Annotated in this window: 49 protein-coding genes (2 of these 49 cut by a window edge); 12 read left to right on the plus strand and 37 right to left on the minus strand. The window is 62.8% G+C overall.

Annotated elements, in window-relative coordinates; translation table 11 throughout:
• On the plus strand, positions 1-129 hold the 3' end of the coding sequence (locus tag RA20_RS12725) for a ribose-phosphate pyrophosphokinase (RefSeq protein WP_039129186.1). The gene continues 894 nt to the left of window position 1, outside the view; only the last 129 of its 1,023 coding nucleotides appear in the window; its start codon lies off the left edge, out of view; the stop codon is at positions 127-129.
• A 125-nt stretch (positions 130-254) separates the two neighbouring features.
• Here RA20_RS12725 and RA20_RS12730 read toward each other — a convergent pair whose 3' ends face one another.
• The 6 genes from RA20_RS12730 to RA20_RS12760 form a co-directional block, all read right to left on the minus strand.
• Positions 255-1,628 carry a calcium-binding protein gene (locus tag RA20_RS12730; protein WP_152618510.1) on the minus strand — a complete coding sequence of 458 codons (1,374 nt, stop codon included), beginning with the start codon at positions 1,626-1,628 and terminating at the stop codon, positions 255-257.
• A 209-nt stretch (positions 1,629-1,837) separates the two neighbouring features.
• Complete coding sequence (locus RA20_RS12735) at positions 1,838-2,641, minus strand: inositol monophosphatase family protein (RefSeq protein ID WP_039129192.1); 804 nt, start codon at positions 2,639-2,641, stop codon at positions 1,838-1,840.
• 101 nt (positions 2,642-2,742) lie between these two features.
• The gene (locus RA20_RS12740; RefSeq protein WP_039129194.1) at positions 2,743-3,093 is read right to left on the minus strand and encodes an H-type lectin domain-containing protein; all 351 of its coding nucleotides are present in this window, start codon (positions 3,091-3,093) and stop codon (positions 2,743-2,745) included.
• An 88-nt stretch (positions 3,094-3,181) separates the two neighbouring features.
• A complete protein-coding gene (locus RA20_RS12745; RefSeq protein ID WP_152618511.1) occupies positions 3,182-3,700 on the minus strand; it encodes a hypothetical protein in 519 nt (172 codons plus the stop codon).
• Positions 3,701-3,810: 110 nt separating this feature from the next.
• Positions 3,811-5,025 carry a PAS domain-containing protein gene (locus RA20_RS12755; RefSeq protein ID WP_052248990.1) on the minus strand — a complete coding sequence of 405 codons (1,215 nt, stop codon included), beginning with the start codon at positions 5,023-5,025 and terminating at the stop codon, positions 3,811-3,813.
• Positions 5,026-5,186: 161 nt separating this feature from the next.
• Positions 5,187-6,782: a class I SAM-dependent methyltransferase gene (locus tag RA20_RS12760; protein WP_039129201.1), complete on the minus strand. Its 1,596-nt coding sequence runs from the start codon at positions 6,780-6,782 to the stop codon at positions 5,187-5,189.
• 208 nt (positions 6,783-6,990) lie between these two features.
• Between RA20_RS12760 and RA20_RS12765 the strand changes: the two genes are divergently transcribed.
• On the plus strand, positions 6,991-7,947 hold the full coding sequence (locus tag RA20_RS12765; protein WP_039129203.1) for a hypothetical protein: 957 nt from the start codon (positions 6,991-6,993) through the stop codon (positions 7,945-7,947).
• Between the two features lie 88 nt (positions 7,948-8,035).
• Here the strand turns inward: RA20_RS12765 and RA20_RS12770 are convergent, their stop codons facing one another.
• Genes RA20_RS12770 through RA20_RS12790 form a run of 5 tightly spaced genes read right to left on the minus strand, consistent with a single transcriptional unit; the run spans position 8,036 to position 12,943 of the window.
• Entirely contained in the window at positions 8,036-8,449 is a 414-nt protein-coding gene (locus RA20_RS12770; RefSeq protein WP_039129206.1) for a F0F1 ATP synthase subunit epsilon, read from the minus strand.
• Between the two features lie 57 nt (positions 8,450-8,506).
• Positions 8,507-9,931, minus strand: coding sequence for a F0F1 ATP synthase subunit beta (gene atpD / locus RA20_RS12775; protein ID WP_039129209.1), 1,425 nt, complete (start codon positions 9,929-9,931; stop codon positions 8,507-8,509).
• A gap of 21 nt (positions 9,932-9,952) precedes the next feature.
• The gene (locus tag RA20_RS12780; RefSeq protein ID WP_039129212.1) at positions 9,953-10,828 is read right to left on the minus strand and encodes a F0F1 ATP synthase subunit gamma; all 876 of its coding nucleotides are present in this window, start codon (positions 10,826-10,828) and stop codon (positions 9,953-9,955) included.
• Between the two features lie 15 nt (positions 10,829-10,843).
• Positions 10,844-12,382, minus strand: a complete 1,539-nt coding sequence (gene atpA, locus RA20_RS12785) for a F0F1 ATP synthase subunit alpha (protein WP_039129216.1) — start codon at positions 12,380-12,382, stop codon at positions 10,844-10,846.
• Positions 12,383-12,943: a F0F1 ATP synthase subunit delta gene (locus tag RA20_RS12790; protein WP_039129219.1), complete on the minus strand. Its 561-nt coding sequence runs from the start codon at positions 12,941-12,943 to the stop codon at positions 12,383-12,385.
• 496 nt (positions 12,944-13,439) lie between these two features.
• Here RA20_RS12790 and RA20_RS12795 point away from each other — a divergent pair, with 496 nt between their 5' ends.
• Complete coding sequence (locus RA20_RS12795; RefSeq protein WP_039129221.1) at positions 13,440-15,272, plus strand: calcium-binding protein; 1,833 nt, start codon at positions 13,440-13,442, stop codon at positions 15,270-15,272.
• A gap of 66 nt (positions 15,273-15,338) precedes the next feature.
• On the plus strand, positions 15,339-16,139 hold the full coding sequence (locus RA20_RS12800) for a hypothetical protein (protein WP_039129223.1): 801 nt from the start codon (positions 15,339-15,341) through the stop codon (positions 16,137-16,139).
• Between the two features lie 9 nt (positions 16,140-16,148).
• On the opposite strand, the gene RA20_RS12805 is transcribed toward RA20_RS12800, so the two are convergent.
• The gene (locus RA20_RS12805; protein WP_039129226.1) at positions 16,149-16,895 is read right to left on the minus strand and encodes a class I SAM-dependent methyltransferase; all 747 of its coding nucleotides are present in this window, start codon (positions 16,893-16,895) and stop codon (positions 16,149-16,151) included.
• A gap of 55 nt (positions 16,896-16,950) precedes the next feature.
• On the opposite strand from RA20_RS12805, the gene gloB reads away from it, so the two are divergent.
• From gloB to RA20_RS12820, 3 genes are all read left to right on the plus strand, one after another.
• A complete protein-coding gene (gloB, locus tag RA20_RS12810) occupies positions 16,951-17,724 on the plus strand; it encodes a hydroxyacylglutathione hydrolase (protein ID WP_039129229.1) in 774 nt (257 codons plus the stop codon).
• 179 nt (positions 17,725-17,903) lie between these two features.
• Positions 17,904-20,228, plus strand: coding sequence for an ATP-dependent Clp protease ATP-binding subunit ClpA (gene clpA / locus RA20_RS12815; RefSeq protein ID WP_039129233.1), 2,325 nt, complete (start codon positions 17,904-17,906; stop codon positions 20,226-20,228).
• A complete protein-coding gene (locus tag RA20_RS12820) occupies positions 20,228-21,217 on the plus strand; it encodes a M23 family metallopeptidase (RefSeq protein WP_039129236.1) in 990 nt (329 codons plus the stop codon). The genes clpA and RA20_RS12820 overlap by 1 nt, the downstream gene beginning before the upstream one ends.
• A gap of 302 nt (positions 21,218-21,519) precedes the next feature.
• On the opposite strand, the gene RA20_RS12825 is transcribed toward RA20_RS12820, so the two are convergent.
• The 3 genes from RA20_RS12825 to RA20_RS12835 all read right to left on the minus strand — a co-directional run bounded on the left by RA20_RS12825 (position 21,520) and on the right by RA20_RS12835 (position 25,184).
• Positions 21,520-23,382 (minus strand): peptidoglycan -binding protein, encoded by a 1,863-nt coding sequence (locus tag RA20_RS12825; RefSeq protein WP_039129238.1) that lies wholly within the window; start codon positions 23,380-23,382, stop codon positions 21,520-21,522.
• Positions 23,383-23,385: 3 nt separating this feature from the next.
• Positions 23,386-24,576, minus strand: coding sequence for a biopolymer transporter ExbB (locus RA20_RS12830; protein ID WP_039129240.1), 1,191 nt, complete (start codon positions 24,574-24,576; stop codon positions 23,386-23,388).
• Positions 24,577-24,653: 77 nt separating this feature from the next.
• On the minus strand, positions 24,654-25,184 hold the full coding sequence (locus tag RA20_RS12835) for a gamma-glutamylcyclotransferase (protein WP_039129244.1): 531 nt from the start codon (positions 25,182-25,184) through the stop codon (positions 24,654-24,656).
• A 67-nt stretch (positions 25,185-25,251) separates the two neighbouring features.
• Here RA20_RS12835 and RA20_RS12840 point away from each other — a divergent pair, with 67 nt between their 5' ends.
• Positions 25,252-26,250, plus strand: a complete 999-nt coding sequence (locus RA20_RS12840) for a DUF2125 domain-containing protein (RefSeq protein WP_039129247.1) — start codon at positions 25,252-25,254, stop codon at positions 26,248-26,250.
• 201 nt (positions 26,251-26,451) lie between these two features.
• On the opposite strand, the gene RA20_RS12845 is transcribed toward RA20_RS12840, so the two are convergent.
• The 5 genes from RA20_RS12845 to RA20_RS12865 form a co-directional block, all read right to left on the minus strand.
• Entirely contained in the window at positions 26,452-27,183 is a 732-nt protein-coding gene (locus RA20_RS12845; protein ID WP_039129249.1) for an extensin-like domain-containing protein, read from the minus strand.
• Positions 27,180-28,112 (minus strand): prephenate/arogenate dehydrogenase family protein, encoded by a 933-nt coding sequence (locus RA20_RS12850; RefSeq protein WP_039129252.1) that lies wholly within the window; start codon positions 28,110-28,112, stop codon positions 27,180-27,182. The genes RA20_RS12845 and RA20_RS12850 overlap by 4 nt, the downstream gene beginning before the upstream one ends.
• Positions 28,109-29,194, minus strand: coding sequence for a histidinol-phosphate transaminase (gene hisC, locus RA20_RS12855; protein ID WP_039129255.1), 1,086 nt, complete (start codon positions 29,192-29,194; stop codon positions 28,109-28,111). The genes RA20_RS12850 and hisC overlap by 4 nt, the downstream gene beginning before the upstream one ends.
• Before the next feature lie 137 nt (positions 29,195-29,331).
• Positions 29,332-30,978 (minus strand): hypothetical protein, encoded by a 1,647-nt coding sequence (locus RA20_RS12860; RefSeq protein WP_039129258.1) that lies wholly within the window; start codon positions 30,976-30,978, stop codon positions 29,332-29,334.
• Between the two features lie 169 nt (positions 30,979-31,147).
• A complete protein-coding gene (locus RA20_RS12865; RefSeq protein ID WP_039129261.1) occupies positions 31,148-32,572 on the minus strand; it encodes an aminotransferase class V-fold PLP-dependent enzyme in 1,425 nt (474 codons plus the stop codon).
• A gap of 105 nt (positions 32,573-32,677) precedes the next feature.
• Between RA20_RS12865 and RA20_RS12870 the strand changes: the two genes are divergently transcribed.
• Positions 32,678-33,139, plus strand: coding sequence for an Lrp/AsnC family transcriptional regulator (locus RA20_RS12870; RefSeq protein ID WP_039129264.1), 462 nt, complete (start codon positions 32,678-32,680; stop codon positions 33,137-33,139).
• 199 nt (positions 33,140-33,338) lie between these two features.
• Here the strand turns inward: RA20_RS12870 and rpsD are convergent, their stop codons facing one another.
• The 3 genes from rpsD to RA20_RS12885 form a co-directional block, all read right to left on the minus strand.
• The gene (rpsD, locus tag RA20_RS12875) at positions 33,339-33,959 is read right to left on the minus strand and encodes a 30S ribosomal protein S4 (RefSeq protein ID WP_039129266.1); all 621 of its coding nucleotides are present in this window, start codon (positions 33,957-33,959) and stop codon (positions 33,339-33,341) included.
• Positions 33,960-34,177: 218 nt separating this feature from the next.
• Positions 34,178-35,239, minus strand: a complete 1,062-nt coding sequence (locus RA20_RS12880) for a Hint domain-containing protein (protein ID WP_039129267.1) — start codon at positions 35,237-35,239, stop codon at positions 34,178-34,180.
• A 190-nt stretch (positions 35,240-35,429) separates the two neighbouring features.
• A complete protein-coding gene (locus tag RA20_RS12885; protein WP_039129269.1) occupies positions 35,430-36,347 on the minus strand; it encodes a LysR substrate-binding domain-containing protein in 918 nt (305 codons plus the stop codon).
• 216 nt (positions 36,348-36,563) lie between these two features.
• Here RA20_RS12885 and katG point away from each other — a divergent pair, with 216 nt between their 5' ends.
• The gene (katG, locus tag RA20_RS12890) at positions 36,564-38,780 is read left to right on the plus strand and encodes a catalase/peroxidase HPI (RefSeq protein ID WP_039129271.1); all 2,217 of its coding nucleotides are present in this window, start codon (positions 36,564-36,566) and stop codon (positions 38,778-38,780) included.
• A gap of 172 nt (positions 38,781-38,952) precedes the next feature.
• On the opposite strand, the gene RA20_RS12895 is transcribed toward katG, so the two are convergent.
• The 6 genes from RA20_RS12895 to RA20_RS12920 form a co-directional block, all read right to left on the minus strand.
• Positions 38,953-39,327 (minus strand): cytochrome C oxidase subunit IV family protein, encoded by a 375-nt coding sequence (locus RA20_RS12895; RefSeq protein ID WP_039129272.1) that lies wholly within the window; start codon positions 39,325-39,327, stop codon positions 38,953-38,955.
• 9 nt (positions 39,328-39,336) lie between these two features.
• Positions 39,337-40,053: a heme-copper oxidase subunit III family protein gene (locus RA20_RS12900; protein WP_039129276.1), complete on the minus strand. Its 717-nt coding sequence runs from the start codon at positions 40,051-40,053 to the stop codon at positions 39,337-39,339.
• 15 nt (positions 40,054-40,068) lie between these two features.
• Positions 40,069-40,767, minus strand: coding sequence for a cytochrome c oxidase subunit 3 (locus RA20_RS12905; protein ID WP_039129279.1), 699 nt, complete (start codon positions 40,765-40,767; stop codon positions 40,069-40,071).
• Positions 40,764-42,536 carry a cbb3-type cytochrome c oxidase subunit I gene (locus RA20_RS12910; RefSeq protein ID WP_039129281.1) on the minus strand — a complete coding sequence of 591 codons (1,773 nt, stop codon included), beginning with the start codon at positions 42,534-42,536 and terminating at the stop codon, positions 40,764-40,766. The genes RA20_RS12905 and RA20_RS12910 overlap by 4 nt, the downstream gene beginning before the upstream one ends.
• Before the next feature lie 113 nt (positions 42,537-42,649).
• The gene (locus RA20_RS12915; RefSeq protein WP_039129283.1) at positions 42,650-43,480 is read right to left on the minus strand and encodes a cytochrome c oxidase subunit II; all 831 of its coding nucleotides are present in this window, start codon (positions 43,478-43,480) and stop codon (positions 42,650-42,652) included.
• Between the two features lie 215 nt (positions 43,481-43,695).
• Complete coding sequence (locus RA20_RS12920; protein ID WP_039129287.1) at positions 43,696-46,161, minus strand: CoA transferase; 2,466 nt, start codon at positions 46,159-46,161, stop codon at positions 43,696-43,698.
• Positions 46,162-46,279: 118 nt separating this feature from the next.
• Here RA20_RS12920 and RA20_RS12925 point away from each other — a divergent pair, with 118 nt between their 5' ends.
• The gene (locus RA20_RS12925) at positions 46,280-47,197 is read left to right on the plus strand and encodes a LysR family transcriptional regulator (protein ID WP_206540111.1); all 918 of its coding nucleotides are present in this window, start codon (positions 46,280-46,282) and stop codon (positions 47,195-47,197) included.
• Between the two features lie 67 nt (positions 47,198-47,264).
• Here RA20_RS12925 and RA20_RS12930 read toward each other — a convergent pair whose 3' ends face one another.
• The 6 genes from RA20_RS12930 to RA20_RS12955 form a co-directional block, all read right to left on the minus strand.
• On the minus strand, positions 47,265-49,088 hold the full coding sequence (locus RA20_RS12930; protein WP_039129293.1) for a BCCT family transporter: 1,824 nt from the start codon (positions 49,086-49,088) through the stop codon (positions 47,265-47,267).
• 78 nt (positions 49,089-49,166) lie between these two features.
• On the minus strand, positions 49,167-50,177 hold the full coding sequence (locus RA20_RS12935) for an Ldh family oxidoreductase (RefSeq protein ID WP_039129295.1): 1,011 nt from the start codon (positions 50,175-50,177) through the stop codon (positions 49,167-49,169).
• 12 nt (positions 50,178-50,189) lie between these two features.
• Positions 50,190-50,819, minus strand: a complete 630-nt coding sequence (locus tag RA20_RS12940; protein WP_039129297.1) for a DUF3726 domain-containing protein — start codon at positions 50,817-50,819, stop codon at positions 50,190-50,192.
• Positions 50,816-52,504, minus strand: a complete 1,689-nt coding sequence (locus tag RA20_RS12945) for a hypothetical protein (RefSeq protein ID WP_039129300.1) — start codon at positions 52,502-52,504, stop codon at positions 50,816-50,818. Before RA20_RS12945 ends, RA20_RS12940 begins: the two co-directional genes overlap by 4 nt.
• Before the next feature lie 5 nt (positions 52,505-52,509).
• Positions 52,510-53,493 carry a membrane dipeptidase gene (locus tag RA20_RS12950; protein WP_039129303.1) on the minus strand — a complete coding sequence of 328 codons (984 nt, stop codon included), beginning with the start codon at positions 53,491-53,493 and terminating at the stop codon, positions 52,510-52,512.
• Positions 53,494-53,631: 138 nt separating this feature from the next.
• Complete coding sequence (locus tag RA20_RS12955) at positions 53,632-55,077, minus strand: aldehyde dehydrogenase family protein (RefSeq protein WP_039129306.1); 1,446 nt, start codon at positions 55,075-55,077, stop codon at positions 53,632-53,634.
• 107 nt (positions 55,078-55,184) lie between these two features.
• Between RA20_RS12955 and RA20_RS12960 the strand changes: the two genes are divergently transcribed.
• Positions 55,185-56,072: a LysR family transcriptional regulator gene (locus tag RA20_RS12960; RefSeq protein ID WP_039129309.1), complete on the plus strand. Its 888-nt coding sequence runs from the start codon at positions 55,185-55,187 to the stop codon at positions 56,070-56,072.
• A gap of 6 nt (positions 56,073-56,078) precedes the next feature.
• Here RA20_RS12960 and RA20_RS12965 read toward each other — a convergent pair whose 3' ends face one another.
• The gene (locus tag RA20_RS12965; RefSeq protein WP_039129312.1) at positions 56,079-56,855 is read right to left on the minus strand and encodes a pyrroline-5-carboxylate reductase; all 777 of its coding nucleotides are present in this window, start codon (positions 56,853-56,855) and stop codon (positions 56,079-56,081) included.
• Positions 56,856-56,869: 14 nt separating this feature from the next.
• Positions 56,870-57,671: the 3' portion of a LacI family DNA-binding transcriptional regulator gene (locus RA20_RS12970; RefSeq protein WP_039129314.1), read on the minus strand. 221 nt of this gene lie beyond the right edge of the window; the window shows 802 of its 1,023 coding nt (coding positions 222-1,023); its start codon lies off the right edge, out of view; its stop codon occupies positions 56,870-56,872.

The following is a 57,671-nucleotide window of genomic DNA, read 5'->3' on the forward strand; positions in this document are numbered from 1 at the left end:
ATCGTGCCGACCGCGCCGCTGTTCACCCAGGCGATCCTGAACATCTGGCACGGCACATCGGTGTCGTCGCTGTTCGAAGACAAGACCCTGGTCCCGATCTACGAGAGCCTATACTCCAACGGCGGCTGAGGCAGCCCCGTTTCCCGGATTTGAGAAAGCCCCGCAGTTTGCGGGGTTTTCTTGTATTGAACCCTTACTCAAAGGCATCTGCTCTACCGCATGCCGGTATGCCTACCAAGGATGACGCCCCGGCATCAGAACAGGAAATTACCGGCATCCAAATCAGATGCCCCCACACCAATCAAGGTGAGCACGGAGCTGCCAAAGACAATCTGAGCATCCCCATCACCGCGGATCTCAAGTTCATCAAAGCCGCCGGCCGAAGTTGCGGAAAGATCAATCAGATCCCCGCTGCTGAAATCCTCGATGGTATCCTGTCCGCTGCTGTTCCTGAAAACAAATCGGTCAGCCCCTCGCCCCCCCCAAAGGTAATCATCGCCTTTACCGCCGTTCAGAATGTCGTCGCCGTCCTCTCCAAACAAAGTATCATCGCCTTTACCGCCGTTCAGGATGTCGTCGCCGTCCTCTCCAAACAAAGTATCGGCGCCGTCACCCCCGAACAGACTGTCGTCAAAATCAGAGCCGTGCAGTTTATCTGCGCCCATTTTGCCTTCAATCCAGGCTGCCCCTCCCCAGCGTCCCACGACAAGATCATCTCCTGAACCCGCGTTGACTACACTTGCGCCACCTTGGGTGACAATGATGTCATCGCCGCCGTTCCCGAACAATCTGCTGCCATCGCTCGCCCCGTACAGCGTGTCATTACCGTCCCCGCCCTTAAGCAGTCCGCCTGAGCCGCTCCTGTCATCTAGCAAGTCATCTCCAGCGCCCCCGCTCAGCGTGTCATCACTGCCCCAGCTTTGCAGTTGATCATTGCCTTCACCGCCGACAAGAGAATCAGCACCAGCACCGCCGCGGATGCTGTCGTCGCCGGCACGCCCGGCAACAGTCCCGCCGGTATCTGCCGCGATGATCGCATCATTGCCGAAGCTGCCCTTTATGCTACGGATATTAAATGTGCTGATCCCGGTAAAATCCGCGTCGCCCTGCACGCGGATATCAACCGGCCGGTCCGGGTCGTCATTGACGATCCATTCCACGCTGTCCATGTCAGCTATGCGGATGGCGCCGGCGTTCAGACCGGGGCTGACCTCACTGAGATAGATCATGTCGGTGCCGTCGCCGCCGTCATAGCTGACCCAGCCATCCCTGCCGTCAGTGAAGAAGATGTCGTTGCCAGCGCCTCCTGTAAGTTCGTCATCGCCGCCTCCGGCAGACAAGGCATCATCGCCCTCGCCGCCCAGCAGGATATCATCACCAGCACCGCCAAACAGGGTGTCGCTGCCCTCGCCGCCTGACAGGAAATCGTTGCCCTCATTGCCAAACAGCGCATCGGTTCCGCTGCCGCCCAGCAGAACATCCCGCCCCTCGTTCCCGAACAGAATATCCGCACCGTCATTGCCCACAAGGGCATCATGCCCCGCAGCACCATAGAGGCGGTCATCCTCTTCAGTTCCTGTCAGGTGATCACTTCTTACTGTTCCAATTAACAACATGTTTTCCCTCAAATTTAGACAACCGCAAGATGTCTGAGGATGATTGAGAAAAAGCTAATGTAGAAGTTCGGCCTTACCCGGAATCCCCCCCACGGGTACATTCAGCGACAGGAAAGCGGTTGCCCCGTCACCGCACCGGAGTACGCCAGCGAAAGACTTTCTGATCACAGAAGAAAACCCTGGACTGACCGGCTGTAAGCTGTGACCCGCAGCAGGAAAGGTTAGTCCGAGAGCCCGGGCTGCAGTGCACTGGCAATCAGATCCAGAGCTTCCTCGTGCAAGGCTTGCGACGACGTGGCGATGATGCCTCCGGCGGACGCCAGCGACAGCGGCTCGCCTGCCCAGCCAGTCATGGCACCACCCGCGCCTTCGACTATCGGAACCAGCGCACAGATATCGAACCCCTCCAGATCGGTGCCGTTGATGGCCAGATCCAGCTTGCCGTGTGCCAGGGCGCCATAGGCCGGGGAGCCTGCGTCAAAGGCACTGATCCGCACGGTCCCGCGCAGCGCCTCATAAACAGCCGCGTTGGCATCCGGGAAAGCGTCATGATTGGCAATGGCGGCTTGGGCGGCAGCGAGGCTGTCCAGGCCGGACACCTGCAGCACCTGGCCGTTCAGCAGTGAAGGCGCGCCGTGCGCACCGCTGTAGCACGCACCGCACAGTGGCAGGTCCATCACCCCGAGCACCGGCTCCCCGTCGCGGCACAGGCTGATCAAAGTGCTGAACCCCGGCAGCCCCATGCCGAAATGCCGGGTGCCGTCGATCGGATCGAGCACCCAGGTCCAGCCCTCAGCGGCCTGATCTCCGCCAAACTCCTCGCCCCAGATTCCATGGCCAGGAAAATTCTCTTGAAGAAAGCCGCGCCAGAGCTGCTCAATCTCCAGGTCTGCACGGGTCACCATCGAGCCGTCCGGTTTGAAGTCTGCCCGGCCCGGCTGCTGCCAGATTCTGCGGGCAACTGGACGGGCCAGTTCAGCCATGTGGAGCGCTGCGTTCAGGAAGGGGTCCAGATCAGCGGCCATTTAAAGTCCTTGCGCGCGTGGTTTCATTCAACGCGATGGATGCACGAGGGGCAGTTGCAGCTCAAACCAAGGTTTTGTGACAGCTGCGGGCCGCGGCGAATTCAGTCCACATCCCAATCGTCGGCATGCGGCAGATCGCCGATTGCAAGCCAGGAAGCACGCAGCCGGGCGGCACGGCTGTCGGCCCAGGTGCGGAAGACGATTTCAAACCCCTCGCAGGTAATGTTCTCGGCCACTAGCTCGGCCCGGAAGGCCGCCGACGTGTCCATGTCCCAAAGCGATACCGAAACATGCACCGCCGGCGGGCTGGCAAAGGCTTCGCCGAAGACCACCGCCCGGCGCCGCTCACGCGGGCCGGAGCCGGTCCACATCTCGCCGCCGTCCTCGAAATCCGAAAACACCTCGGCATCGCCCTGATGGATCCCCGTGCGGGGGTTGCGCAGTCGTCTCATCCGCCGTCCCTAGCGTCCTGTCCCTGGCCCAGATTAAACTTGGCAGCAGGGAATGAAAGAGGTCTGAACGCCGCTGCTGCGTCGCAGCCTAAGTTTCATTGGCCTGCCGGGTCTGCCGGTGCCAATTGCGCAGCCTGCGCCCCTGCCTGAGGCTATGAAAGCCAGCCAATGCAAGGCCCCAGGACCACATCACCCAAAGCATTCCCCAGTACGCGCAGGTCCAGTGAACATCCGAGTAAGAAAAGCTCACCCGGTCTAGCGGCGGGTTTTGCATGCCAAAAAGCAAGACGGCTGATACGGCCGGGATGATCAGCAGAAGCTTGACCGGGCTGTAACGGTTCCGGGGCGCCCCCCAAACAAAGAGCGGCGCAGTCGCCAGCGTCACCGGCAGCAGCAGCGGCAGCGGCCGCCACATCCCGCAGGCGGTTCCATCGGTGAACCAGGAGCTTTCCAGCACCAGGGCGCTTGCCACGCCTGCAGAGCAGATGATCAGCAACGGCGTGGCATACAGCCAAAGCCCGATCCTGATAATAAATCTGAAACAGGCTGCAATTAATGAAATCACTGCTGGTGCCGGTGCTCCGCTTATTGCGGCGGTTGTCGCCAATCCGCGGGGCGGCTGCAAGAGCAAGCTGGCACGGGTTTGGCAGCTGCAGCCGCCATGGCCACTGCCGCGGACACAAGCCCGCGGCGCATGGGCCTGCCGGATGCCGGTGGTCAGCCCTCTTCGCTGAGCGCGGCGCTGAGCTCGGAGATCTTTTCCAGCCGCGCCGAGATCCGGTCCTGGAACAGGCCCAGTTCGTCAATGATCGAATTCAGCGATTCCCCGACGTTGCCCAGCCGGGCGCATTCGATTTTGCACAGCACCCGTGTGGTGGTGAGTGCCATGAAATGCCGGTGCAGGGTCAGACAGGCTTTCTGGATCCGCTCGGCCTCAAAGCGGACGTCCTTCAGGCTGGCTCCGGCCTTGTTGAACTGGACCTCGGTCAGCTCTGACAGAATGGATTGCTCGCGGGTGATATCAATGGCGCCGCTGCCGTCCTCCTGCTCCAGCTGATGGCCGCATTCAGTAAGGATTCGCGCCAGCCCTTCGACAAAGATCGCCGCTGTGACGGTGCCCTTGATCGCACGGAAGTTGCTGTTCTTGCCCCAGACATGCGCCTCGAACCAGTTGGACATCTCACGTGACATGGCGCTGTAATTTTGCGACAGCACCGTGACCGGCCCGCCTGCGGGCTCGATCCGCGAGGCAATGACCCGCAGGTTATGCGGGATCGTGCGCATAGATTCAAATTCCTGCACCAGCGCCTCGGTTTCCTCAACCAGCTTGCCCGCGGTGGAGTGCATGACCCGGCGCTCTGCGATCCGGGCGTCGGCGGGCAGTTTCAACCCGGCGTCGCGGGCCAGAAGCTCCTCTGCCAGCGCGTGGCCGGCAAAATCATTGTAAGTGGCGAACCCTAGTTCCTGCAGCCGCGCCAGCAGCAGCCCGGCACTCTCCTCCGGGCTGACTTCCTCGGCATTCTCGGCCTGGCGCAGGCGGGCATACTCACCCTCAATCGTCTTGAGCAGCGGGCTGACCGGCTTGATCCGCGCTGAAAGATAGCCGCCGTCACAGGGGGTTGCGACAGCAAACACCCAGTAGTAGCTGCCATCGCTGGCCTTGTTTTTGACATAGGCGCCAATGGTTTCACCGCGTTGCAGCGTGTCCCAGAACAGCTGGAAGACGCCGCGTGGCATATCAGGGTGGCGGATCAGCTTGTGGGGCGCGCCCAAAAGCTCCGCCATCTGGTACTTGGCAACCCGGCTGAAAACCGCATTGCCGGCCTGTATCACCCCGCGGCCGTCGGTGCGGGAAAAGAACACCTCATCCAATGCAAACGGGGCTTCCCTGCCCCCGGAGTTCAAAGCCAGAGTGCGATCTTCAAATGACACGGGTCAGGTTCCTGTCAGCGGTTATCCAATTCAAGATTCTGTTTAACCAGCACAGCTTTTCAAATTGCTAATTTGCAGCAGCTGTAAGGGATTTGCCCGCGTGGCCGGCCTGACGGCCTTCCCTTGTATCCGGGCCCGGCAGACGGGCCCGGAGGGTATCGTCAGGCCGCAGCTTCCTGAGCTGCTGCTTGCGGTGCCGCTTGCGCAGGCGCCTCAAAGGTCAGCCCCAGGATCTCGCACAGCGGCAGGCGGCGGGCGGCGAAGTTGGCGGCCCTGGCCTGCAGCAGCGCCAAGTTTTCTTCGTCGGTCTCCAGCACCCGGCCTTCGTGCTGCAGCCGCTGCCCTTGCGGCGCTAGAATACGCCAGGCCAGCGCAGCCCACTCTCCGGGGGTCTCCAGCCCTTCGCTACGGGCAAGAAGGAACAACTGTTCAAACCGGTCCAGCTCAACCCCGCCGCCGGTGACCGGCGACGCCAGGAAGCGCAAGGTGTCGCTGTCCTCAGCCCGTTTGCAGACCGCCAGGTTGAAAGCGCGGCAGGCGGCGGCGCGTTCCGGCATCCCCTCCAGCGGCAGGCTGGGAGCGATGCACCCGGTTCCCGCCAGCACCTGCAGCATCAGCGAGATGCTGCCCCAGTCCATGGAGCCGAACACGCCCTGATCCAGCAGGCTGCGCACCGTTGCCGGACCATCCGACAGAGCTTGCAGAACCGGTGCATACTGCTGCTGATCCAGCGGGATCTCCCTGCCCCGGTGCTTGAGCTTCAGCGCGCCGCCCTTGTAGGGTCGTGCCAGCGCCAGTGTGGTCGCAAACCAGGCGCCAATCTCTCCCCGGGGTGTATGGGGCAGCTTGCCCTTGACAAAGATGTCGGTGCGGAAGTGCTCATTCAGAAGAAGGTCGCGCAGCGCTTCCTGCCGGACCGGGTCGGTCTCGGCGTCCAGCAGCGCCTGCTGTTCCGGGGTGAAGCAAAGAATGTCGAGATTGTCCAGCGGATGCACCGAACCCAGGAAATTCAGCTTCGCCTGGCCCAGCTCTGCCGCCAGATCCTTGAAATCGAACGGCGTCCAGTCCTTGTTGAAATACTCATGCGCCAGGTAGCTTGGCGGCATTTCCTTCATATGTTCAAGCCGCTGGCCAACAGACGGGTTCTTGGCATAGTAGCCGGCTCCGGCCTGCTCCAGCCCCCGGGCGTAAGCCACGGCTTCGCGGATCCTGCCGGGCAGCGGACCGCTGCCCTGCGAAACGCGGCTGGTCAGAAGACGGCGCAGCGGCAGGGCCGCGGCCCAGCCGGGCAAGGCGTTGTAGCTAACATAGACCAGTCCGCCCGGCTTCAGCCGCTGGGCGATGAACGCATTGATATGGGCACGGTTTTCAGAAGAGACCCAGCTGTAGACACCGTGCAGGGCGATGATGTCAAAGGCTGCGGGCAGGTCTGGAGTTTCCCCAAAATCCTCGAACGCCCGCTCGTGGAAATGCATGTTGGCCAGCCCCGCCTCTTGCGCAAGCTCGGCAGCGCCGGCCATGTGGGAAGGGCTGAAGTCCATCGCGTGAAACTCGATGTCCGGATTTGCAGCTGCCAGAAGGTTGGCCGAGAACCCCTGGCCGCAGCCCAGCTCGCAATAGGTGACGCCTTTGCCATTCAGGCCGTGCCGGTGGCCCTGGCTCATTGCGCCGAAGGCCAGAAGGGCCGGAGTCAGCTGGCTGTGGAAGTCATAAGTGTAGTCGATGCCGGCGACATAGCCGGAAGTCCAATCGGTCAAGGCGGGATCCTGCTGGTTAGAAATAGAGTTCAGATTCTCAGCAGTTTTTTCGAAAACTTGTGAGGATGCGGTTAACAGATCGCGGACTTCACCAAGCCGTGAGATCCCGCAATTTACGCAGGCCGAATGGCAACCGCTACTTACAATCTGCGGGCGAATCCGGAAGGTTAGGACGCCAGTCACTTCCACCTCGGATTTCGAAAGACCCATGATGCGGATCATTTTTTCCTTCCAGACCCTGCCAGTTGAAATGCTGCCGGATCTGCCGGCAGACCTCCGCATTTTTCATTCAACGGAAACCCTTACTGTCGGGCCTTTGGCCGGCTGGGATGACCCCGCAAGTTTTTGGCAGGCCCGCAGGTCCTTCTGGCGTTCCACACCGGTGTTTGACATGCCTGACGGAGAGAAATGGGACGCTGAACCCTGGATCCCGATCAACCCGCAAGCAAGCCGCTTTCTCCTCGAACTGGTGAAGAAAGGACCACCTATTGAAGATGATTGGCCCTTTGCTGAACCGGAGCCAATGGAGGAAGTTGTCCAGCAAGCAGATACGATAGAGGTATGGAGCAGCTCGTCCGCTGACGAAACATTGGGGCTATGGCGTTTGCTTGAGGATGTTTCCCGCCTGCGTTCTGATCCGGCGGCCCTGCGCATTCGCAGTTTCAAGAAGCAGCTCCGTACCTTCGAAGATCAGGCCCTTTGGCTTCAGCTGATCGGCGGGCGGCAAGATTGTCCGGTTCCGGCAAGGCTGGTTTCACCTGAGGAGCAGGAGAAAATGCGAAGCCTTGGAAGAGCCGCGGCGGGCCTTCCGCAAAACTGGCCCGGGGCTTGGCGAACAGATCCCGATGCAGCGGGTGTGTTTTCAGTCCTAAGGGGGCGGATCCCCGATCCGGCAACGGGGCTGACAAATATCCGCTCCCGCCTGCTGAGCGCGGCGCAGAGCCGGTGGATGAAGATGACCCGGGTTGTGGGCGATGCCATGGTCAAGGGCTGGGACGATGCCGATCAATTAAACGTCGGAATTCTGCAAATGGAGCTTGAGGCGATGGCACAGCTTGAGTTGCCGCTTGTCGAGATAACGGGCCAGGGAGCCATGCGGCACTGCGAGGTCCGCCTTACAGAGCAAGGGAATGTGCTCAAGGCCCGTTTGGCCGGAGCCGGCTGACCCAAAGCTGCCGGCTCAATACCGGCAGCGGACAAAAAAACCGGCCCCCAAGGGAGCCGGTTTCAAAATCGTCCAATCCGCGTCTGGATCAGAGGGACATGTGGGTGCCCAGGGCTTCCATGTCGGCCAGCAGCTTGGCTGCGTCCTCGACCAGGCCGTGCGGCTGGTCTTCCTCTTTCGCGGTCTTGTACATCTCGCGGGCTTCCTCGATCAGCGCGTTCATCTGATCGCGGGTCATTTCAGCCATCGGGATCGCGCGCTCGGCCAGAACCGACAGGCTGTCGCCTGCGATTTCGGCAAAGCCGCCGGTGACCAGATAGTCCGCGTTGCCTTCCGGGCTTTCGACCTTCAGCACGCCGGGGCGCAGGGTGGTGATGGTCGGCGCGTGCTGAGGCATCGCCGTCATGTCACCCTCGGAACCCGGGATCTGAACCGCGCTCGCCTGCAGCGAAGCCAGGCTCCGCTCGGGGCTCACGAGGTCGAATTGCATCGTTTGTGCCATTGGGGCCTCCTTTCAGGGTTCCCCTGCCCCGCCAGCGGCGCAGGGGAAAATCCGTGCTTAGGCGGCTTCCGCAGCCATCTTCTCGGCTTTGGCCAGCACTTCGTCGATGCCGCCAACCATGTAGAAGGCGCCTTCGGGCAGGTGGTCGTATTCGCCGGCCACAACCGCCTTGAAGGACGAGATGGTGTCTTCCAGCGGAACCTGCACACCGTCGGAGCCGGTGAAGACCTTCGCAACGTCGAACGGCTGGGACAGGAAACGCTGGATCTTACGCGCACGCGCAACGGTCAGCTTGTCCTCTTCCGACAGTTCGTCCATGCCGAGGATCGCGATGATGTCCTGCAGCGACTTGTAGCGCTGGAGGATCTGCTGAACGTCGGAAGCCACTGCGTAGTGTTCTTCACCAACGATCTGCGGGTCCATCAGGCGCGAGGAGGAGTCGAGCGGGTCCACAGCGGGGTAGATGCCGAGTTCCGAGATCGCACGGTTAAGAACGGTGGTCGCGTCCAGGTGGGCAAAGGTGGTTGCCGGTGCCGGGTCGGTAAGGTCGTCCGCGGGAACGTACACAGCCTGGATCGAGGTGATCGAGCCGTTCTTGGTGGAGGTGATGCGTTCCTGCATGGCGCCCATGTCGGTTGCCAGGGTCGGCTGGTAGCCCACCGCCGAAGGAATACGGCCGAGCAGAGCCGACACTTCCGAACCCGCCTGGGTGAAGCGGAAGATGTTGTCCACGAAGAACAGAACGTCGGTGCCGGACTGGTCGCGGAACTGTTCGGCCAGGGTCAGGCCGGTCAGCGCAACACGGGCACGGGCTCCCGGAGGTTCGTTCATCTGACCGTACACCAGGGCCACCTGCGATTCTTCCAGGTTGTCCGGCTTGATCACGTTGGACTCGATCATTTCCCAGTACAGGTCGTTGCCTTCACGGGTCCGCTCGCCAACACCCGCGAACACGGAGAAGCCCGAGTGCACTTTTGCGATGTTGTTGATCAGTTCCATGATGAGAACGGTCTTGCCCACGCCGGCGCCGCCGAACAGGCCGATCTTGCCGCCTTTGGAGTACGGGGCCAGCAGGTCGATGACCTTGATGCCGGTCACCAGGATCTCGGACTCGGTGGACTGTTCGTTGAACTCGGGTGCGGGCTGGTGGATCGCGCGGGTCTCGGTCGCGTTGACCGGGCCCTTTTCGTCCACGGGCTCGCCCACGACGTTCAGGATGCGGCCCAGGGTCGCGTTGCCGACCGGGATCGAGATCGGCGCGCCGGTGTCGGTCACTTCCTGACCGCGGACCAGGCCTTCGGACGCGTCCATCGCGATGCAGCGGACGGTGTTTTCGCCGAGGTGCTGAGCCACTTCCAGAACCAGGGTCTTGCCGTCGTTCGGGGTGTGCAGTGCGTTCAGAATTGCGGGCAGGTGGTCGTCGAACTGGACGTCCACAACGGCGCCGATGATCTGAGTCACCTTGCCTTTTGCTTGTGCCATTTGTTGGTCTCCGGTTGTCTCTTAGAGCGCCTCAGCGCCCGAAATGATTTCAATCAGCTCGTTGGTGATCACGGCCTGACGGGAACGGTTGAACTCGATGGTCAGCTTGTCGATCATATCGCCCGCGTTGCGGGTCGCGTTGTCCATCGCGCTCATCCGGGCACCCTGTTCGGATGCGCCGTTTTCCAGCAGCCCCGAGAAGATCTGGGTTGCCACGCCGCGCGGCAGCAGGTCCGCCAGGATCTGCTCTTCGCCGGGCTCGTAGTCATAAACCGCAGCCGGGCTCTCGGACTCGCCGCCCTCATAGGAGGCCGGGATGATCTGCTGAGCGGTCGGGATCTGGGTCACGACGTTGACGAACTCCGCGAAGAAGATCGTGGCAACATCGAATTCACCAGCATCGAACCGGGTCAGGATGTCCTTGGCGATGCTCTGCGCGTTGGCATAGCCGATGCGCTTCACTTCGCTCAGGTCCACATGGCCGACGAAATCATCGCCCAGGTCGCGCTTCAGGGCGTCGCGGCCCTTTTTGCCGACGGTCAGAACCTTGACCGTCTTGCCCGCGGCCTTCAGCTCGGCCGCCTTCTGGCGGGCGAGCTTGGCAATGTTCGAGTTGAAGCCGCCGCACAGACCGCGCTCGGCAGTCATCACGACCAGCAGCTGAACCTGGTCCGAGCCGGTGCCGCGGAGCAGCTTGGGCGCGGAGTCGGAGCCGCCGACCGAGGCCGCCAGCCCTGCCATCACGGCATTGAACCGCTTGGTGTAGGGCCGGGAATCCTCGGCAGCTTCCTGGGCGCGGCGAAGTTTCGCCGCGGCCACCATTTGCATGGCTTTGGTGATCTTGCGGGTCGATTTGACCGACTCGATCCTGTTTTTAAGGTCCTTGAGAGAAGGCATGTCCCGTCTCTCTCCTTATGCGAAGGTTGCGGCGTATTCGTCGATCGCAGCCTTGAGTTTGTCAGCGGCGTCGCCCTTGATCTTCGGATCTTCGTTGGTGATCCAGTCCAGGGTTGCTTTGCCTTTGCCGCGCATGTGGGCGATCAGGCCTGCTTCCCAGCGGCCGACGTCCTTCAGCTCAACGCCGTCCAGGTAGCCGTTGGTGCCTGCGAAGATGACGCAGACGATTTCAGCGTTGGTCAGCGGCGAGTACTGCGGCTGCTTCATCAGCTCGGTCAGACGGGCGCCACGGTTCAGCAGCTGCTGGGTGGCGGCGTCCAGGTCGGAGCCGAACTGGGCGAATGCTGCCATCTCGCGGTACTGGGCCAGCGACAGTTTCACCGGGCCTGCAACGGTCTTCATCGCGTTGGTCTGAGCCGAGGAGCCCACACGCGAAACCGACAGACCGGTGTTCACGGCGGGGCGGATGCCCTGGTAGAACAATTCGGTTTCCAGGAAGATCTGGCCGTCGGTGATCGAGATCACGTTGGTCGGAATAAACGCGGACACGTCGCCGCCCTGGGTCTCAATAACCGGCAGAGCGGTCAGCGAGCCGGCGCCGAAGTCTTCGTTCAGCTTTGCCGAACGCTCCAGCAGGCGGGAGTGCAGGTAGAAAACGTCGCCCGGATACGCTTCACGTCCCGGCGGACGGCGCAGCAGCAGGGACATCTGGCGGTAGGCCACGGCCTGCTTGGACAGGTCATCATAGATGATCAGCGCGTGCTTGCCGTTGTCACGGAAGTATTCGGCCATCGCGGTTGCGGCATAGGGTGCCAGAAACTGCAGCGGTGCCGGGTCGGACGCGGTTGCGGCAACCACGATCGAGTATTCCATGGCGCCGGACTCTTCCAGCTTTTTCACCAGCTGGGCAACGGTCGAACGCTTCTGGCCGACAGCAACGTAGACGCAGTACAGCTTCTTGGACTCGTCGTCGCCTGCGGCGTCGTTGTAGACTTTCTGGTTCAGGATGGTGTCCAGAGCCACGGCGGTCTTGCCGGTCTGACGGTCGCCAATGATCAGCTCGCGCTGGCCGCGGCCGATCGGGATCATCGCGTCAACCGACTTGAGGCCGGTCGCCATCGGCTCGTGCACCGATTTACGCGGGATGATGCCCGGCGCCTTGACGTCAGCAACCTGACGCTGGGAGGCGTTGATCGGGCCCTTGCCGTCCAGCGGGTTGCCCAGACCGTCGACAACGCGGCCCAGCAGCTCGGGGCCGGCCGGAACGTCCACGATGGAGTTGGTACGCTTGACGGTGTCGCCTTCTTTAATGTCGCGGTCGGAGCCGAAGATAACGATACCGACGTTGTCCGCTTCCAGGTTCAGCGCCATGCCCATGATGCCGCCCGGGAATTCGACCATTTCACCGGCCTGAACGTTGTCGAGGCCGTAGACGCGGGCAATACCGTCACCGACGGACAGCACGCGGCCGATTTCTGCCACTTCGGCTTCTTGACCAAAATTCTTGATCTGGTCTTTAAGGATCGCAGAAATCTCTGCTGCTTGGATACCCATTTATCCGACCTCTTTCATTGCATTCTGTAGGGAGTTGAGCTTGGAGCGGATCGAGCTGTCGATCATCTTCGAGCCCACTTTAACGACAAGTCCGCCGATGATGGAGGCATCGACGGAAGCATTAATGGTAACTTTCTTGCCCACGCGCTCGGCCAGGGTCTTGGCTAGCTTTTCGCTTTGGGTCTTGGTCAGCGCCTTGGCCGAAACCACTTCGGCGGTGACTTCGCCGCGGGCGTCAGCCAGGCGGGCGCGCAGCGCGTCAACCAGCGCAGGCACCACAAACAGGCGGCGCTTGTCGGCCATCAGAGCCAAGGTATTGCGCAGGACGGGATCAATGCCCATCTTGTCTGCCACCGCGGTGATAGCGGCGCCCTGCTCTTCGCGCGACACGAGCGGCGAGTGGATCAGATTGTTGAGGTCTTCGCTGTCAGCCAGCGCGGCTGCCAGGTCATTGATGCTGGATTCAAGGCTGTCGAGCGCCTTGTTTTCTTCCGCGATGTCGAACACCGCCGTGGCATAGCGCGCAGCAATGCCTGCAGAAATCGAAGCTGGTTCGGACACGTCCACCCTTCCGATATGTTTTTGGCCCCGGTTGGCATACCTGGCCACAGGCGGCGTCCGGGGGCGTGAGTCATCCCCCATTGGCAGCGGGGCGTTGAAATCAGCGTGGGTCTAGCAGAGCGGATGCGACCTATCAACTCTCTATAACGGTAACATTGGAAAGCAAGTTTTATGCGTTTTCAATGGCTTGCGTGAAGTGCGGCCCTTTGACCACAGTATATTATTAAAAAAGTGCGGCTGAACTGCAGGATTTGGCGATTCCGGATAGCGGCATTTGAGGCAAAAAACGTCACATATGGAGGGAAAACCACCCAAACGGGCAGTGACGGCAGATTTCGGGAATCGAAATGCAACGCCGTTTTGCCGCCTCTTGGCCCTCTGGAAGGAAAGGCGCGCCTTTTCCTGCGGCGAAGCGCCCCGGATGCTGGACAAACCCATGCTTCAGCGCAATTGTAACGTTTATCGTAAAAATAGATTCAACTGATAGACCGATAGTATGCTCGCCGTTATCCTGATGGCCACGGCCGGTGTCGCCGCCGCAGCTGCCGTCATTGACACCATCAACGACGAAGACGACATCCCCCTCCCTCCTGAAGAGCCGGAACCGCAACCTGAACCGGAGCCAGAACCGGAGCCGGAGCCGCAACCCGAGCCTGAACCGGAACCAGAGCCTGAACGTGAGGAAACCGTTCGGGGCACAGCCGGAGATGACGAGATTGAGCTTTTCAGCGGCCAGACCGGGTTCGGACTGGATGGCAACGACACTCTCGGCAACCGCTACGAAGACAGTGTCACAGTCTACGGCGGCGCAGGAGATGACCTTCTGCACTCCGGCAACCATGGTGCGGCGGCAGGCGGAGAGGGGAACGACACGATTGACGCCGGCTTCTTTAACGAAGTGACAGGCGGTTCGGGAGATGACCTGATCGATACCGCCCACACGTCAGAGATTGATGGCGGCAGCGGCAACGACACGATTGACGCAAACGGCCACAGCACGATCTCGGGCGGCAGCGGCAACGATGTGATTAACGGCGGCTGGGAAAGCCGCGTTGCAGGCGGGGGCGGCAGCGACACGTTGTACGGCGGCAGAGGAAGCACGCTCGGCGGCGGTGCCGGGGACGACGAGATTCACTCCTGGGCCAGCACCGGCGCGCGCTCCTACATCTACGGCGGTCAAGGAGCGGATTTTCTGACCAACGTCGGCAACGCCAGCCTCGACGGCGGTGCAGGCAACGACACATTGAGCTTCCTCGACACTGGCCGGGCCGGCGTTTTGAGCGGTGGTGATGGTGCAGACGAATTCAACATCGGCACACGGGGCACTCGCAGTTTCAGCCCGGATGACGCGGTTATTATCGCCCGCATAGAAGACTTCGACCCTGAAGAAGATGTTCTGGTACTCAATACCGGCGATTTCATCGACTGGCCTGTATACGACATTGTGTCATTCGAAACACGCTCTGCCGACGGCGACACCGAGGTGCTGATACATCTGCCGGTTTCCGAAGATAATCCTACCGGGCAGTTCGACACCGCCGCTATTCTGCTCGAGGGCGTCCGCAATTTTTCAGCGGATCACATCCGGCTGGTCAACGACGGCCAGGAGGTTGAGCCGGTAGTCGGCGATGATACTGATGAAGCGTACAGCAGCACGGTTTCGTCTTCCTACTACACCTTTGGCGGCGATGACACCGTTGAAGCCGGAGGTATTCGTAATGTGGTCAGGCTGGGGAGCGGCAATGACGTGCTGACAGCCACCAGCCAAAGCCTGTCGGTGAAAGCCGGCAGCGGCGATGATGCTATAGTCTGGACCCCCGCCGAAGTTTCGGATCAGAGCAGCGACATCCGTCTGGGCCCGGGCGACGATACGCTGACGGCCAGCGGTGACAATCTCCTGATCGATTCCGGGCAAGGCTCGGATGTCATCAACCTGCCGCGGGAAGCCGGCCCGGACATCGAAATCTGGAGCGAAGGCGGCGGCGCAGAGCTGACCATCGGCATGCAGCACAAGGTGGCCATCTATGAGAGCGGCGACCAGGTGACCCTGAACGTCTACCCCGAGCATCTGGAACGCGGTCCGGCGCTGCTGGAACTGCATGAATCCGACATAACCGATCTCTCGGTAGCGCTGAACCTGCCGCCTGACATTGACGGCCCGATCGAAGTTACCCGGGAATACGACTCCAGCGAGCCGCAGCTTGAACGTATCCGGTACACATTCTCGGCACAGGACGGAACCGATCTGCTGGTTCTGGATGTTCTTGCAGACTCCGAGGGCGTTTCCGCGGATAATGTCGCGATCAACCGGAACGTGATGTTTGAGTGACCGCCGCGGTTTTCATAGCAGTTTTCATGCCGGCTGAGGCCGGGCGTTCAATAGGAAGGGAATTCAATGCTCGCAGCTATTCTCCTTGCAACTGCAGGCGTGGCCATTGCCGCAGCCGTGATTGACAGCAGCGAAGATGAAGGCGCCAGCGACGGCACGCCGCCAATCGAGGAAGACGGGCTGACCGTTGTCGCAGAGGACGGCGAACCGGAGCAGATTGACCTTGAGACACTGGAAGAGGTTGACGGCGCACAAGTGTTCGAGGGCAGCGAAGAAAATGAAACGATCTACATTGATCCGGACACCACAAGCGAGTTCAGCATCCAGCTGAACAGCGGCGGAGCGGATACCGTGGTCACCGGGCTTGGCCAGTTCATCGACACCAGAGATGATGAGGAGGCCGACGCCGAGGAAAACGCTGATACCGTCCGCCTAGTTTACACGCCTGATGCAGCGGAAGAATTGTTTGAAAACGGCTCGGTGCGTAGTCTGTATTATATGGACAGCAATGATGTTCTGGAACTGGAGTTTCCCGAGGGAAGCGACGGTACTGTATTGCCGGTTCACATCACCCAAGAATTCCAACCCGGCCCTGCATGCTGTTCCAGCGGGGAGAACATTTGGATGACCCTGGTATACGTCCCGGCCGGCGTCGAATACTCGGAGGAAGAATTGGAAGCCAGCTACGGGCACAACTGGGAGGAGTTCGGAATGGTGCCGATAGCGGACTTTTATCTGGGAGAGCGCGGCGATATCGACCGAACGCACGAGGGCGGTGAGCGGATCGAGTGGGACGATGTCACTGCACCGCCTATCCTGACCAGCAATCTGCCGATAGCGCCTAGGATTTTTGTCGACTTCTTCTGAAAACCGCCCTCAGACCGGTTCCGGCATCGGGTTCGACAGCCCCTCCAGCACCCGGATCCGGCTGGGGGTCTTGCTGCGGATCATCTGGCCCTTCTGCGGGTAGGTCTGCTTGCTGACCTCGACCATGAACACGCCGCCCGCGATCATTGCGGGCAGCTTGCGGCCCATTTTCTCCAGCATGCCGCCGGACTTCAGCCAGAACCGCTTGTGGCTCGGCAGCCGGTACAGCGCTGCGGTGTGCTGTTCGATGGCAAACTGGTGATCGCGCAGCTGAGCTTCCAGCTGGCGCAGCGTATAGGGGCGGCCAAAACCGAAGGGCGTCCGGTCTGAACGCGCCCAAAAGCCCGCCCGGTTCGGAACAACGAAAATCGCCCGCCCCCCGGGGCCCAGCACCCGCCAGCATTCCTCCAGCAGCTTGGTCGGCTGTTCCGATGTCTCCAGCCCGTGCATCACAACCAGCCTGTCGATGCGGCCGGTGTCGATGGGCCAGCTGGTTTCCTCGCACAGCACCGAAACATTGGGCAGGCCCGCAGGCCATTGCATCACCCCCTGCGGCCCCGGCATCAGCGCCATCACCCGCCGGGCGCCGGGCAGATAGGGGCGCAGCAGCGGCGCGGCGAAACCGAAGCCCGCAACGGTCTGGCCCTCAGCCTCCGGCCACAGCTCCAGCAGGCGGCCGCGGATCGAGGCCTGCGCGGCGCGCCCCAGCGTGCTGCGGTAGTAAAAATTCCTCAGATCCTGAACATCAAGATGCATTGCGGGCGCCCGCTCCTTCAGCCAATCTGGGCGCAGTTTAGCAATGTAAAGGCGAATGGCCATGCCTCTTGAGATCATCACCCTGCCCTGCCTGTCGGATAACTATGCCTTTTTGATCCATAATCCGGCTTCGGGCGAAACCGCGCTGGTGGATGCGCCCGAAGCGGGCGCGATCCGGGACGCACTGAACGCGCGCGGCTGGGGGCTGGATTGGATCCTGCTGACCCATCACCACTGGGACCATGTGGATGGAGCAGCAAAACTTCAGATGGAATTTGGCGCCAAGATCATTGGAGCGGCCACCGATGCCCACCGCCTGCCGGAACTGGACCTGGCGGTCGAAGACGGCGGCAGCTTCACGCTGCTGGGCGAAGACGTGCATGTGATGGATGTTTCCGGCCATACAGTGGGACATATCGCCTTTCACATGCCTGGCACTGATGCCGTGTTCACTGCTGACAGCCTGATGGCCCTTGGCTGCGGCCGGCTGTTTGAAGGCACCCCGCCCCAGATGTGGAAAAGCCTGTCGCGTCTTGCCGCGCTGCCGCCGCAAACTATGGTTTACTCAGGGCATGAATACACCCAGTCTAACGGTGCATTTGCGGTCACCGTGGACCCCGGCAACCCGGCGTTGCAGGCGCGTGTCCATGATATCGCAAAGGCCCGTGAAAACGGTGTGCCGACGGTGCCATCCTCCTTGCAGCTGGAGCTGGACACCAACCCTTTCCTGCGGGCCGGTGACGCTGCCGTGAGAGCAAACCTGGGCATGGAAGGCGCTGAAGACGCAGATGTTTTTGCCGAAATCCGCAAGCGCAAAGACAATTTCTGAACAAATCAAGGGGTCCAGAGGGCAACAGGGAGAAAATATTTGTGACCCCAAAATGCAGAAAAGCCCTTGAAGCCGGCGCGCTATCAACCAAACTCTAACCTTATAAGCACATGGTTGAACTGAGGGGATGGTTAACGCCGACCCCGTACCGGCCAACCCAAGATCAGAGGAGCACGCCCGTGCCTTCATTCTCGAGCACCCTGGAACAGGCCATTCACGCAGCGCTGGCGCTGGCGAATGAACGCCGTCATGAATTCGCAACCCTGGAACATCTGCTTCTGGCCCTGATCGACGAGCCCGACGCGGCCCGCGTAATGCGCGCCTGCAGCGTCGACCTCAGCGAATTGCGATCGTCCCTGGTGGAGTTTGTGGATGAGGATCTTGCCAATCTGGTGACCGACATTGACGGCTCGGAGGCGGTACCGACCGCCGCCTTCCAGCGTGTCATCCAGCGCGCCGCCATTCATGTGCAAAGCTCCGGCCGCACAGAGGTGACCGGCGCCAATGTGCTGGTGGCAATCTTTGCCGAGCGCGAAAGCGACGCGGCCTACTTCCTGCAGGATCAGGAGATGACCCGTTATGACGCGGTGAACTTCATCGCCCACGGTGTCGCCAAGGATCCCGCATTCGGCGAGTCCCGTCCGGTGACCGGCGCGACCGAGCAGGAAGAGGACAATCTGACCGCCGCACCGGAGGGCGAAAAGAAAGAGTCCGCACTGGCGAAATACTGTGTCGATCTGAACGCGAAGTCCCGCGACGGCGACATCGACCCGCTGATTGGCCGCGACCACGAGGTGGAGCGCTGCATCCAGGTGCTGTGCCGCCGCCGAAAGAACAACCCGCTGCTGGTGGGCGACCCCGGCGTCGGCAAGACCGCCATCGCCGAAGGCCTGGCGCGCCGCATCGTTTCCGGCGAAACTCCGGATATCCTGTCGGAAACCACCATCTACTCGCTCGACATGGGCGCGCTGCTGGCCGGCACCCGCTACCGCGGCGACTTTGAAGAGCGGCTGAAGGCCGTGGTCTCCGAACTGGAAGACCACCCCGACGCGGTTCTGTTTATCGACGAGATCCACACCGTGATCGGTGCCGGTGCCACCTCCGGCGGCGCCATGGATGCGTCAAACCTGCTGAAACCTGCGCTGCAGGGCGGCAAGCTGCGCACTATGGGTTCCACCACCTACAAGGAGTTCCGCCAGCATTTCGAAAAGGACCGCGCCCTGTCCCGCCGGTTCCAGAAGATCGACGTGAACGAGCCGTCTGTGGAAGACTCCATCGAAATCCTGAAAGGGCTGAAACCTTATTTCGAGGAGCATCACGGCATCAAGTTCACCGGCGATGCGATCAAGACCGCAGTGGAGCTGTCGGCACGTTACATCAATGACCGCAAGCTGCCGGACAAGGCCATCGACGTGATCGATGAGGCCGGCGCCGCCCAGCATCTGATCATCGAAAGCAAGCGCCGCAAGACCATCGGCGTCAAGGAGATTGAGGCCGTGGTGGCCAAGATCGCCCGCATCCCGCCGAAAAACGTCTCCAAGGACGATGCCGAAGTGCTGAAGGATCTGGAGAAGTCTCTGAAACGTGTGGTCTTCGGCCAGGACGATGCCATCACCGCGCTGTCCAGCGCCATCAAACTGGCCCGTGCGGGCCTGCGCGAACCGGAAAAGCCGATTGGCAACTACCTGTTTGCGGGCCCCACCGGCGTCGGCAAAACCGAAGTCGCCAAACAGCTGGCAGATCAGCTGGGTGTGGAGCTCTTGCGCTTCGACATGTCGGAATACATGGAGAAACACGCGGTCTCCCGCCTGATCGGCGCACCGCCGGGCTATGTCGGCTTTGACCAAGGCGGCCTTCTAACCGATGGCGTCGACCAGCACCCGCACTGCGTGCTGCTGCTCGATGAGATCGAGAAGGCGCATCCGGATGTCTACAACATCCTGCTGCAGGTCATGGATAACGGCCAGCTGACCGACCACAACGGCCGCACCGTGAACTTCCGCAACGTGATCCTGATCATGACCTCTAACGCCGGAGCGTCAGAGCAGGCAAAGGCCGCCATCGGCTTTGGCCGCGACCGCCGCGAAGGCGAGGATACGGCTGCGATTGAGCGCACCTTCACGCCGGAATTCCGCAACCGCCTGGATGCGGTGATCTCCTTCGCGCCGCTGGGCAAAGAGGTGATCCTGCAGGTGGTCGAGAAATTCGTGCTGCAGCTGGAAGCGCAGCTGATGGACCGCAATGTCTCCATCGAGCTGACCCGCAAGGCGGCCGAATGGCTGGCCGACAAGGGCTACGACGACCGCATGGGCGCCCGTCCTCTGGGCCGGGTCATCCAGGAGCACATCAAGAAGCCGCTGGCAGAGGAGCTCTTGTTCGGCAAGCTCACCAAGGGCGGCGTTGTTCAGGTCGGCATCAAGGACGGCAAGCTGGATCTGCGCCTCGAAGGGCCAAGCAAGCCGCGGATCTCCGGCAATAAGCCTCCGCTTTTGACCGCAGACTGATGCGCCTTGCAGCACTGATAACAGCAACATCGCTCGCCGCGCCCGCCGCGGCGGGCGATTTTCTTTTGCAGTTCCCGCTGGACTGCACCTTGGGCGAAGACTGCCACATCCAGCAGTTTGTCGACCACGATCCCAGCCCAGAAGCTTCGGATTTCACTTGCGGCACGCTCAGCTATGACGGCCACAAAGGCACCGATTTCGCCCTGCCCTACCTATCGGACATGCAGGCGGGCGCCCAGGTGCGCGCAGCTGCGGACGGGGTGGTTCTGGGCACCCGTGACAGCATGGCTGACACCTATGCTACTGAAGAGAACGCAGCCGCCATCGAAGGCAAGGAATGCGGAAACGGCGTGATCCTGCGTCACGCCGATGGCTGGGAAACACAGTACTGCCACATGAAACGCGGTTCGGTTCAGGTGCAGAAGGGCATGAAGGTTACAGCGGGCGATGTGCTGGGCGAAGTCGGCCTCTCCGGCAAGACCCAGTTCCCGCATCTGCATCTCTCGGTGCGCAAGGACGGCGCGGTGGTGGACCCTTTTGCGCCGGACCAGCTGGGCACTTGCGGCGCGGCACCTGCGGACACGCTTTGGGCCGAGCTGCCGCCCTACCAGCCCGGCGGTGTCCTGGGGGCCGGGTTCAGCACGGCTATTCCGGACTACGGCGCGGTCAGGGCGGGCTCCGCGGATGAAGCGCCGCTGGCACCGGATGCGCCTGCTTTTGTTTTCTGGGCCTACGCCTTTGGCGGCCAGGCAGGTGACACACTGGAACTCACTGTGACCGGTCCCGGCGGCGAGCTTGTGTCGCACAGCGAAGCCCTGCCCAAGAACCAGGCGCAGTTTTTCCGCGCCGCCGGCCGCCGCCTGCGCGGCGGTGCCTGGCCTGCGGGCACCTATTCGGGTACCGCCCGGCTGCTGCGGGATGGGCAAGAGATCGACCGGTTTCTCAGCAGCATGGAAATACCCCAGGAAGACAGCGCAGCCTCGCAATGATACGCTGCCGCAGCCGCCGCGGCGGCTGCCCGGCCCAACGGGCGCGGTTGTCCCTTGGGGCAGCCTGGCGCCGGGCGGGAGCGCGCCGGGCGGCACTCCAGCACATCCTCCGGTCCGCCGCCGATTTGATAACGCCCGCTTTCGCAATAGTTTAAAGGGAGCCCTACTGCCCGGTGGGGCAGCAACCCGTGTGTAACTAGTAAGCTTGTCTCCATTAGTGAAGCGGGTTGCACCCGCCACCGGTCCGCCTACGGTACGTCCACAGCTGCCCTGTCAGCTTCCGGTACGGATTGCGCTGCATCTCACTTCTCAGTGAATTTCAATTCAATCCGCCGGTTCTGCGCCCTGGCCTCCGGCGTATCTTCCAGATTGACCGGCTGATACTCGCCAAACCCGTTGGCCGCCAGCCGCGACGGCGGCACGCCCAATGCTTCTACCATATAACGCACTACCGACAGTGCCCGGCCCTGGCTGAGCTCCCAGTTGTCGGCAAATTTCGGATGCACGCCCAGCGGCGTATCATCTGTATGGCCGTCCACCCGGATTACCCAATTGATCTCAGGCGGGATTGCCGCCACCACGCTCTGCAGGATCGAGACCACCTTGGCAATCTCCACCTGGCCCTCTGGCGACAGCGTGGCGCTGCCCGGCGCAAACAGCACTTCAGAAGCAAAGACAAAGCGGTCGCCCTGGATCGTCACCCCCTCCTGAGTGCCCAGAAGATCGCGCAGGCGGCCAAAGAACTCCGAGCGGTATCGCGCCAGATCCTGCGCTTCATCCGCCAGCCGGCCCGCTTCGGCTTCCAGCCGCGCAGCCTCTGCCTCCAGCCGCTTGCTCTCCTCTTCCTCCAGCAAGCGGCGCTTGCGCTCCTCAGAAGCCGCGCGGGCCAGCGCGGCGTTCAGGTCCTGGCCAAGGTTTTGCAGCTGCACCTGCTGCGCCGCATCGCGGGCCTGATAATCATCCAGGATCGCCTGCAGACCGCCAAGCTGCTCGCGCAACGCTGCCACCTGCTGATTGAGCAGCGCTGTTTCGCGGCGGGCTTCCTCTGAGATGGCCTGTTCGTCTGACAGGGCGGAACGGGCCTGGGCCAGCAGCGCGGCCCGCTCCTCGGCCAGTGTCAGCCGCTCCGACGCGGAAGCTTCTGCCGTTTCCAGATCCGCCACGGCGGCCAGCAGGCGCTGGCGCAGTACATCCGCATCCGCAGCCTGCGTTTCAGCAGCCGCCAAAGCTGCTTTGGCCTCTGCAAGTTCCGCTGCCAGCTGACCGGCTTCGGCGTCCGAGCCGGCGCGTGCTGCCTCCAGCTCGCTCAACTGTGCATCAAGCTGTTTCTTTGCGGCTTCTGCAGCCGCCAGCAGGGTCAGCGTATCCTCCGCCTCCTGCCGCTGCGCTTCCAGCGCCAGCGTCATGGCGGTGAGCTCAGCATCGGCTGTTTGCAGACGTTCACGCAAGGCTTCAGCCGCAGCTGCCTCTACAAGCCGGGCGGTTTCCTCAGCGCTCAGCTGCTCTTGCAGTTCAGAGATCTGCCCGGCCTGGGCCGTGCCCTCAGCCTCCAGGCTGGAAATCAGCGCCTCCATCGCTTCCCGCTCTGCGGCAGCCAGCCGCGCAGCTTCGGTTTGGGCATCAATCTCGCCGCGGGCCTGGGCCAGGGCCAGATTCAAGGCCTCCTGCTCGCTTAGCAGCGCGGTGCGAGCTGCTTCAAGGCTTTCGCGCTCGGCGCTCAAATCTGCAACCTGCAACCGGGCTGCATCGCGGCTGGCAATCAGTGCCGCGACCTGCGCCTCAAAACCCGTGATGCGGCTGGCGGCCTCTGCCAGTTCACCTGCCTGCCGGTCGCGTTCAGCGGTCAGCGAAGTGATCAGGCTGCGGGCTTGCTCCAGATCCTGTTCCGCCGTGTTCAGCGTTGAGGTCAGCGCCCCCAGCCGGGCGTTCAGGCGGCTGTTCTCGCGTTCTTCCAGCCCCAGGGCTGAGGCCAGCGCACTGACTTCGGCCGACAGCTCATCCAGCTGGCTTTCCTGGCCTGTGATCGTCTCGCGCAAAACAAACTGCACCACCATGAAGATGGTCAGCACAAACATCAGCACCAGGAGGAGCCCGGTCATCGCATCAACAAACCCGGGCCAGATCGAGGCCTGGAACCGCTGCCCTGTGCGCCGGGAGAGGGCCATGGCTTACTCCCCCGCGTCCCGGCCCGGCATGCCGCCGCGCGACAGCCCGCGCGGACGGGCGAATGCCTTGACCAAGAGGTCAATGTCCTTGCGCAGCTCGGTAAGGCTTTCCTGACGGCCGGCCGAGATCTCCTCGAGGATGCGCAGCATCTGCACGTCAATCGAGCGCAGCCGCATCCGGCTTTCGGCGTCGATCCCGCCGTGCTCGCCCTGGGCGCGCAGAATCTCGGTCAGTGCCTCCTGCCCTACCGCGACCCGGTCCAGCGCAGCGGTGATGGTGCCGGTCTGATCCTGGCGCCGGTTCATTTCCTGAATGGTTTCCACCAGGTCGCTCAGCTTCTGGTCCACTGCCGCGCGCCCTGCCGAGGTTTCGGCAAACATCATCTGCAGCGCGTCCATCTGCTCGGCCATATTGTCGAGCACCTGCGAGACCACGCCGCTGTCGCCCGGTCCGTCCTCGCCCGAGGAGAAGCTGACGCGGGTGATTGAGGACAGCCATTCCTCCAATTCTCGGTAAAAGCGGTTCTGGCCGTGGCCGGCAAACAGCTCCAACAGGCCGACGATCAGCGAGCCAGCCAGGCCCAAGAGCGACGAAGCAAACGCCACACCCATGCCGCCCAGTTGCGCCTCAAGGCCGGTCATCAGACGGTTGAAGACGGAAAGCCCCTCCTCGCCTTCTTGCGGCGCCAGACTGCGGATGGTGTCGACCACGGCCGGAACCGTGGTGGCCAAGCCGTAGAAAGTGCCCAGAAGGCCCAGGAAAATCAGAAGGTTGACAATGTAACGGGTGATTTCTCGATCTTCATCGACACGATTGGCAACCGAGTCCAGGATCGAACGGGTCGAGGCCGAGCCCAGCTGCATCCGGGCGCTGCGCGAACCCAGCAGCGAGGCCAGCGGTGCCAGCATCGAGGGCGGGCGGCGGTGCTCCTGATTGTCGCCGGCGGCGAAGCGTTCGATCCAGCGCACCGAGCCGATGAGCTGCACCACCTGCCAGAAACAGGCCAGCACGCCGATCACGAACACAAGGACGATAAAGCCGTTGAGCCAGGGGTTGGCCTCGAACACCGGCAGCACCCGCGGCAGCGCCACAAAGGCGCCAAAGCCGGAAAGCCCCAGCGCGATCAGCATCATGATGATCTGCCGCACCGGCTGGGAGAACTGCGGCCGGGTCTTGCGGTCTGGCTGCGCCATCTTGTCGGGCTCCTGACACTTTTGCTGCTCGTATTGCGTTTGCAGCCTATAAGCAAAGTGTCAAAAGCGCCAAGGCTTTATGCGGTGATTTCCCGTACCCTGCCGGTCAGCCAGTCAAGGTCGCGGTCCGCCAGGCCGATCTCGGCCAGATGCTCGGCAGTGTTGTAGAGATATTCGGTATTCGGCCCGCGCCCGCCAACCGCATGGGCGATCATCTGCGCCTGCTCTTCCAGGCTGAGGCCGCCGCAATACTGCACATGGTGCGGATCGATCACATAGGTGACCGCCGTCACCACCGAGCCGTCCGCCAGCTCCACCTCCAGGTCACGCTCCAGATAGGCTGAGGAGATCAGCTCGCGCTCGCGCAGCTCGGCAAGGGTCTGCTCTTCGTGGCCGGCCTCAACCGACAGTGCCAGCCCCTTGCAATGGGCGCCTTCGGTCGCGTCCAGCGCCAGCACCAGGCCCGGGTGATCCTCAGTGCCGCGGTGATGGATCGAGGTCATGCAGAAGGAACGCGCATAGCCGTGCAGCACCGCCACCTCGCGCCGCGCCACGGGAAACCCCGGGTTCCAAAGAAGCGATCCGTATCCGAATACCCACATGGTCATGTTGTCTGGCCCTTTCTGCTCTCCCTCTATAAACAGCAATCCTGCTGCGGACAAAAGAGGCTATCCAATGCGCCTGGCCAAACTGCTGATCACCGCCCTGGTGCTGTGGAGCCTTTACTGGGCGGCCGCGGCCTGGGGGCTGAGGGCCGGCATCGCCGCCTGGTTCGCCGAGCAGGAACGGCAGGGGTGGCAGGCGGAGTATGCCGGGCTTGAAACCAGCGGTTACCCTCTGCGCCATGCAACCCGGATCACCGGCCCTGCGCTGGCAGACCCGGGCACTGGCACCGCCTGGCGGGCGGATTGGCTGGACCTCGAAAACCCGGCGCTCTGGCCCGGATATCTGACGCTGGGGTTTCCTGAAACAGCGCAGCGGCTGTCCTATTTCGACCACACCGCAGTCATCACTGCACAGAGATTGCGGACGAACCTGCAGCTGGCACCGGGTACAGCACTGCAGCTGGAAGAATTGGCTTTGTCCTCCGGCCCCTGGCAGATCGCCCGCAGCGGCGAGGCGGTGCTCAGCGGCAGCGCGCTGGACCTGAGCATGGAGCAATCCGGCGAACCAGAAGTCTACCGGGTTGCCGCAAAGGCTTCGGAGTTCGCCCCGCGTGCGGCTTGGCGGCGGCGGCTTGCGGCCAGCTCGGACCTCCCGGAGCGGTTCGACACGCTGGCAGTGGAGATGACCGTCACCTTTGATGCGCCCTGGGACCGCACCGCGCTGGAACAGCAGCGGCCGCAACCGCGCCGGATCGATCTGAAACTGGCCGAAGCGCGGTGGGGCGGCCTTCAGCTCAAGGCGGCTGGAACCGTCACCGTGGATGAGCGCGGCCTGCCGGAAGGCAACGTTGCCTTGCAGGCGGAAAACTGGCGCGGATTGGTGCTGATGGCCGAACGCAGCGGGGTGCTGCCGCCAGCCCTGCGCGGCTCGGTGGAACGGGTATTGGATCTCCTGGCCCAAGCCAGCGGAAATCCGCGCCATCTTGATATTACGTTGGGGTTCTCAGACGGCCTTGTGACCCTGGGCCCCCTGCCCCTGGGCCCCGCACCGCAGCTGATCATCCGCTGACCGGCGCAGCGAGCGATCTGTCAAAAGCCGCACCGCGCAGACACCGTTTTTCCTTTACAAGCAAGCTCGCTCACACAGGAAATGACGCGCCGGAGCGTGCTTGCACCTGACGCGCTTCACCAAAAGACCCGCGCGCGCAGCGCGCCCGGCCCAAGGCTGTAATGTGCCGCTTCAGGCACTTTCAGGCGCGGGAGCCTGCCCTTAGCGGCAATAAGAGCCGCCACGGTGGCGGGCGGTATCGAGGTGGAAGTGATCGCGGTGGTAGCGGTCCGCTTCCGGCCCCAGAACGGTGCCGAACGGGCCGCAGGCGGCTTTCCAGATTTTCTTCAGCTTGCGCCGGGTCTTGCGTTGTTTCCAGCCCTCCAGAACGGTGATGGTCTCACCGCTTTCCAGGGTAAAGCCGGAAATGTCGATCGCCTTGCCCCGGCCATGCTCCGAGATCTTTGCACCCGGGCGGTTGTTGCGGGTGCGGCAGGCGTAATGGGCGGCCACCCGAAGGGACACCACCTTGTTGCGGCGCCCGAAGGCGGTTTCCACCTCACGGTTGATCCAGGTCTTCAGCGCCCGCGCGGTGCTGCAGGTCATCAGGGAGGATTGGCTGAGCCGAACCCCTGAAATCTCACGCACCCGCACTGCGTCTTTGGCTCCGCAGCCAGGCAGAGTGCCAGCGATGTCACCGGCCTCATCACCCTTGATGTCGATGTCGCCGCAGACGGCGCCCTTGCGGCGTTTGCGGCGGCCGAACAGCACTTCGGTTTCCAAGCCCTGCCCGCGGGCATGGGGCAGCGGAACCGGCGGCAGCTGAGGCAATGCAGCCGCGGCCGGGCTCAGGGCTGCAAACTCCAGCGCCTCAGTGGAATACATCTGCGGGCTGTCTGCTGAGGCAGAGGCTCCGAAAATCAGGAATGCCAGAACCGCGCCCGCCCGGATCATTTCTTCTGCCCCCGGCCGAAGTCGGGCGCATCGGTGTCCTGGCCGGCCTCGATGATGCCGCGGCGGATGGCACGGGTGCGGGTGAAGTAGTCATGCAGGTGTTCGCCGTCACCGGTGCGGATCGCCCGCTGCAGCGCAAACAGCTCCTCAGTGAAGCGGCCCAAGATCTCCAGCGTAGCGTCCTTGTTGGTCAGGAACACATCGCGCCACATGGTCGGGTCCGAGGCGGCGATCCGGGTGAAGTCGCGGAAGCCGGCGGCGGAATACTTGATCACCTCGCTGTCGGTAACCCGGCGCAAGTCGTCGGCGACACCGACCATAGTGTAGGCGATCAGGTGCGGCGTATGCGAGGTGACGGCCAGCACCAGGTCGTGGTGGTCGGCGTCCATCACATCGACATTGGCGCCCATGCCCTCCCACAGTTTGCGCAGCTGCTCCACCGCCTGCGAGTCGGTACCCTCAACCGGAACCAGCAGCGACCAGCGGTTGTCGAACAGTTCGGCAAAGCCGGATTCCGGACCCGAATGCTCGGTGCCGGCCAGCGGGTGGGCCGGTACGAAATGCACGCCCTCCGGGATATGCGGCTGAACCGCGTCGATCACATGGCGCTTGACCGAGCCCACGTCAGACACGGTGGCACCAGGCTTCAGCACGGGCGCGATGTCTTTCATCACCGGGCCCATGGCGCCGACAGGAACGCAGAGCACCACCAGATCGGCATCCTTCACCGCCTCCTGTGCGCTATCGCAAACGCGGTCGCAAAGGCCAATCTGGCGCGCGGTTTCGCGGGTTTCCTGGCTGCGGGCATATCCGGTGACCTCGCCTGCCAGCCCTGCGCGCTTCATCGCCCAGAACATCGAGGACGCAATCAGGCCGAGCCCGATCAGCGCCACGCGGCCGTAGACTTGCCCGTTATCCTGGCTGCTCATGCCTGCCCCTCTTTGAATGCTTTCACCCCGTCGGCCACCCGGCGGCAAGACGCCTCGTCACCGATGGTGATGCGCAGTGCGGCGGGCAGGTTGTATCCTGCCACCCGGCGCACGATCAGCCCTTGCGATTGCAGGTAAGTGTCGCAGGCTTCGGCCTCATCCTGGCTGCCAAAACGCGCCAGGATGAAATTGGTGCTGGAAACATCGGACGGCACGCCAAGCTCCGCCAGGGCGTTTGCCAGCCAGGCGCGCCACTTGCTGTTCTCGGCGCGGCACTGGTCCACGTAGTCCACATCGCGCACCGAGGCCTCGGCCCCTGCCAGCGCGGTGCTGGAGACGTTGAACGGCCCGCGGACCCGGTTCAGCACATTGATGATTTCCTTGGGGCCATAGCCCCAGCCGATGCGCGCGCCGCCCAGCCCGTAGATCTTGGAGAAGGTGCGGGTCATGAAGACGTTGCTGCGGGCGGCAATCACCGCGGCGCCGGCATCGAAGCCTTCGACATATTCCGCATAGGCGCCGTCCAGCACCAGCAAGGCACCTTCGGGCAGGCCATCCGCAAGCCGGGCCACCTCAGCCTCGCTGATCATGGTTCCGGTGGGATTGTTGGGGTTGGCGATGAACACCAGCTTGGTCTTCTCGGAGCAGCCCGCCAGCAGCGCATCAACATCGGTGACCCGCTCGCGTTCCTTGACCTCAACCGGGGTGGCTCCCGCTGCCAGCGCGCTGATGCGGTACATGGCAAAGCCATGTTCTGTGTACAGCACCTCGTCGCCCGGGCCGGCATAGGCCTGGCACAGAAAGGCAATGATCTCGTCGCTGCCCGCGCCGCAGATGATCTGCTCCGGCTCCAGCCCGTGAACCTCGCCGATCGCCTGCCGCAGCGCCGCATGGTCCGAGCTGGGATAACGGTGCATGCTGGCCGCCGCGTCCTGCATCGCCTGAATAGCGCGCGGGCTGGGGCCAAGGGGGTTCTCGTTCGAGGAGAGCTTCACAACATTGCTCACCCCTTTCACATGGGCAGCCCCGCCCTGGTACAGAGCGATGTCCATGATACCGGGCTGCGGTGTGAGTTGGGTCATAATTACGGGCTCCTTAATTCCAGCCCGTCATAGCGGCCCAAACGCCGGTGGGGAAGCACCAAGATGATGCTTCCCCAATGCTGCCGCCCCCTCCCGGCAGCCCCCGGCGCTGGCAGGGCGTATCAGAGTCTGGCTCCCTAATGCGCGCCTGCTGTCTTGGGCATCTTGCGCTTGGCCTCGGCCATGATGATCTTCTGGATCTCCTTGCGCAGTTCCATGTCCTTGCGCATCGCCTCATTGGCCTGCTTCTGCATGGTGCCGGCCGACTGCGAGCCGTCCGAGCTGTTCAGGGCCTCACCCGCATATTTGCTGAGCGTCTTGCCGGAGATCTGCTTGGCAATCTCGCCATAGATCGCGTCGCCATGCAGCTTGATGAAATCCTCGGTGGCCTTGACGCCGTATTTGGCGATCAGGTCCTTCTTGACCGCGCCTTCCATGGCGGCCGGCGCCAGCTTGGTCTTGAGGAATTTCTCTGCCGCTGAGGTGAAGCCGGAGGAGAATTTCTCCAGCGCCTTGCCGGCACCCGCCGACATGATGCCTGCGGTCAGGATCTTGGCGATGCTCTCCTTGATCTCCTTGGTGTTGGGCGGGCGGCCCTTTTCGATCAGGGGTTTGGCGAGGCCAATGGTTTCCTTGAGCGCCTCGGTCACCATGGCTTCGCCTGCCTTGGATTTCAGGAACTTCTCAAAGAAGGCCTTCACCGCCTTTTTGGGCAGCTCGCGCGAGAGCTTCTTGGCGGCCGCCTTGGCCAGATCGTCCGCCAGGCCCGCTGAAAGCTTGGCCGTCAGCTTGCCGCCCGCGGCCCCTGCGAGGCCGGCAATGAAGCTGTCGATGAAGACCTTCTTGGCCGCGCCGTCCCAGGTGACCTTGTTGCCCGCCAGATGCTCACCCAGCTGGCCTGCGCTGGATTTCAGCGCCTCGGTGCTGGCGGCGGCAATGGCATGGGCCTTGGCCGGCGACATGCCCTTGGTCGCCACCAGACGGGCGGTCATATAGGTTTCGACCACGGCAAAGGAGACCTCGCGCACCACTTCCAGTTTCCAGACAATGGCGCCGGCGGTGCTGATGCGCTGGTCTATGAATTTCTTAAAGGCCTTGCCGCCGGTATTATAGGCCTTGGAGGCCTTCACGTCCTGCTTGTAGACCTTCTTCCAGTCCGGTTTCTTCTTGCTGGTCAGCGTCTTGAGCAGGCTTGCCTCGGAACGCGCATTCAGGATCGCAGTCCAGGGCGGGTCGGTCTTATCGTTGACCATGCTGACGGCAAATTCCGTCAAAGCGTTCAGGAAAGTCTCGTTGCCCTGGCGGGTGTTTTCCACCTCGTTGCAGAAATCGACCCAGGATTCCGCCTGACCGTACATCATCTCAGCCTTGGCCAGAAGCTTGCGGCGCAGTTCCTCCTGGCCCGCTTCATACTCCGCCACGGTGATCAGCTTGGTCTTGCCGTTTTCGACAACTTCAACCCGTTCAACTTTGGTATCCGCGGCGTATTGCGCGGCCAATTTGGGCAATCCCGCGTTCCAGGTGCGCATGCCGGGATCGACAATGCCGTCAGGCTTGCGGAAGCCCAGTTTCTTCTTCTGGAAGTCCCGGATCGTTTTGATCAGCCCGGCATCGCATTTGGTGCTGATCTCAACGGAATAACCGTTCGCCTTGAGCATCAGACGCACCAGTTCGACGTCTGCGGGATTGTTCTTAACGGGTTTGAATTTGCTTTCGCCGGTCTTGGGATCCGGCTTGGTAATGCGTTTCTTGTCGCCCACCGGGGCGGACAGCTTGAGGGCCATAACACAGCTCCGACTTTTTACTACAGTCAAAGCCTGCCATAGCCTGTTAGCGCTGTCCCGGGGGATTTAGAATAGACTTTCCCCCTTTAATTGGCCGGTGCGGATACCTACATATCACGGGTATGTGAGGTGCTTCCCCGCCCCCGGGAAAGCACCCATTCCATATGTTTCAGGCCACCAGCGCCTTGAACCGTGCGGTTTCCGGATCAACGTTGTAGCGCGGCGCCAGTTCTGCCGTCCGTCTGGTCAGGTCATTGACGCTGTCGATGATGTACTGCGCTGTCTGCGGCTCCATCAGGTAAGAGAAGTTGAGCCGTACCCAGCCGGGCTTTTTCATCTCCTCACCCGCCTGCAGCTCCGCAAACAACGTTTCCGATTCCGGCTGGCTGATGTCCAGCAGCCGGTGCGCATAAGGGCCAGCGCAGGCACAGCCGCCGCGGGCTTGAATGCCGTAGACATCGCTGAGCATCCGGGTGAACAGCTGCTGATGCACCGGATTGCCTGCACCGTCGGAGACCAGGAAGGAAAAGATCGGAAGCCGGTGCGCGTCGCGCTGGCCAAGGATGCGCAGGCGCGGGTTGGCAGACCAGCCCTCCCAGGCCATTTGCGCGAATTGGGCCTCGCGGGCTTCGATCTCCTCCTGGCCGACGGCCTCCTTGACCAGAAATGCAAGTGCGGCGCGGATGTCGCCGATCACGTTCGGAGTTCCTGCTTCCTCGCGAGTCGCCAGGTCGCCGCTGTATTCATGCTGCCAAGGGGAAACAAAGCTCACAGTTCCCCCACCCGGCCAGGAGGGGCAACGGCGGCGCACCGCCCGGGTGTTGACGACCAGCACGCCCGAGGCGCCGGGGCCGCCCGGAAACTTGTGCGGCGAGACCACAACCGCGTCTTTGCGCGCGGCGCCCTTTCCGCCCATATCGACCGGCAGGTAAGGCCCGCCGCCCGCATAGTCCCAAACCGCCAGCGCACCGTGAGCATGCAGCAGGCGGCTGATCGGATCAGGGCCGGTGATAATACCGGTCACGTTGGAGGCGGCCGAAAAGCTGCCGATTTTCAGATCGCTGTCCGCATGGTCCTGCAACGCCCGTTCCAGAGCTGCGAGATCGACGCCGCCGCCGGGTGTTTCGGGGATTTCCACCACCTCAGCCTTGCTTTCGCGCCAGGGCAGAATGTTGGAGTGATGCTCATAAGGGCCGATGAAAACAACCGGCCGGTCTGCCTCGTTCACGCCGAACAGGCTGACCAGCCGGTTGAGGCCCGCGGTGGCGCCCGATCCGGTGAAGATCACCGCATCATCCCCAGTGGCGCCGGTCATGCGGGCAATTTCAGAACGCGCCTCGCGGCGCAGGCGGGTCATTTGCGTTCCGCAATAAGAGGCTTCGGTATGGGAGTTGGCATAGAACGGCAGCACCTGCCGGGCCACGAAGTCCTCCACTTGGCTTAACCCCCGGCCGGAGGCGACATAGTCGGCATAGACCAGCGGCACTTCGCCATCGAGGCCCGGGATCATTACCCCGTCGCCAATCACGCTTTGGCCCAAGCTGCCGTCCAGGGCGGCCTGCCGGATTGTCTGTTTGAATGCTGCCAGGGTCATGTCGCGCCTCCGTTGCTTGCTGCAGCTATTGTGAACGGCTAAAGGCGCGAAAACTATATCAATTACTGAGTAGATTATCGATTATTCGTGTCATATGATCTTTCAATGAGCAAATCAGTCGATCAAATTGACAGGGCAATTCTGCGCGCGCTGCAGCAGGATGCCAGCCTTTCGCAGCGGGAGCTGGCCGACCAGGTCGGCCTGTCTCAGAATGCCTGCTGGCGGCGGCTGAAAGCGCTGAACGACAGCGGACTGCTGCAGGGCTCCACCGCGCGGCTGGACCGCAAGCAGCTGGGGCTGGACCTGGTGGTCTTTGTGCTGCTGCGCACAAGGCATCACTCGGCGGAGTGGCTGCAGACCTTCCGCCGCCATGTGCTGGCGATCCCTGAAGTGGTGGATTTTCACCGCATCGGCGGCGACTACGACTATCAGCTGAAAGTGGTGACCCAGGATATGGCCAGCTATGACCGGGTCTATCAGCGGCTGATTTCCGGTGTCGAGCTGGACAGCGTGACCTCCTACTTCGCGATGGAGGCAATTGCAGAAGGCCGGCCATTGCCGCTGTAGTCGCGGAAGACGGGGGCTCTGCCCCCAGCCCTGCGGGCTTCCCCCGGGGTATTTGCAACCAGAAAGAAGCAGCAGCCCCGGCAGGCCGCCGCCGCGCACGGCAAAACAGGGTTCCCCGCAGGACAGCCAAGCGGAGCTCGAAACGCAAAAGGCCGCGCAGTTTGCGCGGCCTTCCGGATAATCTGCGGTGCGGCGAAGATTAGTTCTTCGCGTAGAATTCCACGACCAGGTTCGGTTCCATCACAACCGGGTACGGCACGTCGCCCAGGGCGGGGGTGCGCACGAAGGTTGCTTTCATCTTGGAGTGGTCGGCTTCGATGTAATCCGGCACATCGCGCTCGGCCAGTTGAGTGGCTTCCAGCAGGGCAACCATTTGCTTGGACTTGTCGCGGACCTCGATCACGTCGCCTTCTTTGACGCGGTAGGAGGGGATGTTCACGCGCTTGCCGTTCACGGTCACGTGGCCGTGGTTCACGAACTGGCGGGCCGCAAAGACGGTTGCCACGAACTTGGCGCGGTAAACGACGGCGTCCAGGCGGCGCTCGAGCAGGCCGATCAGGTTTTCACCGGTGTCGCCGGTCACACGCACGGCTTCGCCGTAGATGCGGCGGAACTGCTTCTCGGTCAGGTCGCCGTAGTAGCCTTTGAGCTTTTGCTTGGCGCGCAGCTGGATACCGAAGTCGGACAGTTTGCCCTTGCGGCGCTGGCCGTGCTGGCCCGGGCCGTAGTCGCGGCGGTTGACCGGGGACTTCGGACGGCCCCAGATGTTTTCGCCCATGCGGCGGTCGATTTTGTACTTGGCAGACGTGCGTTTGGTCACGGCTGATCTCCTTCGTATTTGGTTTCGAAGGGCGTTGTCCTCTTGAGGTCTCCCCCATGACAGGCATCCCCTTGCGGGGGCCACCAACACCAATGAAGCCGCGCTTATATAGGGGGATGGGGCAGAGTCAACACGGGGCTGCCGGGTTTTGCCGGAAATTCCGCAGAAACTGCAGGGCCCGCGCACTGAATAGCGCCCGGGCCGGTTTGGGTAAAGCCTCAGGCCGCCTCGTGGCCGAGAATCGCAGCCTCGGAGGCGCTGAGATTGCGGCGGGCATAGGCGCCGTAAGAAAGCGGGTTGCGCTCCAGCTCCGGCTGCAGGCTGAACAGCCGCGCCCGGTCGCTGTCTCCTAGGGCCGTGAGTGCGGCGTTGGACGGGTGGAAGCTTTCGGTTTCGACCCCGTTGGCCCAAAGCACCTGGTGGTTAGCCAGCATGATATGGATATAGGTCACCTCCCGCACCGCGGCATCCGGCAGGATGGTGCGGCCGTTGACCAGATCTCCTGCCGCGACCAGAACTTCGGGCGTATTGAACAGCGCCCGCACCCTGTCGCCGCGCAACAGCATCCTGTGGTCTGGGGAGACCAGCAGCTCCTGCTCGGGGCGGTCGATGCCCAGGGCGCCTGCATGAATGCGGACCGGGCGCAGACGCGGCATCACAAACAGCCGGGCACCGCTGATCCGGCGCGCGCCGATCCAAAGGATTTCCTGGGCGCCATTGTCGCGGGTCTGCACCTTTTCACCCTCGCGCAGCTGCTCGACCCGTTTTGGCCCGCCCGGCGTGGCAATCAGAGTGCCCGGGGTAAAGCAGATCACTCCGGATTCGCCCTGCGGCCGGTCCGCATGAATGGTTCCCAGGGAATGATGCACGACCCAGAGGTCGGCGCCGCGCGGCGGCAGCTCGTCCACAAACATCAGAAGCGGGCGCTGGCCCGGCCCCACTTCGATCAGAGTGACCGTATAGCTTTGCACCCCGTTGGTGACGACAAAGCTGCTGTCCATCAGCGGCTCGTCCACCTCGACCGCATTCACATCAGTCCGGTTCTGAACAGCTGCCCCGACCAGCCTGCGCACCGAGCGTGCTGCCCGGCGGCGCAAATCTGCCTCGCCATTTGCCATATCCAATCGCAAAAGCTCCGACGGCCCGTCCACCCGCACAGCATCGCCATGCCAGGACCAAGCCGCCCCTACATCCAGAGCGTCAACCGGTGCAGCCTTGAGGCCGTCTATCTCGGTTTGCGACCAGGAAACGACAAACGTGCCACGAAAGCCCGTTTTCATCTGCCTGTATGCCTGCCTAAAGTTTATCTTTATTAACGAAACGTTAACAAAGCGTCTTCAAGCAGGAAACGGATAGATTTTCAAATCGGTGTGAGCGTGTTTTTTGCGCATCAATCACGCTAAAGATGATTCATTGTTTCGCACCGGTGCCGGTTCCAGCCGCGATCCGCTCCGGGCCGCGGTCTGGCGCTCATGCTTGCGCAGCAAGCCTGTGGCGCAGATCTTTCGCTGTGTCCTGAACCACCGAAGCCACCTGCATCAGCTGGCGCGCCAAAGGGTTGCTGCGCCGCCAGATCATGCCGATTGTCCGCGATGGTTGCGGATCGCCAAAGCGGGCAACCGAGACCACTGCCGAGCGGGTTTCCACCGGCACCGCCATTTCGGGAATCAGCGTGACCCCGATTCCCGCACTCACCATCTGCACCAGAGTCGACAGCGAACTGCCGTCCAGCAGCTCGCGCGGAGCGGCGGACTGCATGTTGCAGAACGACAGCGCCTGGTCGCGGAAGCAATGCCCCTCCTCCAGCAGCAGCAGCCGCATCTCGCGCAGGCCATCCGGTCCCGGCACCGGCTTGCCTGAATCCTCGCCCGGGCGGACCAGAACAAAGTCTTCGGAAAACAGCGCCACTTCCTCAAAAGAGGGTTCAGACACTGGCAGAGCCACTATGGCCGTGTCCAGCCGCCCCTCCCCCAGTTCTTCCAGCAGTTTGGGAGTTACCGTCTCCCGCACGCGGATGTCGGCTTCCGGATACTGACGGGTCAGGCTGCCGACAATTGCCGGCAGCAGATAGGGCGCAATGGTGGGAATCACCCCCAGGCGCAGCCGCCCCGCCAGCCCCTCGCGGGAGGCGCGCGCCAGTTCGCCCAATTCATCCACCGAACGCAGGATACCGCGCACCCTGTCCGCCAAGTCTTCGCCAAAGCTTGTGAGCCGCACCTGGCGCGCTGCACGCTCCACCAGCTGCACCCCAAGAACCTCCTCCAATTCCTTGATTTGTACGGACAATGCCGGCTGAGACACGGCGCAGGCTTCGGCTGCGCGCCCGAAATGGCGGTGCTGGGCCAGCGCCTCGAAATAGCGCATCTGGCGGAGTGTCACGTTTATCATAGGTTTTTATTATCACCGCGATGAGAAAATGCAACTTATGCCAATCAATTTTCCCTGCTAGCCTCAGGTTCAGGAAGACAGGGAGGACCGGCCTTCGCAGCCTTGGCCCGCTTTTATTTCAAAGCGGTTCACTGGCTGCGGTTTCGCTGCCGCACAGGTCCCAAAGCCTTCCGCCACGTAGCACATCAGAATTTGCAGCCACGATCGGAGATAAGAATGGACGGAAACAACCCCGCAGGAAAATGCCCGGTGATGCACGGTGCGGCGCTGAACACCGACAGCGGCGGAACCTCGAACCAGGATTGGTGGCCCAACCAGCTGAACCTGAAGATCCTGCACCAGAACTCGGCCAAGTCGAACCCGATGGGCGCGGATTTCAACTACGCCGAAGAATTCAAGAAACTCGACCTGAAGGCGCTGAAGGCAGACCTGACCGCGCTGATGACCGACAGCCAGGACTGGTGGCCTGCCGACTATGGCCATTACGGCGGGCTGTTCATCCGCATGGCCTGGCACAGCGCCGGCACCTACCGGACCGCGGACGGACGCGGCGGCGGCGGCACCGGACAGCAGCGCTTTGCACCGCTGAACTCCTGGCCGGATAACGGCAACCTCGACAAGGCGCGCCGCCTCTTGTGGCCGATCAAGCAGAAATACGGAAACCAGATTTCCTGGGGCGATCTGATGATCCTGGCGGGCAATGTCGCCATCGAATCCATGGGCGGGCCGACCTTTGGCTTTGGCGGCGGCCGCGCGGACGTCTGGGAGCCGGAGGAAGACGTCTATTGGGGTTCTGAAACCGAATGGCTGGCCACCAGCGACCAGGCCAACAGCCGGTATTCGGGCGACCGCGAGCTGGAAAACCCGCTGGGCGCCGTGCAGATGGGCCTGATCTACGTGAACCCGCAAGGCCCGGACGGCAACCCGGATATCCTCGCCTCTGGCCTTGATGTGCGCGACACCTTCGGGCGCATGGGCATGAACGATGAGGAAACCGTGGCGCTGGTCGCCGGCGGCCACACCTTCGGCAAAGGCCATGGCGCCGGCCCCGAAGAGGACGTGGGCGCGGAACCCGAAGGCGCCGCAATGGAAGCAATGGGCTTTGGCTGGGCCAACGCCTATGGCTCCGGCAAGGGCGACGACACCACGACCTCGGGCTTTGAGGGTGCCTGGACCGCGGACCCGGTCAACTGGGACAACGGCTATTTCGACCTGCTGTTCGGCTATGAGTGGGAACAGGCCACCACCGGCACCGGCAATATCGTCTGGCACCCGGTGGACGTGAAGGAAGAGGACATGGCCCCCAAGGCGCATGATCCCTCGACCAAGGTCACCACGATGATGACCACTGCCGACATGTCGATGCGCTTTGACCCGATCTACGGGCCGATCTCCAAGCGGTTCCACGAGAACCCGGACCAGTTTGCCGACGCTTTTGCCCGCGCGTGGTTCAAGCTGACCCACCGCGACATGGGCCCCATCGCGCGCTATCTGGGCGATGAAGTACCCAGTGAAGAGCTGATCTGGCAGGATCCGGTTCCGGCGGTGGATCACGCGCTGGTGGATGCCGCAGATGTTGCGGATCTGAAAGCCAAGGTTCTGGCGTCCGGCCTGACGGTTTCCGAACTGGTCTCGACCGCCTGGGCCTCTGCCTCGACCTACCGCGGCTCCGACCATCGCGGCGGCGCCAATGGCGGCCGCATCCGTTTGGCACCGCAAAAGGACTGGGACGTGAACCAGCCCGAACAGCTGGCCCGCGTGCTGAGCGTGCTGGAAGGCATCCAGGGTGATTTCAACGGCGCAGCTGCTGGCGGCAAGAAAATCTCGATGGCGGATCTGATCGTGCTGGCAGGCGCTGCAGGGGTTGAAGCTGCAGCCAAGGCCGGCGGCCATGAGATCGAGGTGCCCTTCACCCCGGGCCGGACCGATGCCAGCCAGGAGCAGACCGATGTCGAAGGCTTTGCCGTCCTGGAGCCGGAGGCCGATGGCTTCCGCAACTACCAGAAGACCGCCTATAGCGTACCGGCCGAGAAGATGCTGGTTGACCGGGCGCAGCTCCTGACGCTGGGCGCGCCGGAGATGACAGCTCTGGTCGGCGGCCTGCGGGTGCTTGGCGCCAACCATGGCGGTGCATCTCATGGTGTATTCACCAGCCGGGCAGGCACGCTGAGCACCGACTTCTTCGCCAATATCCTGGATATGGGCGTGGAATGGAAACCCGCTGAGGACGGCACCTACGAAGGCCGCGACCGCGCCAGCGGCGCAGTCAAGTGGACCGGCACCCGGGCGGACCTGGTGTTCGGTTCCAACTCGCAGCTGCGGGCACTGGCCGAGGTCTATGCGCAGGACGGCGGCGAAGCGGCCTTTGTGCAGGACTTCGTGGCGGCCTGGGTCAAAGTGATGAACGCCGACCGGTTCGATCTGACGGCGTAAGCCAACTCCCCAGCAGTCACAGGGCGCTCCGGGAAACCGGGGCGCCTTTCCTCTGCGCCGGTCCGAAATCGACGAAAAGGGCGAAACGGAAATGAGGCGCCCGCCCCTTGGAGGCGCAGGACGGGCGCAGCCCGGCCTGCCGGCCGGACGGGGGTGGAATTGACGTCCGGGTTTATTCCTCTGCGGCGGCCGTCCCCTGTCCGAATTCGATCACACGGGTCTCAGCCGTATAATCCGACTCGATGATCAGGATCGCCAAGAGACCGATCATCGCCAAAGGAGGCAGCAGGATTGCATAGATCAGCGCCAGCCGCTCCCAGGCCATATGCATGAAGACTGCAATGATCAGCCCAGCCTTCAGCGTCATAAAGATCAGGATCAGGCTCCAGCGAAGCAGCCCTTGCAATTGCGCGTAATCCACCCAGTAGGAGGCGGCGCTGAGCACAAACAGCAGAACCCAGACCACGAAGTACAGTTTGATCGGATGCTGCTGACCCTCGTCATGAGCCATGTTCGCGCTGTCCATTGTGTTCGGTGTGTCAGTCATGGCGGCCCCCTACCACAGATAGAAGAATGCAAAGATGAAGACCCAGACGAGGTCGACGAAGTGCCAGTAGAGCCCCATGATCTCGACCGCCTCGTAATCGCCGTTGCCCGCCGACATCCAGCTGCGCTGATCGCGGTCGAATTCGCCCCGCCAGACCTTGAGGGCGACAATGATCAGGAAGATCACTCCGATGGTGACATGGGTGCCGTGGAAACCGGTGATCATGAAGAAGCTGGCGCCGAACTGCTCGGCTCCCCAGGGGTTGCCCCAGGGGCGCACGCCTTCTGAGATCAGCTTGGACCATTCAAAGGCCTGCATGCCGACAAATGCCGCGCCCAGCGCGGCGGTGGCCAGCATCAGAAGAGCGGTGGCTTTGCGCGCCTTCCGGTAGGCACAGTTGACGGCCATCGCCATGGTGCCGGAGGAGGTGATCAGTACAAAGGTCATGATGGCAATCAGGATCAGCGGCAGGTTGGCGCCGCCGATGTGAAGGGCAAAGACCTCGCTGGCATTGGGCCATTCCACGGTAGTGGAGGAACGGGCGGTCAGATAGGCAACCAGGAAGCAGGCAAAGATGAATGTATCGCTGAGCAGCAGGATCCACATCATCGCCTTGCCCCAGGAGACCTTTTTGAACACCCGCTGGTCCGACCCCCAGTCGGCGGCAAAGCCGCTGTGCCCTTGCTGAACCAAAGTCTGGTCCTGGCCTTGGAACTTATCCTCCATCAAGTCTCCCTCCCTTCAACCTACCGCGGCGCGGCACAGCGCCAAAAAGGCGTTGCCCCAGCCCTGCAGCAGCGCAAACAGCATCAGCCAGAAGGCCAGCAGCACGTGCCAGTAAAGGGCGCAGAGCCGCACACCCGGCAGAAGTGCCTTCACGCCCCCTGCCCCGGCATGGCGCAGGCAGACAGCCGCCAGCGCGATGATACCCCCCAGCATGTGCAGCCCGTGCAGGCCGGTGATCAGATAGAAAAAGCTCGCCGCCGGGGTGCCGTCGAGCCGGTAGCCGCCCGCGGTCAGCTCAATCCACACCTGCGCCTGCCCCGCCAGAAAGGCGAGCGTGGCGATGCTGGCGGCAATCAGGCTGGCGCGCAGCCAGCGCGCGGTACCGGCCCGGGCCGAGATCACCACGAACTGCAGAAAGAAACTGGCCAGCAGCAGCAGTCCCGTATTCAGCCAGACCCGGCCGGGCAGCGGCACCAGTTCCCAAGGGGTTTCGTCGATCTGCATGACAAAGGCGCTGCCCAGCATGGCAAACAGCCCGCCCACCACCGCCAGGAACACCACAATGAAGATGAACCCAGGCGCCTTGCCCGGGCCATGGCCCGCCAGCGGTGCAATTCCGGTTTCCAGCCATGGCTTGGAGGCCAGATGCTGCTGCGACAGCCACAGGCCCGCAGCCAGGGCGACCAGCGCCAGGAAGGCGAGGATGACCGTCACAGCCGCCTGTCCTCCCCGTTTGAGACCCAGGCATCGTTCTGGGCAATGTAGTCTTCGGGCGCGCCGGGCACGCTGTAGTCATAGGCCCAACGGTAGACATTGGGCAGCTCGTCCCAGTTGCCATGTCTTGGCGGGGTTTCCGGTGTCTGCCATTCCAGCGAGGTCGCCCGCCAGGGGTTGCCGCCGGACGCGCGCCCGTGGCGCAGGCTCCAGAAGATGTTGAACAGGAACAGCACCTGCACTGCCCCCACGATCAGCGCAGCAGAAGAGATAAAGGCGTTCAGCCCATCCACCGGCGCAGTCAGGAAATCGGGCTCGCCGATTTCGAAATAGCGCCGCGGCACCCCGACCAGCCCCACGTAATGCATTGGGAAGAACACCGCATAGGCGCCGATGAAGGTGACCCAGAAGTGGATATGGCCCATTGCCTCGTTCAGCATCCGGCCGGTCATCTTGGGGTACCAGTGGTAGATCGCGCCAAAGATCACCATGATCGGCGCCACCCCCATCACCATGTGGAAATGGGCGACCACGAACATGGTGTCCGACAGTGGGACATCGACCACCACATTGCCGAGGAACAGGCCCGTCAGCCCGCCGTTCACAAAGGTCACGATGAACCCAAGCGCAAACAGCATGGGGATTGTCAGGTGAATGTCGCCCTTCCATAGGGTCAGCACCCAGTTATAGACCTTGATGGCGGTGGGAATGGCGATGATCAGCGTGGTGGTGGCAAAGAAAAATCCGAACCAGGGATGCATGCCTGAGACATACATATGGTGCGCCCAGACGATGAAGCTCAGCGCGCCGATGATGACGATGGCCCAGACCATCATCCGGTAGCCGAAGACATTCTTGCGCGCATGCACCGCGATCAGGTCCGAGACGATGCCAAAGGCCGGAAGCGCCACGATATAGACCTCGGGGTGGCCGAAGAACCAGAACAGATGCTGGAAGGCAATCGGGCTGCCGCCGCCGTAGCTGAGCTTTTCGCCCAGTTCCACCAGCGACGGCATGAAGAAGGAGGTGCCCAGCAGCCGGTCAAACAGCATCATCACGCAAGCCACGAACAAGGCAGGGAAGGCCAAGAGCGCCATGACGGTGGCAGTGAAAATGCCCCAGACCGTCAGCGGCAGCCGCATCATCGTCATGCCGCGGGTGCGGGCCTGCAGCACGGTCACCGCATAGTTCAGCCCGCCCATGGTGAAACCGATAATGAAGAGGATAAGCGACAGCAGCATCAGGATGATTCCGCTTTGCGCGCCGCCGGGGGTGCCGGAGAGGATGGCTTGCGGCGGATAGAGCGTCCAGCCGGCGCCGGTGGGGCCGCCGGGGACAAAGAAGCTGGCAACCAGCACCAGCACGGCCAGCAGATAGATCCAGTAGCTGAGCATATTGACGAAGGGGAAAACCATGTCGCGGGCGCCGACCATCAGCGGGATCAGGTAGTTGCCGAAACCGCCCAGAAAAATTGCGGTCAGCAGGTAGATCACCATGATCATCCCGTGCATGGTGACGAACTGGTAGTAGGCCTCGGGCGTGATGAAGTCGAAGGTGCCTGGAAAGCCCAGCTGCAGCCGCATCAGCCAGGACATCACCAAGGCAACCAGACCGATCACAATCGCGGTGCCGGAATACTGGATTGCGATATATTTGGCGTCCTGCGAGAAGACATATTTGCCGATCCAGCTGTGTGCATGCGGCGGCATAACATCGGCCACCTCTCGCGGCGGCAGCTGCATCTGTTCGTCAGAACCGCGGTCTACCATTCCTTCCTCCTCCCGTGTTTCCTCCCCAGTCCGGCGGCAGTCAGCGCGCCGGGCCGTCGGGGCCGCAGAAGGGGGGCGGCCCGGTCAGGCCTATGTGTCCGGCGCGGTGCCGGTCATTTCTCCGCCAGCTGCACCGGAGCGCTTCCCCGGGCGTTGCCGGCGTATTCCTCAAAAGTCAGCTGCTCCTGCAGCCACTCCTGGTATTCCTCTTGCTCCACCACGGTGACATAGCCGCGCATGAACGGATGCGCGGTGCCGCAGTATTCGGCGCAGAGCACTTCAAAGGCGCCGGTGCGGGTCGGGGTGAACCAGATGTAGGTGACCATGCCCGGCACCATGTCCATTTTGGCGCGGAACTCTGGCACGTAGAAATTGTGCAGGACGTCGATCGAACGCAGCAGCAGTTTCACCGGCTGGTCCACCGGCAGATAGACCTCGCCGCCCTCGACGATGATGTCATCCTTGCCGAACCGGTCATGCGGGTTGATGCCCAGGGGGTTTTCACCGCCCACCCATTCGGCATCTGCGGTGCCTAGCACCCCGTCCTCGCCCGGCAGCCGGTAGGCCCAGCTCCACTGCTGGCCGAAGACCTCAAGCTCGGTGGCTTCCTCCGGCACGGTAACGAACTGGTGCCAAACGAACAGCCCGGGCACCAGCATCGCAGCCACTCCCACGGCAGTCACCCCGGTCAGCCACCATTCCAGCTTTTTGTTTTCCGGATCGAATTCCGCCCGGTGCCCCGGCCGGTGCCGGTACTTCACCACGCAATAGGCCATGAACAGGATCACCGCCGCAAACACGGCGCCGGTGATCCAGAAGGTTATGACCAGCGTGTCGTCGATGTAATCCCAATTCGACGCGATCGGCGTCCACCACCATGGGCTCAGCAGATGGAACGCAACAGACCCCGCCACGATCAGCACAAGCACGATCGCAATCAGCATCCCGCCCCCTTTCACCGCCGCCCGGCCACTCCCACGGCCGGGCATGCAGGCTTTTCGGCATGAGATAGCAGTATATTACGGTTTCACTTTTCAATCCAGAAACCGGAAGTTGTACGCCTTTTGCGGCAGAGAGTTTTCAATTTTCCGCAATTCCTGCAAATTCAAAGGGGCGCCCTTGCGGACGCCCCTTGTGTGATCCCGTCTAAGCTTGCGGCTTACTCCGGCATGTATTTCTCCGACCAGCTTTCGCCAGCAGCGCCGCTGGCGATCAGTGCTTCAGCCTGGTCTACGGAATAGCCCAGCCGTGCCAGAATTGCCCGTGTGTGCTCGCCGTATTTCGGCGCCGGGCCGGGGATGGTGATGCGGCCTGCCTGCGGGCGCACCGCATTGGGCGCCACCAGATCGCACCAGCGGCCCATCGGGTGCCGGTCGTGGCGGATCACCCGGAAAGTCGCCTCGGACAGGTCGATATTGCCCTCGCTCTCCAGCTGCAGCGCCGCGTCCCGGGTTTCATGCAGCGAAGACAGCGGCACCGCTGTGGCGGAAGTGCCGTTAAAAGCCGCGCGCCAATGGGCCAGCGGCAGGGTAGCAAACCGTTCTGACAAGGCGCTGTGCAGCTGATCCTCCGGCAGTTCCGACAGGTCCGCCAGCTCCGGCACCCGCGCCAGTGCTACGCCGCGTTCGGTGGGGGCGGCGAAGAAGAACCAGGCGTCGGCGGCCAGGTAGCAGTGGTAGAACGGCCCCCAGCCCAAGGCACCCCGGCCCGAAGGTTCGTCAAAGGGCACCCGGGTTTCGTGGTCGTACATGAACTGCGCCTGGATCAGGTTGCCGGCGCCTGCCAGCGAAGCCCGCGCGACCCCGCCCCTGCCCGTCTCCTTGAGCCGCAACAGCGCTCCGCCCAGGGCGACACAGGCGCAGAAGCCTGTGAGCACGTCGATGGTGCCGAAATGGGCGTGTTCCTCGGGCGTCTCCATGCCGCCGCCAAAGCGCACCATCACGCCGGTTGCCGCCTGCGCCAGGTCATCATAGCCGAGGTGATCGGATTTCGGGCCCCGCATCGGTCCGCCAAAGGCATCCAGCTGCACCAGGATCAGGCGCGGGTTGATCGCGGCCAGCCGCTCCGGCGTGAGACCCAGTTTGTCGCGCTGCTCATCGGTGCCGTTCATGGTGATCACATCGGCATCCGCGATCAGCCTGGCCAGCGCCTCCTGCCCTTCATCGGTTCGCAGGTTCAGCAGGATGCTCTCCTTGCCGCGCTGCGCGTGGATGCCGAAGACAACGGTGTTCCACGGGTCCACCGACGGCTCCACCGCCTGCACCAGGGTCAGGTCGGCGCCGTAGCGGGCCAGGGTCGAGCCGATGGTCGGCCCGGCGATCACATTGGTGAGGTCGACAACTTTCAGCCCGTCAAGCCAGCCCCTGCCCTCTTGACCGCTGGCGCCGCCGCGTTCAGGTTCCGCCAGCAGCACCGCCAGATCAGCCTCCGCCGCGCTGGATTTCTGCGCTGCGGCCTCGTCGCCGGACAGCCAGGCCACATTGCCCATCTGCCGCATCGCACCGTGCTTGGCATCCTCCACCTGCAGCACTAGGCCCGAGGCCAGCGCGTGCGGATCGTCCAGCCACTCCTTAGTGAAACGCTGCGCGGTGGCGGGCGCCTTGGCGGCACCGAACAGCGCTTCCCATTCATGCGAGGGCTTGGTCAGGAAGGCCTGTTTCATCGCCGTGGAGACCCGCGCCCGGTCGGACGGCCCCACCGGGTAGTTGCGCATCGACCATTCCGCGGGCCAGTCCTTGGTGTCCAGGTAAGCGGAGAAATCCGGCAGCTCGTCGGCCAGCTCTTTCAGTCCCAGTGTTTCCAGCACCCGGCGCGGATGGGTGGCGACCGAGCTGCTCACCACATAGAAGCCGCGCCCATCGGCGCAGGTGTAAGTGCGGTAAAACGGGTCGAGGAATTCGGAAAGTTCCTCAAACGCCAGGTTCATCGGCAGCCCTTCGGCCTCGCGGCGGTCCAGTTCCACCTCGCGCGGGGACTTGTAGCGCTCGGGGTAATCCTCGATCTGCTCGCAGTTATAGACCAGCCCCTCCAGAAGCGCGGCGGCCAGCGGCACCTCAATATGGTCACCGCCATTGTTCTCGCGGGCGTTCAAGGCAAACAGCACCGACATGGCGCCGAAGCTGGCGCCATAGGCCGAGGCAAGGGTCAGCGGCGAAAAGGATGGGTTGATGCCCATCAGGCGGCGGTTCAGGCCCATGTCGGTGAACTGGCCGGTATAGGCAGCGATGACCGCCTCCCATGCGGGCAGGTCCGCAAGTTCGGCGTCGGTAGAGGCAAAGCCCGGAAGCGACAGATAGACCAGTTGATCATTGGCGGCGCGCAGCACATCCGGGCCGAGGCCGAGGCGGTTCATCACACCGGGGCGGAAGTTCTCGATCACCACATCTGCGCGCTTGGCAAGCTCAATGGCGGTAGCGCGGCCCTCGTCCGATTTCAGGTCCAGCTCCAGTGTCTGCTTGCCCCGCGACAGCATGTCAAAGGCCGGACCGTCAAACCCGGTGCCGCCGGGCGGGGAGATGCGGATCACCTCGGCGCCCATATCGGCCAGCATCATGCCGGTCAGGGGGCCGGCCAGGTAATGACCGAAGTCGAGAACGCGAATGTGGGAGAGAGGGCGCTGCGGCATAGGATAGTCTCGCCTGTTGTCCGTTGAAAAGGGTTGGTCCGACCCAGATTATCTTTGCCCACGCCGATATCCACTGGCCAAAAACGCATGCACTCCCTAACATTTCCTGATGGAACGCATGATACGCCCCACCGCCGGTTCGCTGAATGCCCTGATGGTGCTGGAGGTGGCGGTGCGCCATGCCGGCCTGTCCCGCGCCGCGGCGGAGCTGGGCCTTAGCCAGCCCGCCGTGTCGCGCCATATCAAGGCGCTGGAGGACCGGCTGCGCCAGCCTCTGTTTGAACGCAACAACAACCGGATCACCCCCACTGCGAATGCAGTGCGGCTGGCCGACGCGGTGGCGCTGGGGCTGGGGCATGTGGATCAGGCCTGGAGCGAGGTTCTGGCCGCCCCCGATCCGGGCGAGGTAACGCTTGCCTGCACCTTTGGCTTTGCTGACCAATGGCTGATGCCGCGCTACTCTGACCTGCGCGCCTATCTTGGCGGCAGCCGGGTGCGGGTGGTGACCACCGACCAGCTTGGCGACATCGACCTGTCGCGCCTTGATGCTGCGGTGGTCTGGGACCCGTCGCGGATGCCCGACCGCCCCTATTTCCCGCTGATCCCGGCTGAGACTTTTCCGATCTGCAGCCCAGGATTTCTGCACGCGCACCCGGAGGCGGCCGAAGATGTCTCGCGACTGCCGCCGGAGCTGTTGCTGCATTTTGATCCCGGCACCTCGGACTTTCTGACCTGGGAGAGCTGGTTTGAGCAGACAGGCATTACCCCGCCAAAGTTCGGCTCGACTGCCGAATTTGATGCCTACCCTTTCCTCCTGCAGTCGGTAAGACGGGGTGAAGGGATCGGGCTGGGCTGGACCGGCATCGTCGACAACGCCCTGGCCTGCGGCGAGATCCTGAGACTGGGCCCAACCGTTTCAGACCGTGCGCACAGCTATTTCCTGCAGTACAGGACGCCGGGCCGCGGCAGCAGCGCACTGGCACGGATGCTGAAATGGTTCAAGCTGGAGGCGCAGGCCGGGCTGGCCGCAGGATAACCCGGCACAAAAAGAGCCGGAGGATCTGCATCCCCCGGCCCCATGCCTTTCCAAGGAAAGACGCTGCTTACTCGGCAGGTGCCGCAGCCTTTTCACGCTGACCGTCACGGTACAGCGCCTTGGCCAGGGACACGCACATCAGGCCCATGACCATGGTGAAGGGCAGCGCGCCGATGATCATCGCGCTTTTCAGCGCTTCCATCGGATCGGCTCCGCCGTTCTGCTTGCCTGCGAACAGCAGGGTGCCGATCACCGCGGTCAGGATCAGGCCCCAAACGATCTTGTGCTTGTTGCCGATGTTCTGGTCGCCGCCGGACATGATGGTGTTCATCACCAGGATGCCGGAGTCAGCCGAGGTGACCAGGAAGGTCATGATCAGCACAACACACATGATGGTGATGCCGGACAGCAGGCCGCCGTCGATCATCTGGCCCAGGGTCACGAACAGCTTGGCAGTGTTCGATGCGCCGATGATTGCGCCTTCTGCGCCGCCGGTCAGTTCCAGATCGATGGCGGTGCCGCCCAGGATGGTCATCCAGGCAAAGCATACCAGCGCCGGTGCGAACACGCAGCCCACGATGAACTCACGCACCGAACGGCCGCGGGAAATGCGCGCCAGGAACAGGCCAACGAAGGGCGAGAACGCGATCCACCAAGCCCAGTAGAAGGTGGTCCAGCCAGCCTGCCAGCCGAACTGGCGCTGTGCTTCACCAGCTGCGTAGCTTGCCGCCAGAACGTCGTCGGACAGAGCAGCGGCTTCGCCTTCCAGGCCGGATTTGAAGCCGTCGAAGGAACCCCAGGCATTGGTTGCACCGCCGCGCAGAGCGTCTGCGTAGGGTGCGGCGTCTGCCGGAAGGGCTGCTGCGAAGTCAGCTGCGGACTGCGGGCCATAGGCGCCGAAGCTCAGCGAAACGAAGTGCAGGACGTAGTCGACGAATGCCGAGGCATAGGTGGTCATGGCGAACATGAAGGAGCCGAAGACCACAAAGGTCAGCAGCAGGATGATCGACAGAACCAGGTTCAGGTTCGACAGATACTTCACGCCGCGGCCAACACCGGACACAGCCGAGATGATCGACAGGCCCATGATCGCGAACAGGCCGGCCAGCAGGCCAACGGTGCCCGGTGCAGGCGCGTCGCCGCTCATGTCCATCATCCATTCCATGCCGGTGACGGCATAAACGCCATCCACGAACTGCGAGACGCCGAAGCCGATGGTGACGGAGACGCCTAGGATGGTGGCAACAACACCCAGCACGTCAACGACGTGACCGGCGAAACCGTTCATCAGCTTGCCGAACAGCGGGGTCAGCGCGGTGCGGATGGTCAGCGGCATGTCACGGGTATAGGCGTAGTAGGCCAGCGACAAGCCGGTCACCACATAGATCGCCCAGGCGTGAAAGCCATAGTGCAGGAAGGTGTAGCGGAAGCCCGACTGCACGGCTTCTTCGGTGTTCGCGGTCACTTCCTGCGCCAGAACCACAGGGTTGGAACCCCACAGGCCCAGCGGTTCAGCGGTGGCGAAAACCATCAGGCCGACGCCCAGGCCGGCGCCGAACATCATCGAGAACCAGGAAAAGTCCGAGAACTCCTTGCCTTGGCCCGGTCCCCCCATGATCCGCTTACCGGTTTGCGGCAATGCGGCGACCACAAACAGGAAAAAGGCGAAGAAACCGACGATGATGATGTAGAAGGCGTTGAAATCCTCAAGGATGCGCCAGTTGAGGGCGCCCAGCTCGCTCGTGGCGTTTGCCGGCCAGACCAGTGCCCAGAGAACCAGGGCAACCATAATCCCCTTGCTGAGCAGGGCAATCTCAAGGCTGTGCCCCTGATAAAAACCGCTCGGAGATGTCTTAATCTCCAAGTCGGTGAACGGTTGTTTTACTGACATGCGTTTCCTCCCGTTTCGCACGTGCCGCGCCTAGGCGCGGTATTCCCGGCGGTCTTGCGGAACCGCCGGATGGTGGCGTCAGCCCAGCAGGGCCTCGATCTTTTGCAGCGTTGCCACGTTGACCGCGACGCCTTCTTGACGGGCCAGCACGCGCTTTGCCCGCCGCCCGTCTCCGGGCAGATGTGCGCCGGACTGTCCGCGGACCGCTTCCACGATCCCGGCCATTCCAGCACCAAAAGCGTCATTTGATGTCGCAGACGGGTCGATTGCGATGAACATTTGGCCGGTTTTCGGGGGGCCGCCCGCGGTGCCCGAGAAGGGCGAGGCGTTGATGCCGAGGGTTGCGCCGGTCAGTGCAGCGGCCAAGATTTCGGTCAGCAGCGCGACGCCGACGCCTTTGTAGCCGCCCGATGGCGCCATCGAGCCCTTAAGGCCGGCCTCCGGGTCAGTGGTCGGGTTTCCGTCGGCATCCAGCGCCCAGCCCAGCGGGATTTCCTTGCCTTCGCGGGCGTGCTTCATCACTTCGCTTTTGGCGATGGTGCTGGCGCTCTGGTCGATCAGCAGCTCCGGCTCGCCGTCGGTGCCAGGAACCGCGATCGAGAAAGGATTGGTGCCCACCACCGGCTTTTTGCCGCCCGAAGGCGCAATCGAGGCCGGTGCATTGGTGAAGCCCAGGCCGACCAGCCCGGCGCGGGCCAGGCGGGCGGTGTGGTAGCCCAGAACGCCGCAGTTATAGCTGTTGCGGATGGCCAGAACCGCAACGCCCTGTTCGCGCGCTGCTTCGGTCAGGGCCTCAAAACCCATGTCGATGGCGGAATGGGCAAAACCGGTGGCCGCATCCACTGCCACCACACCGGGACGCGGGCGGGTCAGCACCGGAGCCGCCTGGCCGTCCACCTTGCCGCACTGCACGTGCTCGGCATAAATCGGGATATAGGCCAAGCCGTGGCTGGCCACACCGTCGGCTTCGGTCGCCGCGGTGGCAACGGCCAGCGGACGGGCATTGGCCTCAGACGTGCCGGCCGCTACCAGGGCGCGGAAGGACAGGTCCTCGATTTCGGCGAGGGTCAGGGTTTTGGTTTCGGTCATATCGGGGCCTCTTCAGTCATTGTCCGACAGACCGGCACCCGCGCCGAGACGGCGCGACTCCTCGGTCGCCGGAGCATAGGTTTTATGGGCAAAGCGGTTGAGCACGGCCCAGGCCGCCTCGTCCGGTTCGGCACGGGTGGCGGGCGGCACAGAGGCAGACAGGGTGCCTTCTGTGCGCACAGTCAGGCTGGCAGGTGCATCTGGCAGAGCACCTTCGATCTGCAGCGCGCTGCCGTTGGTTACCGCCTGAAACCCCTCGCCTTCAACGGAAACGCAGACGCCAAGACGGCGTGCGGCCAGGGCGGCAAAAGGCAGGATCATCGCCGGCCAGGCGACCGGCCCCATGGTTTGCGGTGCCCCTTGCAGCCTCCCGGCGCAATCCGACAGGGCGGCCCCGGTTGCCAGAGGGCACAGCGGCGCATCAGCCTGCCAATCGCCTTGCAGGCTGCGCGGTACGTGGTTGGCCAGCCCGGCGGCAAAGCCTGCCTCCAGCAGCCCGGCCAGCACGGCAGCGCCGTCGAGCCCTTGCGCGCACAGCCAGCGGGTGGCTTTCGCGGCCTCCTCGGCCAGCCCCCAGTCATATCCGGCGCCGCGGGCAGCGCGTTTGGCGGTGGCTTCCACTTCGTTTAGCGCATAGCTCATTGGTCTGCCTCCGGGTACACCCACAGATCGGCATTGCCGGTGGTCAAATCGTCGGGATAGGGCGCGCCCGCATACATGCAGATCCGCACCCAGCGGTCCGAGCGCGGGTCGAAATGGGTGGCACCGAAGAACGACAGCTTTGCCCGCAGCATGTCGATCGGCAGCACCCGGTCGCTGATGGTGTTGCTGCGGATCTCGCCGTAAGGGGCAACCTGGCTCATCTGCGCGCGGCGCACGGTGTGGCGGTGCTCCGGATGGCGCAGCAGGAAGCCGGCAACGGGTTCCTCCGCATCCCAGTCCGCCAGCGCCGCATGCGCCAAAGCCGCATCGCGGGCCGGGGCCAGTGGCTGCTCATACTCCGAGATCGGCTCCTCAAAGCGCTCGCCCATGCGCGGCTCCAGCTTCTCTTCCGAGACATACCAGGCGCGGGCACAGTTTTCGCGGGCGCTCCAGTCCAGGTCCAGCGTCCAGGCAAAGCTGTCCTCGATAAGCTGGCGAAGCTGCGCAACCGGCATTGCCCCATCAATGATAAAGGCATCCTTGTTGGCATCCGCCATGCAGTCGGACAGGCCATCCACCAGATCGGCATAGGGTTCAAGGATCAGCGAGGCCGCCAGTTCCTGGCCTTCCAGCCCCAATTCCGCTTCGCTCCAGCGGATCAGGCGGTCCCAAGGATGGTCGTTCAGCAGATCATCCGAGGCCACCCAGGCCGACAGTGCCTCGAGATCCTTGTGCAGACTGGCCAGTTTTTCGATCTGCACCGGGTGCTCCGAGCGCCAGCGGGCTGCAGAAATCTCGCTCCGCCGCAGCATCCGGCGGAAGCAGGCCGCCTCCTCTGCCGAAGCGGTTTCGACTGAGCGCACCCGCGCAATGGCCTCTTCCCGGGCCATGATCCAGTTGTTGAACAGCACCGGGTGGTTGACGATATACGGCGCCATGCCCAGGCCGGTGGAGTTGCCGATGCCCAGCTGCCGGGCGGTTTCCGGCGCCAGCGGCACCGCCTGATCACCGCCTTTGGCGCGGGCCATGTGTTCCACCAGATCCCGGACAAAGGCACGGGTCAGAAACACGGAGAGCATTTCAGCCTGGAACGGTGCGTTCAGCTCCTCCCGGCCGGCAATGGCCTCGCGGTCAGCCGCACCCAGCTTGCCCGAGCCGTAAACCGCAGTGGTGCGCATCAGGTAGCCGACAGCCTCCACCTGCCCGGGATCAGGCTGCTGTCCTTGCGACAGCGCATCGACAAAATGCGCCCAGAGGCGCACAGAGCGGTTGGCCCGGGAAACCGACAGGGACTTTTCGTTGACCCGGCCTGCTTCCTGATGCGGAACGTTCTTCGACAGCCGCTCGATGTCTTCATCCGTGGGCACCCCGTCAAACAGGGTGAAAGTTGCGTCCCAGGCGGTGGCGATCACCCGGTCCGAGCGCATCTCGGGCGGCAGGTCATGGGCAAAGGCCACCAGGGAGTAGGTCCGCGCAGGGCCGGTGGCGGTATAGACCGCCACGCCAACGCCCTTGGCATCGATATCAAACTTGGGCCGCGCGAAACTCCAGTTTTCGCGGGCCATGCGCCGTGTCAGAACCCGCATGAAGCTGAGGCGGCACTGATGCAATGAGCCGAGCCGGCTGAGGCGCATCACCTGCGCCGGGTCCCGTCTTGATATCGTTGTCTGCGCGGTTGTTTCCATCAAGGTTATCCTTTGGGGCCAAAGTTTTCGGCAAAGAACCGGTACCAGTTCCCGCCCATGATGCCGCTGACTTCCTCATCGTTCATGCCCGTCGCGCGAAGGCCCTCTTCGATGTTTCCAAAGTCGCGGTTGTCCTTGAACCAGCTTGGCATTTCCGGGAAGCCCGGAGCGGCGGCTGATCCTTCGCCGTAGTCGATTTCCTTGCTCCAGCGGCCGACCCGCATCCATTCCACGACGCTGTCGGGCTGATCCTGGCAAAGGTCGGTGCCGATGCCGAGGTGCTCCACCCCGTATTTGTCGGCGGTGCGTGCGATCATCTCGCAGAAGCTTTGCAAGGTGCAGTTGCCCTTGTCTTTCAGGTGGTGCGGATAGACCGAGAAACCCAGCATGCCGCCATGGCCGGTCACCGCGCGCAGCACGTCGTCTTTCTTGTTGCGCAGGGCCGGCGACCACTCATGCGGGTTGGCATGGGTGATGGCGATCGGGCGGGTGGAAAGCTCCGCAGCTTCAATGGTGGAGCGGTCCGCCGAGTGGCTCATGTCCACCACGAGGCCGACCCGGTTCATCTCCTTGATCACCTGCTTGCCCATGCGGGTGATGCCGGGATCCTCTGCCTCGTAGCAGCCGGTCGCCAGCAGCGACTGGTTGTTGTAGGTGAGCTGCATGAAGCGTGCACCCAGGGTGTGCAGGATCTCGACCAGGCCGATATCGTCTTCCATCGGCGACGGGTTCTGAAACCCGAAGAACACCGCGGTGCGGCCGGTCTCGCGGGCCTTGTCGATGTCAGAAGCCCACTGCCCCTTCATGATCAGGTCCGGGTACTGCTCGAACCAGCGGTTCCACTTCTCGAAGTTCAGAACCGTCTCGCGGAAGTTCTCGTGATAAGCAATGGTGACATGGATCGCGTCCACGTTGCCCTCGCGCAGCTGGCGGAAGATCTTCTCGGACCAGTTGGCATATTGCAGGCAGTCGATACGGTATCCGGTCATTCATGCACCTCGGTTTTCAAATCCAGCGCCCGGCCTCTTTCAGGCAAGGGGCAAGTGGCGCCCGCCCCGGGGGAGAGGCAGGACGGGCGCTTCGGTAAACTGGCAGGCCGGCTGCACGGCGCTGCCAGGGTTCCTTGATCAGACCGGCTTGCCGGCGCTGATGTAGGCGGTCTTGACGGTGGTGTAGAACTCCGCCGCCGCCTTGCCCTGCTCGCGCGGGCCATAGGAGCTGTCGCCGCGGCCGCCGAAGGGCACGTGATAGTCGGTGCCTGCGGTCGGCAGGTTGACGGTCACCACACCGGTGCGCGCATTGCGGCGGAAGTGGGTGGCGCGGGCCAGCGACTGGGTGACGATGCCCGAGGTCAGGCCGAAGTTGGTGTCGTTCACCACAGAAAGCGCTTCGTCATAGCTGCCGACCTTGATTACGCTGGTCAGCGGCGCAAACATTTCCTCGCGGTTGATGCGCATGTCGTTGGTGGTGTTCAGGAACACGCCGGGGGACATGTAAAAGCCCTCGGTCGGCATCTCCAGGCGCTGGCCGCCGCAAGCCAGTTCCGCGCCTTCGGAGGTGCCCAGATCGACATAGGCCAGGTTTTCGTTCAGCTGCTGCTCGCTGACCACCGGTCCCATCTGCACACCTGCTTCCAGCGCGTGGCCCACTTTCATCGCCTGTGCGCCCGCCACCAGTTTCTCAACAAAGGCGTCGTGCACGGCCGCGTGGACCACGAGGCGGGAGGAGGCGGTGCATTTCTGTCCGGTGCCGCCAAAGGCGCCGCCCAGCGCCAGGGAGACAGCCAGATCCAGATCGGCATCGTCCATGACGGCCAGCGCGTTCTTGGAGCCCATCTCCATCTGCACCTTGGTCAGGTTCTGGATGGCCGCAGCGGCGATGCCCTTGCCGACCGGCACCGAACCGGTGAAGGAAATGGCGTTCACCTTCGGGCTTTCCACCAGACGCTGGCCGATCGAGCGGCCGGAGCCCATGACCAGCGAGAACAGGCCCTTGGGGATATCCTGGCGTTCGATAATCTCGGTCAGGGCAACAGCAGACGCCGGGGTGATGTTGGCGGGCTTCCAGACAACGGCGTTGCCGTAGCAGAGCGCCGGCGCGATCTTCCAGGACGCAGTTGCGGTCGGGAAGTTCCAGGGCGAGATGATGGCGACAACGCCCACCGCCTCGCGGCGCACATCCACTTCGATGTCCGGGCGCACGGAGTCGGCGTTTTCACCGATCTGGCGCAGGCATTCGGCGGCGTAGTAGGTAAAGAACTGTCCTGCCCGATAGACTTCACCTTTGCCCTCAGCCAACGGCTTGCCTTCCTCGCGGGAGAGAAGTGTGCCCAGCTCTTCGGCGCGCGCCATCAGCTCGTTGCCGATGTTCATCAGAACCGCCTGCTTGCGCTCCAGGCCGTAAGCGGCCCACTCACGCTGAGCAACTTGCGCCTGATCCAGGGTGGCGTCCAGCTGGTCGCTGCTGGCCTGGGCAAACATGCCGACCAGATCGCTCAGATCCGACGGGTTGCGGTTTTCGATTTCGCTTTCGCCAGCCAGCCATTCGCCGGCAATCAGGTTCAGTTTGGTCACGGTACGAGCCCCAGATGCTGAAATTCAGGTTTGCAGCAGGATGGACTCCGCGGGACACATCAGTCAAACTCAATAAACTGAAAGAAACTTCAACAAATCTGAACTCCATGTCCTTGAAGATCGAAATGCTGCGCGCCTTCTGCACCGTGGCGCAGACCGGCAACCTCTCCGAGGCGGCCAACCGGCTGGGCCGCACCCAGTCCGCCGTCTCGATGACACTGAAACAGATGGAGGAGCATCTGGGCAAGAAGCTGTTCGAGGGAGAGCGCAAGAACCAGCTATCGCCGCTGGGCGAACAAGTCTTTGAACTGGCCCAGAAACAAGTGCGCCAGTTCGATCAGACCGTGCAGAGCATCGAGATGGCGGCTGAGGCGATCCACGGGCTGATCCGCATCGTCTCGGTGCCGTCCGTCGCGGCGCTGGTGTTTCCCTCAGTGCTGGAGCACATGACCGAGCGCTACCCGGGCCTAAAGGTCGAGCTGCGCGATACCGACACCCAGCAGGTTCTGGACGCACTGGCCGAGGGCAAGGCGGATATCGGCATCGCCTCAGGCTATCACCCGGTGAACGGCGTCAAGGCGGTGCCGCTGTTTGAGGACCGTTTCGGGCTGGTCTGCTCTACCGATCACCCGCTGGTGCTGCAGGAGCATCCGCCGGTGATCGCCGATATCACTGGCGCGTCTTTCGTCCGCAATGCGCTGTGCGATCTGATCCGCAACGAACGTTTTGTCGCGGCCAGCGGCTCAGCCGATGTGACGATCCACAATACCCACTCGCTGATCACCATGGTGCGGACCGGCAAATGGGTGACGGTGCTGCCCCAAACCGTGGCCCGTTTCATGCCGGAAACCACCGCCTTCCGCCCCATCGCCGATCTGCCGGACAAGCGGGAGGTGTATCTGTACCAGCGCGAACGCAGCCGCTTTGCAGCCCTGACCGAGGACTGCTGCGCCTTTATCCGGTCCTGCGACCTGTCTGCGGATCTGCCGGCCTGAAAAGGCCTATGATTTGGCCGCCTGCAGCCGGACCGCGACACTCTCCAGCCCTTCAGTCAAAGCCTTGCTGCCGCCTGCGCTGTCGAAAACCCGGAACAGCTGTTCGTTCAGCCCGCCCGGGGTTGAGTGCCCTTCACGCAGGGCGCTGAAACTGCTGCCGGCATCTGTCTCAGCCCGCTTTGCCAGCCCGCTGAAGACACCCGTCAAATAGGCTTGCGCCCCCTCTTCGGAGCAGCCTTGAGCCGCCAACCAGCCCGCTGCGGTTTCCAGCACGCCGAAATAGGTACCCATCAGGGCGCTGGCTGCGGCATAGGCGTCAAATTCCTCAACTGTCTCTGCCGTGACAGCCGTTCCAAGCCCGGCAAACAATGCGGATAGCACCCGGTCCTGCGGATAAAGCACCGTCACCCCGCGCCGCTCAGCCACGGCAGGCAGGGGAATTGCGCGGGTGAGCTCGACATCCGCGCCGATCCAGTCCCGCAGCCGTTCGTGGGTCACGGTTGCAATCAGGCTGACCACTTTCTGGCCTGCCCTGAATTGCAATGGCTGCAGCACCTCCTCCGCGACCTGCGGCAGCACCGCGAGGAACAGAACATCTGCCTGATCCGCAATCTCCTGATTTTCCGCCGAGACCTGTACTTGAGCCGAAGCCGCCGCCAGCCGTGCCGAAACCGCGCGGCTGCGCTCGGACAACAGGAACTCATGTGCTGCCACTTCCTGCTTCAGCAGGCCGGTCACGATGGCCTCGGTGATCACGCCGGTTCCGATAAAGCCGAAATTCATGCCCCCTGCCCTCCTCAAATCCGTCCGGTGGTGCCGCGCAGGATAGGCTCCAGCTCACAGCACAGTTTGAACATCTCCGGCGCCTCCGAGGTGATATAGCTGGTGAACCGCTCGCCTGCGAGCGTGCCGATGGTTTCCGCCGGGATCCGCACCGTGGTGAGGCCGGGCTCGATATCTGCCGAGCCTTTGAAATCGCCGATCCCCATGATGGACAGTTCATCCGGCACCCGCAGCCCGCATTTCTGCGCCCCGTAGAGCGCGCCCTGGGCGATCACGTCATTGCCGCACAGCAAGGCAGTCGGGCGCGACGGCCCGGACAGCAGCTCCAAAGCCGCCTGCTTGGCTTGCGAGACGCTGTAGGGCGCCTCGGACATTCTGTTCTCAGGCACGGAAATGCCATGGGTTTCAAGCGCTTTCACCGCTGCAGTCAGCCGGTGCCGAGCCCGGTCGTTACCGCGGGTGTCCGGGAAGATCAGACCGATGTCCCGGTGGCCCAGCTGCAGCAGATGCTCTGCCGCCATGCGGCCCGCCTGCCGGTTGTCGGCGCCAACGCAGGGCAGCTCCGAGTCCTCTGCGTAGTTCCAGATCGCCATCGCCGGGGTTTCCTGCTGCGCAATCAGCCGGGCAGTGGCATCGGAATGCTCCAGCCCGATCAGCGCCACCCCGTCGACCCGATGCTCCATCAGCTTGCGCACCATCGCGTATTCCCGGTCCAGATCATAGCCGTGCGAGGCCAGCAGCAGCGTAAACCCGGCTTGGTCGATGGCATCCGAGAACGCCTGGATCACCTCGGCAAAAATCGCGTGATTGATGGTC

The sequence above is a fragment of the Leisingera sp. ANG-Vp genome, from assembly GCF_000813725.1.
In the GTDB taxonomy this organism is placed as follows: Bacteria; Pseudomonadota; Alphaproteobacteria; order Rhodobacterales; family Rhodobacteraceae; genus Leisingera.

Excerpts from the sequence above, each read along its gene's own strand:
- RA20_RS12735 (WP_039129192.1), bottom strand. The coding sequence starts at position 2,641 with ATGGCCGCTGATCTGGACCCCTTCCTGAACGCAGCGCTCCACATGGCT.
- RA20_RS12740 (WP_039129194.1), bottom strand. The coding sequence starts at position 3,093 with ATGAGACGACTGCGCAACCCCCGCACGGGGATCCATCAGGGCGATGCC.
- RA20_RS12765 (WP_039129203.1), top strand. The coding sequence starts at position 6,991 with ATGATGCGGATCATTTTTTCCTTCCAGACCCTGCCAGTTGAAATGCTG.
- RA20_RS12770 (WP_039129206.1), bottom strand. The coding sequence starts at position 8,449 with ATGGCACAAACGATGCAATTCGACCTCGTGAGCCCCGAGCGGAGCCTG.
- atpD (WP_039129209.1), bottom strand. The coding sequence starts at position 9,931 with ATGGCACAAGCAAAAGGCAAGGTGACTCAGATCATCGGCGCCGTTGTG.
- RA20_RS12780 (WP_039129212.1), bottom strand. The coding sequence starts at position 10,828 with ATGCCTTCTCTCAAGGACCTTAAAAACAGGATCGAGTCGGTCAAATCG.
- atpA (WP_039129216.1), bottom strand. The coding sequence starts at position 12,382 with ATGGGTATCCAAGCAGCAGAGATTTCTGCGATCCTTAAAGACCAGATC.
- RA20_RS12795 (WP_039129221.1), top strand. The coding sequence starts at position 13,440 with ATGCTCGCCGTTATCCTGATGGCCACGGCCGGTGTCGCCGCCGCAGCT.
- RA20_RS12800 (WP_039129223.1), top strand. The coding sequence starts at position 15,339 with ATGCTCGCAGCTATTCTCCTTGCAACTGCAGGCGTGGCCATTGCCGCA.
- RA20_RS12805 (WP_039129226.1), bottom strand. The coding sequence starts at position 16,895 with ATGCATCTTGATGTTCAGGATCTGAGGAATTTTTACTACCGCAGCACG.
- gloB (WP_039129229.1), top strand. The coding sequence starts at position 16,951 with ATGGCCATGCCTCTTGAGATCATCACCCTGCCCTGCCTGTCGGATAAC.
- RA20_RS12820 (WP_039129236.1), top strand. The coding sequence starts at position 20,228 with ATGCGCCTTGCAGCACTGATAACAGCAACATCGCTCGCCGCGCCCGCC.
- RA20_RS12825 (WP_039129238.1), bottom strand. The coding sequence starts at position 23,382 with ATGGCCCTCTCCCGGCGCACAGGGCAGCGGTTCCAGGCCTCGATCTGG.
- RA20_RS12830 (WP_039129240.1), bottom strand. The coding sequence starts at position 24,576 with ATGGCGCAGCCAGACCGCAAGACCCGGCCGCAGTTCTCCCAGCCGGTG.
- RA20_RS12835 (WP_039129244.1), bottom strand. The coding sequence starts at position 25,184 with ATGACCATGTGGGTATTCGGATACGGATCGCTTCTTTGGAACCCGGGG.
- RA20_RS12840 (WP_039129247.1), top strand. The coding sequence starts at position 25,252 with ATGCGCCTGGCCAAACTGCTGATCACCGCCCTGGTGCTGTGGAGCCTT.
- RA20_RS12845 (WP_039129249.1), bottom strand. The coding sequence starts at position 27,183 with ATGATCCGGGCGGGCGCGGTTCTGGCATTCCTGATTTTCGGAGCCTCT.
- RA20_RS12850 (WP_039129252.1), bottom strand. The coding sequence starts at position 28,112 with ATGAGCAGCCAGGATAACGGGCAAGTCTACGGCCGCGTGGCGCTGATC.
- hisC (WP_039129255.1), bottom strand. The coding sequence starts at position 29,194 with ATGACCCAACTCACACCGCAGCCCGGTATCATGGACATCGCTCTGTAC.
- RA20_RS12860 (WP_039129258.1), bottom strand. The coding sequence starts at position 30,978 with ATGGCCCTCAAGCTGTCCGCCCCGGTGGGCGACAAGAAACGCATTACC.
- RA20_RS12865 (WP_039129261.1), bottom strand. The coding sequence starts at position 32,572 with ATGACCCTGGCAGCATTCAAACAGACAATCCGGCAGGCCGCCCTGGAC.
- RA20_RS12870 (WP_039129264.1), top strand. The coding sequence starts at position 32,678 with ATGAGCAAATCAGTCGATCAAATTGACAGGGCAATTCTGCGCGCGCTG.
- RA20_RS12880 (WP_039129267.1), bottom strand. The coding sequence starts at position 35,239 with ATGAAAACGGGCTTTCGTGGCACGTTTGTCGTTTCCTGGTCGCAAACC.
- RA20_RS12885 (WP_039129269.1), bottom strand. The coding sequence starts at position 36,347 with ATGATAAACGTGACACTCCGCCAGATGCGCTATTTCGAGGCGCTGGCC.
- katG (WP_039129271.1), top strand. The coding sequence starts at position 36,564 with ATGGACGGAAACAACCCCGCAGGAAAATGCCCGGTGATGCACGGTGCG.
- RA20_RS12895 (WP_039129272.1), bottom strand. The coding sequence starts at position 39,327 with ATGACTGACACACCGAACACAATGGACAGCGCGAACATGGCTCATGAC.
- RA20_RS12900 (WP_039129276.1), bottom strand. The coding sequence starts at position 40,053 with ATGGAGGATAAGTTCCAAGGCCAGGACCAGACTTTGGTTCAGCAAGGG.
- RA20_RS12910 (WP_039129281.1), bottom strand. The coding sequence starts at position 42,536 with ATGGTAGACCGCGGTTCTGACGAACAGATGCAGCTGCCGCCGCGAGAG.
- RA20_RS12915 (WP_039129283.1), bottom strand. The coding sequence starts at position 43,480 with ATGCTGATTGCGATCGTGCTTGTGCTGATCGTGGCGGGGTCTGTTGCG.
- RA20_RS12920 (WP_039129287.1), bottom strand. The coding sequence starts at position 46,161 with ATGCCGCAGCGCCCTCTCTCCCACATTCGCGTTCTCGACTTCGGTCAT.
- RA20_RS12925 (WP_206540111.1), top strand. The coding sequence starts at position 46,280 with ATGATACGCCCCACCGCCGGTTCGCTGAATGCCCTGATGGTGCTGGAG.
- RA20_RS12930 (WP_039129293.1), bottom strand. The coding sequence starts at position 49,088 with ATGTCAGTAAAACAACCGTTCACCGACTTGGAGATTAAGACATCTCCG.
- RA20_RS12935 (WP_039129295.1), bottom strand. The coding sequence starts at position 50,177 with ATGACCGAAACCAAAACCCTGACCCTCGCCGAAATCGAGGACCTGTCC.
- RA20_RS12940 (WP_039129297.1), bottom strand. The coding sequence starts at position 50,819 with ATGAGCTATGCGCTAAACGAAGTGGAAGCCACCGCCAAACGCGCTGCC.
- RA20_RS12945 (WP_039129300.1), bottom strand. The coding sequence starts at position 52,504 with ATGGAAACAACCGCGCAGACAACGATATCAAGACGGGACCCGGCGCAG.
- RA20_RS12950 (WP_039129303.1), bottom strand. The coding sequence starts at position 53,493 with ATGACCGGATACCGTATCGACTGCCTGCAATATGCCAACTGGTCCGAG.
- RA20_RS12960 (WP_039129309.1), top strand. The coding sequence starts at position 55,185 with ATGTCCTTGAAGATCGAAATGCTGCGCGCCTTCTGCACCGTGGCGCAG.
- RA20_RS12965 (WP_039129312.1), bottom strand. The coding sequence starts at position 56,855 with ATGAATTTCGGCTTTATCGGAACCGGCGTGATCACCGAGGCCATCGTG.